Below are 57,671 nucleotides of genomic sequence, written 5' to 3'. Positions count from 1 at the left end.
CCATTTAAATCCGGTCAATCCCACTTTGCATTCTACGCCATAATTAGTGGCTAATTCCATCATCATAGGAGTAGAAACGATTGTCGAACCTACAAATTGTTTACCATTGATTTTTCCCGCTTTTTTCCATTGTTCCAGTAAAAAAGCAGTCATCAATATCATCGTTTGATTTCCATTGAGCAAAGTCATTTGTCCTTCATTATTTCTAACAGCAACACCCAAACGGTCACAATCAGGATCCGTCCCAATAACAATATCCGAATTGGTTTTATCTGCCAAAGCCATCGCCATAGTCAATGCTTCCGGTTCTTCCGGGTTAGGAGATTTTACCGTCGGAAAATCACCATTTGGCACTCTTTGTTCTTCAACAATATGCACATTCCTGTACCCGGCTTGCGATAATGTATCAGGAACTAATGTTATCGAAGTTCCGTGCAAAGAAGTAAAAACGATGTTCAGATTTTCTTTGGCTTCAGCCGAAGTGTTAAAACTTGCATTTGCAATCGAGGATTTTATAAACGCTTTGTCAATTTCAGTATCAATGTAATGTATCAGATCTTCATTGGCAGAAAACTTGATTTCATTGTAATTTAAGTTTTCAATAGTATTAATGATGGCTTCATCTTCGGGAGGAACAATTTGCCCACCATCTTCCCAATACACTTTGTAACCGTTGTATTCTGGCGGATTGTGAGAAGCTGTAAGAACAATTCCGGCTTGACAACCTAGATGTTTAACCGCAAATGACAATTCAGGAGTAGGTCTTAACTCCGAAAACAGATAAACCGTAATCCCATTTGCCGAGAAAACATCAGCAACTACCTTTGCCAGTGTATCGCTATTATGGCGACAGTCGTAAGCAATAGCAACTTTTAAGTCTTTATTTGGGAACACTTTATGCATGTAATTGGCCAGACCTTGCGTGCTTTTTCCAAGCGTGTATTTATTTATGCGATTGTTCCCAACGCCCATAACACCGCGCATTCCGCCTGTTCCAAATTCCAGATTTTTATAAAAACTTTCTTCCAGTTCTATAGGAGAAGTGGTCATCAATTCCTTGATGGCTATTTGAGTTTCATTGTCAAATGTTGGCGTAAGCCATTCATTTACTGCATCCAAAATGTTTTGTTTGATATCCATTTTATAGATTTTTTTGTTTCTGAATTTTTAGTTTAAAATTTCAAAATAGTCATCTCATTTAACAATTTTGATGTTTTTTAGGAGCTGTTTCCTGCTTTTCGCTATATCTTTTCTAGTCCTGAACTTGTTTCAGGATCCTGAAACAAGTTCAGGACTAGAAAAGGATGCCGCTTCTATCAGGGCTAGAGATTTGTTGTAACGAAAAATATATTCTTTAAATTTCAATTTTTGCAATCAGAATGACAAAAATCGTATAAGTCAATCTTCAAGTTCCAATAGAAATGTATGTTTTATTTGGTGTGAATTATAAAAAATTTACTTCACTTGAAACTTTATAACGTTCTTCATTGTTTTTGGTTCGCAAAATTATTTCACCAAGAAATCCAGCCAAAAATAATTGGGTTCCCAATACCATTGTTGTTAGCGCGATGTAAAACCAAGGATTGCTGGTGACTAAATTATAATACATGTCATTATACATGTGATAGAGTTTTGAAACTCCGATGTAACCGGCTAATAAAAAACCAATGATAAACATCAAAGAACCCATAGCACCAAATAAGTGCATCGGCCTTTTTCCAAAACGGGAAAGAAACCAGATAGTAATTAGATCAAGGAAACCATTGATGAAACGTTCCATTCCAAATTTGGTCTCACCATATTTTCTGGCTTGGTGCTGTACCACTTTTTCACCAATTTTTCCAAAACCGGCATTCTTTGCCAAAACAGGAATGTATCGGTGCATTTCTCCCGAAACTTCGATATTTTTTACTACAACATTTTTATAGGCTTTCAATCCGCAATTGAAATCATTCAATTCTACACCAGATGTTTTTCTCGCGGCCCAATTGAATAATTTGGAAGGCAAGTTTTTAGCAACCACAGAATCATAACGTTTCTTTTTCCAACCGGAAACCAAATCAAATTTACCGTTGACAATCATTTCATACAACCCCGGAATCTCTTCCGGACTGTCTTGCAAATCGGCGTCCATGGTGATGATAACATCGCCTGCCGCTTTTGCAAAACCAGCATGTAAGGCTTGTGATTTCCCAAAGTTTTTCATAAAACGAACCCCTTTTACATTTGGATTTTCTTGGGCAAATCCTTCAATAATATTCCAGGAATTATCGGTACTCCCATCATCCAAAAAAATGATTTCGTAGGTATAATTATTCTCTTGCATCACCTTAATGATCCAAGTGTACAATTCTTTAAGGGATTCCTCTTCGTTAAGAAGCGGTATGAGTATTGATAAATTCATTAATTTAGAAGCTTTGAGGTTTTGCGTTTTTTAGAATTGCTCCTACAATTAGTGAATAAATTAAACCAAAGAAGGAATACATTGCTAGCGTAACTGGAAAAACAAATAATGGATTAGCAAATTTTTTCATCAATGAAACTCCGGTTTCCAATTGGTCGGAAGTCATAGATGGGTTTTGTTTTAGCATCGCTTCTTTACTAATTGCAACCATTTCATTTATAAATTCAGGAAAAATATAATTGAAAATCACGTTAAATAAGGCATAGATAAAAGCAGCAATAAAAGTTATCGAAACTCCTGTTTTTAGGCATTCAGAAAAAGATATAAAACCGTTATTTATATTTTTTTTGTAATTATTACATCCTAAATAAATAAAAAAGATTGGTAAAATTAAATAGTTAGCAAGATTGACTATCAAACCTACGCTAGTTCCAACTAATGATTTCATTCCGACTATATACATAATCACAAATTCTAAAATCATAACTACACCAAACAAAACACCAAATAAAATTCCAGATTTTGCTGGCGATACATTATTTTCCATAAAGAGTTTATTTTTTTATTAATCCACAAATATAACAATTCCCAATATATTCGAGGATAAAAATCGCTTTTTACGATTATATAAAAAAAGTCATGCAAAGATTTGATTATTGGAAAAAAATTGTAAATTTGCAAACTCAAAATAATAATGTAAAACAAAAAGTTATAATAAGTTTATACCTTTTCTGTTACAGGAAAAGCTTCAAGACAAGTTATAATTAACAAATAAAAAAGATTAACAAGATGAAAAAAGGAATTCACCCAGAAAATTACAGATTAGTTGCGTTTAAAGACATGTCAAATGATGAAGTTTTTATTACTAAATCTACTGCAGATACGAGAGAAACATTAACAGTTGACGGTGTTGAATACCCAGTTGTAAAAATGGAGATCTCTAGAACTTCTCACCCTTTTTACACAGGTAAATCTAAACTTATTGATACTGCAGGACGTATCGATAAATTTAAAACTAAATACGCTAAGCACGCTAAATAATAAAAGCTTGTTTTCAAAATATTGCCTTCCTCCCGCAACTTCGGGATGGGAGGCTTTTTTTATTTTTATCTATTTGAAAACTTTGTAACTTTGGAGTCAATATTATTAAAACGGCAGATTGTTAAAATTAATTTTCGATAAAATAAATAACCGAATTAACATATAAATAATTTTTATGAATTACATACTTTTTGACGGACCTGCTAGAAATACCTTATTGCCTTTTACTTTCACACGTCCCGTTGCTGATATTCTTATTGGAATTATGACTATTCGTCAAAAATGGGAAATGCGTTTAGGTTCTACTACGACTACATTGACAGAGGAATATTTGTCTGAAAAATTTCCAATGGTAGAATTAGAAGAAAATGTAATGATAAATGCTTCCTTTCTGCCTAACGATGTTTTGGTGGAAATGGTGAGTAATCTAGAGTCAAATCAAGCTATTTTCAAAGGTGATGAAGTAATTGCTTTTTATACCAATGATGAGCAGGAAGAAGTAGATTTTGATACCTATGAGATTTTAGAATTCAATGAAGATTGCTTAACAGTGGAACATACTTGGGATATTTTTTCTAAAAATGATGCGGCAATACGAGAAGATTTTGAATACTTGACTGAAGACAGAAGATCACAGCCTATTCCCAAAAGTGTCAACGTCATCGCTCCCGAAAATATATTTATAGAAGAAGGCGCAAAATTAGAGTTTGTTACTTTAAATGCTTCAACAGGTCCCATATATATAGGTAAAGATACTGAGATTATGGAAGGGTCCGTAATCAGAGGCCCTTTTGCCTTGTGCGAAAATGCGGTTGTAAAAATGGCTGCCAAAGTTTATGGCGCAACAACTGTTGGTCCGCATTCCAGAATTGGAGGAGAAGTTAATAATTCGGTATTGTTTGGTTATTCGAATAAAGGACATGATGGATTTTTAGGAAATTCTGTTCTTGGTGAATGGTGCAACATAGGTGCCGACAGTAACAATTCGAACTTAAAAAATAATTACGAAGAAGTAAAATTGTGGAGCTACGAAACCGAAGGTTTTGCTAAAACAGGACTTCAGTTTTGTGGATTGATGATGGGAGACCACAGTAAATGCGGAATTAATACCATGTTTAATACTGGAACAGTGGTGGGAGTAAGCGCTAATATTTTTGGAAGCGGATTTCCCCGCAATTTTGTGCCTAGTTTTTCTTGGGGCGGTGCTTCAGGTTTTACCACTTATATAACTAAAAAAGCATTTGAAACAGCTCGATTAGTAATGTCTCGCAGAAACATTGACTTTGACGAAAGAGAAGCAGCAATTTTAGAACATGTTTTTGAGGAATCAAAAAAATGGAGAAAGGAGTGATGGAATTCCTTAGACTTTTAGGCTTATTAGATTGAATTCATATTTTAAAAATTCGATAATTTACATAGATTCTATGTACATTATCGAATTTTTAATTTTAAACAAAATGTATTTGTTTTTTGGATTGTCTAACCGTCAAAAATGTGCAATAGATTTTAAAAATCTAAGAGGTCTAAAAATCTAATTGTGTTGTCCAATTATTTAATTAATCTATCTTTGCAACTTCAAAAAAAAGGTTTAATCGAAAAATTATAACTTTAAATTTTTGAACATTAAACTTTAAACAAAAATAATGATTACAGTTAACGATATTTCCGTGCAATTTGGTGGGACAACGCTTTTTAGTGATGTTTCTTTTGCCATAAATGAGAATGATAAAATTGCCCTTATGGGTAAAAATGGAGCAGGAAAATCGACGCTTCTTAAGATTATTGCAGGACAAAGTAAGCCTTCAACCGGTAATATTTCGGCACCAAAAGATGCGATAGTTGCATATTTGCCTCAGCATTTATTGACTACGGATGGTGCAACGGTAATGGAAGAAACTTCTAAAGCTTTTGGCGAAATCTTTGGTATGAAAGCTGAAATTGATGAAATCAATGAACAATTGACGGTTCGCACAGATTATGAAAGTGATGCATACATGAAATTGATCGAAAGAGTTTCTGACTTAAGCGAGAAATTTTATGCTATTGAAGAAGTAAATTATGAAGCGGAAGTGGAGAAAATTCTACTTGGTCTGGGATTTGTTCGCGAAGATTTTAACCGTCAAACTACGGAGTTTTCCGGAGGTTGGAGAATGCGAATTGAATTAGCCAAGATTCTTTTGCAAAAACCAGACTTAATTTTACTGGATGAGCCTACCAATCACATGGATATTGAAAGTATTCAATGGTTAGAGGATTTCTTGATTAATTCAGCTAAAGCAGTTGTGGTGATTTCTCACGATAGAGCTTTTGTAGATAACATTACGAATCGTACCATCGAGGTTACAATGGGACGTATTTATGATTACAAAGCCAAATATTCTCATTATTTAGAATTAAGAAAAGACAGACGCGTTCATCAGCAAAAAGCATACGACGAACAGCAACGCATGATTGCAGATAATAGAACTTTTATTGACCGTTTCAAAGGAACGTTTTCTAAAACAGATGCAGTTCAGTCGAGAGTTAAAATGTTAGAGAAACTCGTAATTGTTCAAGTTGATGAAGTGGATACTTCAGCATTAAAATTGAAGTTTCCTCCTGCAATTCGCTCGGGTCAATATCCTGTAATTGTGAAAGATTTGTCTAAATCGTACGGCGATCATGTGGTTTTCAAAGACGCTAATATTGTTATTGAAAGAGGCGAAAAAGTAGCTTTCGTAGGGAAAAATGGGGAAGGAAAATCGACGATGATCAAAGCCATTATGAAAGAAATTGAAATTAATGGCGGTAGTTTAGAAATTGGACATAATGCACAAATTGGTTATTTTGCCCAAAATCAAGCCTCTTTATTAAATGAAAATGCCACTATTTTTGAAACCATCGATGATATTGCTGTTGGTGATGTTCGAACAAAAATAAAAGATATTTTAGGCGCTTTCATGTTTCAAGGTGATGATGTGACGAAAAAAGTAAAAGTGCTTTCAGGTGGAGAGAAAACCCGTTTGGCAATGATAAAATTATTGTTGGAACCAGTTAATTTATTGATTTTGGATGAACCGTCGAATCACCTGGACATGAAAACTAAAGATATTATAAAAGATGCGTTACGGGATTTTGACGGAACTTTGATTCTTGTTTCTCACGATCGTGATTTCCTGGATGGATTGGCGACCAAGGTTTTTGAATTTGGAAATAAGAGAGTGGTAGAACATTTTGAAGATATTACCGGTTTCTTAGCACACAAGAAAATGGATAGCATGAAGGAGATAGAAAAATAAAGGGCAGTTTTTTAAACAATAGTAGAAGCAAGAGAATTATCCGTAAAGTATATATCTCTTGCTTTTTTTATAAAAAATATTTTTTTTACTGTTTAAGCGGATTTTAGTCAATTAAATATGTTTTAAAATTGATAATTGCTATTAAATAAAAATAGTTAAATACTTGAATTAAAGATATATAATTTGTTTTTTGCAATTTGTATTGGAATTTAATAGTACTTTTTCATAATTTTAAATTATGAAAAGTTAGTTTTTTCCTTTGTTATCCTAGCAACTGTTTTATTAAGTTTGCCTCTGTTTTCTCAGATACAGAGCGAACCAACTGTTTTACGTTTACCTGCGGATGATTTAAATCTTTACGCTGTATTAGACGTTTTTCAAAAATCGAAAACATTGGAGGAATTTGAAAAAGTATTAAACAGTAGCGATTCGAATATAAATAATATTGATTTGAATAATGACAATAGTATCGATTATATTGACGTGCTTAGTTATAAAGAAGGGAATTTGTATTCCATTTTGAGAATAAATACAAATTCGCTACCACTATCTGCTCCCAAAACGGATAGACTATTCCCAACTAGGAATAAAAATTAATTAGAGATGGTTAATTAATATTAAAAAGCGACAGAATAATAAAGAGACTATGTTTTCAGCATAGTCTCTTTTTTTATAATCGTATTCCGGGAGGAAGCAACTCTTTGTAAATAGTATTTTTTTTAAAGAAAACCACTATTTTAGGGAGAATAGGAACCACTTTAAATTTTCGTTCAATCGCAATTCCCATGATATTTTTGAGGAAATTAGAGATGAATTCCTCGTCATCGAATGATTCAGGTGTGTTTATTTTTGTCAAAAATATTTTTTTTTCCTGAAAAGAATATTCTACTGAAACTAATCCTTCGTCTGCTATAGTTTCAAATTGTCTTGCAAAAGTATTATCTTTAATCTCCATCGTCATATTCGTTTCCATGTATTAATTTGATTTAATTGGTATTTTCACCAAAAGTATTTTTGATTTGGCATTTATTTTGATTTGAAATAGATCAAAATCAATAATTGCTATGGCATTTTTTGCCTTCAATCAACAAAGATAAATTCCGTTTTTAGGAATGCGTATCTTGTCAGTAGTATTGGTATTACTTTCGAAAAATACTAATTAAAAAATGTTTCTTTGGTAGGACTAAAGTGCATTTTTATCATTATTATCTTCGGCCGAAATATTATTTACAAAGATATTGATTTGATTTTCAATATCAAATAATTTTGGGACGTATCTTGGTGTAACTCCTTCTTTGTCAGTAAATATCCATAGTCGCGGCATTACGGCAACCAAAATCAGCTTTGTCTTTGAATTCTATTCAAAATAGTTTTATGGTCATAAATTATTGATAATATAAAGTAGTAAATCTGCTTGATTTCAATAAAAAATCTAATTTTATAAAAATTCGAGCTAATAGATCGGAAGTTATTGTAAAATCGTTAAAAGGAATTATGAGTAAAATACCTGTTTATCTAATGCCGGGATTGGCGGCAAGTACTGCAATTTTTGAACGAATTGTTCTTCCTGAAGATGTCTTTGAAATTCATCTCTTAGAATGGGAAATTCCTCTTGAAAAAGAATCTTTAACGGATTATGCCAAGAGAATTGCGGATAAAATTAAACATCCGAATCCAGTTTTGATAGGAGTTTCGTTTGGAGGTATTTTAGTTCAGGAAATGGCAAAGCATATAGATGCCCGGAAAGTAATTATCATTTCAAGTGTGAAAAGTAATTTAGAATTTCCTCGAAGATTGAAAATTGCTAAAAGCACCAAAGCCTATAAGCTGATTCCAATGAGTTTGATCTTAAATATTGAAAGTTTGGCTAAATTTTCATTTGGAGAAAAAGTAAATCAAAGATTGAAATTGTACGAAAGATTTCTTTCGGTTCGGGATATTGGCTATTTAAATTGGGCAGTCGAACAGGTGATTTTGTGGGACAGAACAGTAGTTGATAAAAATGTAATTCATATTCATGGAGATATGGATGATGTTTTTCCAATAAAATATATTAAGAATTGCATCGTTGTAAAAGGGGGAACTCACCTCATGATTTTGAACAAGTATAAGTGGATGAATGAAAATTTACCAGCTATTATTTTAAATTCGAAGCAGAACACGGACCGATTATTGTAAATATATATAAAATTAAAAAGGAAAATATGGAATTGATAAAAAAAGTTGGAATAATTAGTCTCGTGATTTTTATAAGTGGACTTTTTGTTTTTGCAACCACTTATGATGCAAAGAATGAAATTGTCAAGGAAGGAGTTTCTGATTATTTTCCTGTAAAACCTGATTTTGCAGGAGAAGAAACGCCTTTGAAAATTTCAGATGTCAAAGAACGCTTAGATAGAGAATTACTGGTAAATATTAATTTGCATGCGACAACTATTTTGGCCATAAAAAGAGCCAATCGTGCTTTTCCAGTAATTGAACCTATTTTGAAAAAGAACGGTATTCCGGATGATTTTAAATATTTGGCAGTTATAGAAAGTGGTTTGGTGAATGTCGTTTCTCCTGCAGGAGCACGGGGAGTTTGGCAATTCATGCCGGATACAGCAAAGGAACGCGGAATGGAAGTCAATGAAAATGTGGACCAGCGTTATGATCTCGAAAAATCAACGGAAGCGGCTTGTCGTTATTTTTTGAGTGCCAAAGCAAAATTTGGAAGTTGGACATTGGCAGCAGCTTCTTACAACGGCGGAATGACGGGCGTGAACAAGCAAATTGATATTCAAAAAGTGTCTAACTATTATGATTTATTACTTACTGAAGAAACGTCTCGCTATGTTTTTAGGATTTTAGCTTTGAAAGAGATCATGAAGAATCCGGTAAAATATGAGTTTAATATACTTCCGGGTGATCTGTATGAAATTTTGCCGACCAAGAAAATCGAAATTGACAGTTCGATTACAGATTTGGCGGCATTTGCAAAGGGGCAAGGGATTAATTATAAGATTTTGAAAATACACAATCCTTGGCTCAGGGAAACCAAATTAATAAATGATACTGGTAAAAAATACCTAATTGAAATTCCTCTGAAAGGGTATTAACTATTTTTTAAACGATATCAGGCATTTAAGAAAATATAAGTGGAGTTATAAATTGTTGACTTCTATGCATAAACTATAAAAAAAAGGTCAAATGTGTTATCATTTGACCCTTTTTTTATAGTTGTATAAATTATATTTTTTTCATCTGATCTTTCATCATTGTGATCTGATCTTTCAACATATTCTGTTTGTCTAATTTTTTAGCTTCGTTCAATAGGGAAGTAGCTTCTAGTTTTCTGCGACGTGTCATGGCAACGCCGGCTAAGTTTAATTTGGCTACAGCCAAATCCATATCCATTGATAAACCTAGTTCAATCGCTTTTTTGAAATATTTCTCTGCTTGATTAATATTCGTTTGCGAAAGCATGATTCCGTGTAAGTAATTAAAGTATCCTTGTTGTTTTTGTACCAAAGCCGTTTCCGGGTTTTTGATGTATGCTAACCATTTTTTAGCACCCTCAAAATCCTGTTTTCTTAATTTTAAGAAGGCCAATAGGATGAATTCATTTTTGAAGTAAAGAAAAATAGGAATTGCACTCAATAATATAAGGAATATTCCGTTACCGATATTTCCTTCGGTCATTTGCCAAATGCCAGTAGCTATAATAAGTCCGGCGATAATAAGTTTAATATTTCTGTGAAACATAGTGTGATTATTTTAAGATCACAAATATAGTAAAATGAATTGAAAATATTTTTACAAAACTACTTGCGAGAAAAAAAAGTCTTTGTATATTTGCACTCGGTTTTAGAATAACAGTTATTCGAAATAGAAAGACATATAAATAAGATTTTAAAGATACAAAGCAATGAGCAAAAGAACGTTTCAACCATCGAAAAGAAAAAGAAGAAATAAGCACGGATTTATGGACAGAATGGCTTCTGCTAATGGAAGAAAAGTTCTTGCGCGTAGAAGAGCTAAAGGAAGACATAAATTGACTGTTTCTTGTGAACCAAGACACAAAAAATAATGTTTGTATAAACATAAATAAGGCGTTACTTTTTTTAGTATCGCCTTTTTTTATACCTAATCGTTAAAAAAAGAATAAGACTTACGACTAAGGGTTTAAAGTAGAGTAACTTTGATCTTTGAAAAAAAATAACTACACAACACAATAATTACTACACAATGCCAAAAGATACATCCATAAAATCAGTTTTAATAATAGGTTCAGGTCCTATCGTTATTGGTCAAGCATGCGAATTTGATTATGCGGGATCACAATCTGCACGTTCTATTCGTGAAGAAGGAATTGAAGTTATTTTGATCAATTCTAATCCGGCAACAATCATGACTGATCCTTCAATGGCGGATCATATTTATTTATTGCCCTTAACGACAAAATCAATTATTCAAATTTTAAAAGAACATCCTCAGATTGATGCAGTTTTACCTACGATGGGAGGGCAAACGGCTTTAAATCTTTGTTTAGAAGCCGATGAAAAAGGGATTTGGCAGGATTTTGGCGTAAAATTAATTGGTGTTGATGTTAATGCTATCAATATTACCGAAGATAGAGAACAGTTCAAACAGCTTCTAAAAAAAATCGGAGTGCCATCTGCACCGGCAGAAATATGTACTTCCTATCTGAGGGGAAAAGAAATTGCTCAGGAATTTGGTTTCCCATTAGTAATTCGTCCTTCCTTTACTTTAGGCGGAACAGGAGCAGCTATCGTTTATAAAAAAGAAGATTTTAATGAACTTTTGACTAGAGGTTTAGAAGCCTCTCCTATTCACGAAGTCTTGATTGATAAGGCTTTGATGGGTTGGAAAGAATATGAATTAGAACTTTTGAGAGATAAAAACGACAATGTTGTGATTATTTGCTCGATCGAAAATATGGATCCAATGGGAATTCACACCGGAGATTCCATTACGGTTGCGCCAGCAATGACTTTGTCTGATACGACTTTCCAAAAAATGCGTGATATGGCAATTTTGATGATGCGTAGCATTGGAAACTTTGCTGGAGGTTGTAACGTGCAGTTTGCCGTTTCGCCGGACGATAAAGAGGATATAGTTGCGATTGAAATCAATCCTCGTGTGTCTCGTTCTTCTGCTTTGGCATCAAAAGCAACTGGGTATCCTATTGCTAAAATTGCTTCCAAACTAGCTTTGGGGTACAACTTAGACGAATTGCAAAATCAAATTACCAAATCGACTTCGGCATTATTCGAACCAACTTTGGATTATGTAATTGTAAAAATTCCGCGTTGGAACTTTGATAAATTCGAGGGAGCTGACCGAACTTTAGGACTTCAAATGAAATCCGTTGGAGAAGTAATGGGAATTGGACGTTCGTTCCAGGAAGCGTTACACAAAGCGACTCAATCCTTGGAAATCAAAAGAAATGGTTTGGGTGCTGACGGAAAAGGATACACTAATTATGAACAGATTATCGAGAAACTGACTTTTGCAAGTTGGGATCGTGTTTTTGTGATTTATGATGCTATCGCGTTGGGAATTCCATTGAGTCGCATTCATGAAATCACTAAAATTGATATGTGGTTTTTGAAACAATACGAAGAGCTTTATACGTTAGAAAAAGAAATTTCAAATTATAAAGTTGATTCTTTGCCAAGAGAATTGTTATTGGAAGCGAAACAAAAAGGTTTTGCCGACAGACAGATTGCTCACATGGTAGGTTGTTTAGAAAGCCAAGTGCATACGTTGCGAACTGCAATGAACATCAATCGTGTGTTTAAATTGGTAGATACTTGTGCGGCGGAGTTCAAAGCAAAAACACCTTATTACTATTCGACTTTTGAAGCCGAAATAGAAAAAGCGGATGGTACTCGTTATGTTGACAACGAAAGCACTGTTACTGATAAAAAGAAAATAATTGTTCTTGGGTCAGGCCCAAATAGAATTGGACAAGGAATCGAGTTTGATTATTCTTGTGTTCACGGGGTACTTGCTGCCAAAGAATGTGGTTACGAAACCATCATGATCAATTGTAATCCAGAAACGGTTTCAACTGATTTTGATACAGCCGATAAATTGTATTTCGAACCCGTTTTTTGGGAACATATTTACGATATTATCCAACATGAAAAACCAGAAGGCGTAATCGTGCAATTAGGTGGTCAAACGGCTTTGAAATTGGCTGAAAAATTATCTAAATACGGTATTAAAATTATTGGAACGAGCTTTGACGCTTTGGATTTAGCAGAAGACAGAGGACGTTTCTCAGAATTATTAACCGATTTAAAAATTCCTTTTCCACAATTTGGAATTGCTGAAACTGCTGATGAAGCTTCGGCTTTAGCAGATGTTTTGGACTTTCCATTATTGATTCGTCCTTCTTATGTGTTGGGTGGTCAGGGAATGAAAATTGTAATCAACAAACAAGAATTAGAGGAACACGTAATCAATTTATTGAAAACGATTCCAGGAAATAAATTGCTTTTAGACCATTATTTAGATGGAGCAATTGAGGCGGAAGCTGATGCGATTTGCGATGGTGAAAATGTGTACATCATAGGAATTATGGAGCACATCGAACCTTGCGGAGTGCACTCAGGAGACAGTAATGCTACTTTGCCGCCGTTTAATTTAGGTGAATTTGTAATGCAACAAATAAAAGACCATACCAAAAATATTGCATTGGCTTTGAGAACCGTTGGTTTAATCAACATTCAGTTTGCGATAAAAGATGATATCGTTTACATTATTGAAGCGAATCCTAGAGCATCTCGTACGGTTCCATTTATTGCAAAAGCTTACGGAGAACCGTATGTTAACTATGCAACTAAAGTAATGTTAGGGCATAATAAAGTAACCGATTTTAAATTTAATCCGCAATTAAAAGGATATGCCATCAAGCAACCGGTTTTCTCTTTCAGCAAGTTTCATAATGTGAATAAAGCATTAGGACCAGAAATGAAATCAACAGGAGAAAGCATCTTGTTTATTGATGACTTGAAAGACGATCAATTCTACGAATTGTACTCTAGAAGAAAAATGTATTTGAGTAAATAAAAACTTGAATTTGTTATATGTAAAAAGCCCCGTTTGGGGCTTTTTTTGTGGGATATGTTTTTTTGTTAGTGGCTCATTGTTACGGGGTCCGTTTCCGATTAACATATCGGTGCGCAGCGGGAATTATAAGTCGTTACTATCCTTTTTATTATTTTTTTGTATTACTTCATTAAATCTTTTATTTTGATATTCAAGCCATGCTTTTGCTCCAGCAAGTTCCTCTTTTTTCTGCTTTTCTTTTTCCGCTTTAATTTTATAGTGACCGGAAATAAAAATAAATATAAAAAAGCCAACTACGAATATCAAAAAAAATAAATTTTCAGAGATACCTAAATAATGTTTTATAGGTGATTCATTCATTTATTATTAAAATTTAAGTTGATATTTTTCTTAATAAAGTTAATAAGTTATGCCGCTGAATTGTATGCCCCAACTTAAAAACAATTTTAAAACATTTTCTAAAATACTATTACAATTCCTTTTAGGACTGAAATAATTTCTAATATTTCTGGTAATGATAATGGCACGGAAAAAATTTCATCGCTTTCAACTCCGTGACATTTGAGACATTTGCCCAGCGAAAACCGACTAACTCTTAGTAGAGCGAGATGTTGTATCGGCACTTTTTAAAGGAAGACCATTTAAAGGTCTTTGAGTTTCGGATGAAGTATGCAATTTGGATACTATTACCTTTTTTTGCTCTTTTATTTTTCTTTCTGTATTTGGTTTGGGTGTTGATAGAGAATTTATTATTTGAATAGAACTGTAAACCCCTCCAATAGTTGCTAAAATTAAGACTGGCCAAAAACTATAATACTTAAGTTTAACGTTTTGAAACTCATAATGCTGCATTTTGTCTAACTGTAATCTTTGTTTTTCTTTCTGTTCGATATACGATTTCCAACCTCCTGATTGCAAAACTTCTTCACCTAATTTGCTTGGTAAATAAATATTAGGATTAACATGTGGAGATATTAGATAACCTTGACCTTTTAAACCAATTGCAGTTTTTGTATGGTCTGGGTATTGATAGTATGCCTCAAAAGAGCCTCTTTGTAATATTGTATTAAATATTTCTTCGATTATTTCATTGTTCATAATCATTATGTTTTTTGTTAGTTCCAAATGTTATAAAAAAACTATGCTTCTTTTAAATTCATGTTTTCTTTCGAACTGATTTTTTAAGCATTCTATTAACTTTCACTTGCTACAAGAGCTCTGGGACTAAATTAAGATATATTTTTCGGTTAAATACGAATAATTTAAATACGAGACCAACTTTAAATATGCCTAAAACCAAATCTTGCGAAACCTTAGCTGTTGTTTGCAGTTTTTATTTAATTTCTATTGCTTTCCACATTTTGGTTTTACCGTTTTCAATCATTTTTTCTAGATTCATTGAATACATGTCAGGAATACAAAAGTTTCTTTCGGTGTTAGCTAATATCCGCAAACCAACTAAGAATCCGTGAATTTCTTCTTCTCCGTTATCTTCAACGATAAATTTTGAAGCCATTATTGAAAAGATTTGTTTGTCGTCGACAAAGACTTTTTTCTTAAAAATGTCAAACAAAAGCTTTAAAACATTATCGATATCAATTCTATTAATGTAGTTTTTTGAACCTTTTATTTCTACAGTAATTATTGGTTTACTTTTATGTGGCCACGTTTCTTTTTTCGCTAATTCCAATAATTTATTAACTCTTTCTTTAAACTCAATAATCTTTTCCTTGCTTTTAGTTTGACTTGTTGGAACTGGGAAATCATTCATTCGTCCAAATACTTCATCGTAGTAACTACTTTGATAATATGTTATATATTCAGGAATTTCCATTTCTCATAATTTTAGTATTGTTTGTAAAACTGCACACAACAAGAAAGGCCTAATGATTCCGACTTATCATCCCTAAATTGGGTCGCTTTGTCTTATAAACATCAGATTTTATTTATTTTTCAAATATAACCAAATTTCTATCTCCTTTGTATTTATGCAGTATTTTCTTTAAAAATTAACTATAAAAAAAGTCCCAATCAAGGGACTTTCTAAATGTTAAAATATAAATTTATTTGTTCTTCAATTTTTCCTTAAAAAAATCAATGGTTCGTGTCCAAGATAAAGAGGCGGCTGCTTGGTCGTATCTGGGCGTTGTTTTATTATGAAAATCATGATTCATAGAAATAAGCGGTATGTTCTACTTTATTTTTTTTGAGTATGGCTTCAAAAGCGGGGCAACACTCATTTACTTTGGTGTCTAAACCGGCATACTGCGCCATGATGTGTGTTTTTATTTTTTCGGCTTCTTCAGTTGTTGGTTGTCCACAATAAATAAGGAACTGCTGCAGCTAAAGTAGGAATTTTGACCGCCATATCAGGGCGGCCTCCGCGTGACACAATCCGATGAACATATCGGAGCGCGGGGGCTTTTTTTGTGGGTAGATTCACTAATAAACACCTGTTTACTCAATAGTGCGGATTTGCAATCCGTGCCCGTAAATAATATAAAAATATTTCTAATAAAACTACCTCTAATTCACTCTCGAAACTAGCATAATTTCTCGCTGAATCATTCTCTTTGTGGGAACGGATTGCAAATCCGCTATTGTTATCCGAAAAATAAGATATCCGAGCGGTCGGGTTCGTGCGCTAGCGGGGGAAAATATCTCATATCTTATTTTCATGATGATTTTTTATAAAGGCAAACAAGGACATAGAGTTAATAAATGATGTAGCTAAAAAAAGTTTTTTGAGCTTTAAAATTTTCATTATTTCGATACAATATATTTTCTTAAATCAGAGGTTAGAATATCATTTAATTCCTTTTTATTACTGGCTGCACTTTCAATAAAAGCAAATCCAAATACAGGATATTTATTTATATCTAATTCTCTAATTACTATCGGTTTTTCAAAATCTTTAGCAAGACCTGAATAGTTAAATCCTAAAATATCCGAAGGGATTATTCCCGAATTATTATCCAAAATAATGACACTAAATGTTTTATTCTCTTTTCCTTTAAATATAGTATCCCAGTCTGGTTTTTTGTTTTCACAAAAGCATTTGTATTCATTAAATCCTAAAGTTACTCCTAGAAGGTCGGCCGTGGTGCAAAATCCACCAAAGCGTAAAGGGTTTACTTCGATGGGAATTATTTTCCCATTTTCATCTATGCGGACTTCTGCATGAGCCGGAAAATTTTTTAAATGTAACTCTTTACCAATTTTACTTAAAAAACATTCAAGATCAATTTTATACTTTTCAATGATTGCTTTGGATGTTGAATAAACCCGATCACTCGTGTCTGTTCCGGATGAAAAGAGGTGGTGTAAAACGTTTAACAAAACAGCATCTCCATTATTGTCGTAATAATAATCGATTGCATATTCTTCTCCACGAATAAATTCTTCAATAATAAAATTACTTGTGTTTAATACATTTTCAGGAAATATACTTTTAAGTTTATCCGGTTGTAACTCACTTTTAGCTTTTATCCAGTCTTTCTCATTTTCTACTATATGAACTCCTATGCTAAAGAAACCAACAGCAGGTTTAATTACAAAAGGGAACCGAATTTCATCATCGGACAATCGTTGGATTTCTTCAATACTTATTTGCTTGAAATAAAAGTCGGGAAACAGCTCTTTTATAAGTTCTCTAAACTTTACTTTATTTTTTAAAACTTGTAATTGACTTGATAATTCACTTTCTCCATAATATTGATCGATCCAAGCTAATGCGTTCTCTGAATTGCTGTAAAGAGAAATTTCTGGATTATTTTTTAGTAAAGCGATTGCTTCCTCTTCGGCTATCCATGACAAAGAATCATCTTTTACCAATTCTTTTGCTACTTTGGTTGCAATTATTTTATAATCATTATCTTTTATTGTTTTGATAAGAAAATCGGAAACAAATGGCTTGTCTATTAAGAACATAATAGTTAGTTATTTTTTACTTTTTATTTCAATAGTTAAAGCAGGACGTTTGGCACTTTCAGCAATTCTCCATCCGGTTTCATAGATCCACTTTGTCATCTTAGTCAGTTTTAGATAGTCAATTTTATCTGGGCTATCGAAGGGGGTATGGTAGTCAGGGTGTAATAAAGTGGTAAAAAATATTGCTGGAACATTAGCTTGAGCATAGGGAAGATGATCGCTTCGGAAGTACCAATTCTCTGGGTGATCTGCAGCATCCCAAGAAGTATCTACTTTGAAGTTGGCAATACTTTTATTAGCTGCTAAAGTGATAGCTACAAGGTCAGAAGAATTAAGATGAGGTTCTGTTACGCCTAATAGCGCCGCAGAATCTGGTGCATTGCGTCCTATCATATCGCCATTTAAAACAGCAACTATGGAGGGCAGTTTAACGGTGGGATGACTAACAAAATAGCGAGAACCCAATAAACCTCTTTCCTCAGATCCGTGCCACACAAATAAAGCCGATCGCTTAGCGGGTTGTGTACTCCACGCATTCCCTATTGCAAGCATCGCTACTGTTACTGATGCATTATCATCAGCACCGTTCCAGATAGGATCACCGTTAACAGCAGGTCCTACTCCGTCATGGTCCTGGTGACCGCTGAATAAAACATATTCCTCTTTCAGTTTAGGATCAGTTCCATCAACCTTTGCAATAACATTAATAGAAGGATAGTCAAAATTCTCTACCTTCAAATTAGTTTTTAAATAAGCGCCTTGTTTAGAAAATATATTCTTTAACTGTTTACTTGCCAATATAATTGGTACCGTAGCTGCAGTAGAGGATTCGGCACCTTCAATTCCATAACTTCCTTCCTGATAATGAAATCCCGTAAACGAAATAAGTGATTCTACCGTATCATCAGCAATAAAAATGATAGCAGTAACACCGCGGCTGAGGAGTTCTTTTCCCTGCTGGTTCATGGCAGAAGCGGTATAACGATATTGCCAGAGGCTCACCCAGTCTTGAATAATGGGGGTTGGAGGCATAATATTCATAGCTACAATTTTGCCTTTCAAATCGACAGTATTATCCGGTATTTTGTCCAACCAAACTACGGAGCCTTCTAGGGTAGTGTCAACCAAATTAGTTGGCCAAATTTCTTTCCAAAGATCAAGCGCTTTACCATTTACACTAACAGTACTACTATTGGCCACACGGCTGCGTTTCAGATTAAAGAATTGGAAGTAGGTTCCATCTTCGCCTGCAGGTTTAAGGCCAGCTTCACGGGCCTTTTGAGCCACCCAAACAGAAGCTCGCATTTCGCCAAGTTCTCCTCCTCTTCGTCCCCGAAAGGCGTCACCCGCCAGTTCATATAAATCATCTTTTAGATCTTGCTGCTTAATTTTATCTAATTGTGGTGCTGTGCTTTGCGCAAAAAGCGAAGTGGAAATAAATAATATTAAAAGAAGAATTTGTTTGGATTTCATAAGGTTTATTTTTAAAAATTGAAAAGTTTAAAATCGTAAAGGATCTATAAGTATTGGCAGCCTGTCTGTAATCGCTATTGAATAGCCTAGTCTTTCCAAATGTATAGATAATCTTTTATTACAAATCATCAAAATGACTTTTTATTTGCTGAATGCTTTTGGTACTTCATTGACTATGAGTTTTTCTACTATTGCGCTCTAATAATTCCCGAATATAACGTAAATCCGTTTCGTTTACTAAGAAGTGTGTCACATAGCGATTCTATTTGGAACTTTATTTTGTATCCTAGTTTCTTAACCGTTTATTAGGAGCATTAAGGTCGTCGCTCATATCTAAACCTTCTTTTGTTAGTAATAAATTTAATTCAGGGTTCATTTGTTTGATTTCATGTTTCGATTACGCGCAACAGCAAGAGTTTTATTGTTGGTGCTATAGACGCAACGAACTCTAGCTGTTGGCAGTAGTCGGTTTACATAATGCTACATAAATATTTCTCAGCTGTCATAATTGGAATTGTAGAATGCTTAAAGTCTTTTCCGTTTCTAGTTATAATTATTGAGCAGTTAGATTGTAAAGCAGTAAAATATTGGACAGCATCTGGAAAATTTTTAAAACTCGAATTTAACGCTTTGTCTATTGTTTCTTCATTAACCTCATAAACCTCACAGATTATTTTAAACTTTCGAAGTTTATTCAAAATAGATTCTGATATTTCATATTTATTTAAAACGTAATCTATTGTCGTAAATGAAAAAGGAGAAACAATTAAGGTAATTTTTTTTTGATCTGCCAAGGTAGCAACCTTAGCTATTGAATCAAAAAAAGGAACTCTTTCTCCCAATAAATCTAATATTACGTTGGTATCTAAAAAAATTTTGCTCATTTGTATTTTTGTTCTAAATATTCAGCATGCTCTTTTTTGTAATCGTAATCAGCTGGAATGCTAATTCCTAAAGAAAGACTTTTTACATAAGGTGAAATTTGTATGTCATTATTTGTTTTATCTGAAGTCAAAGAATTAAGGTAATTTTCTATAATTCGAGGTAAGCTTAATTTTTTTTCAGACGCATAATGTTTCGCTTTTTCAATTATCTCTTGATTAAGCTTCAATGTGAGTTTAGTATCCATAACGTAAAATATTTATACGTACAGAAATACGAATTTAGGACGTAATAAATATAGAATCCGATTTTTTTTTTGCAATTACTGCCAACGTCAGTTCTCCCGAAATATCGGGATTTTAGACCATTATTTAAATGGAGCAATTGAAGCCGAAGCTGATGCAATTTGCGACGGAGAAAATGTGTACATCATAGGGATTATGGAGCACACGGAACCATGCGGAGTACACTCTGGAGACAGTAACGCCACTTTGCCACCGTTTAACTTAGGCGAATTTGTAATGCAACAAATAAAAGACCATACCAAGAATATTGCGTTGGCTTTGAGAACGGTTGGTTTAATCAACATTCAGTTTGCTATAAAAGACGATATTGTTTATATTATTGAAGCGAATCCTAGGGCATCTCGTATGGTTCCATTTATTGCAAAAGCATATGGAGAACCTTATGTAAGTTATGCGACTAAAGTAATGTTAGGGCATAATAAAGTAACCGATGTTAAATTTAATCCACAGTTGAAAGGATATGTCATCAAGCAACCGGTTTTTTCTTTCAGCAAGTTTCATAATGTGAATAAAGCGTTAGGACCAGAAATGAAATCAACAGGAGAAAGAATCTTGTTTATTGATGACTTGAAAGACGATCAATTCTACGAATTGTACTCCAGAAGAAAAATGTATTTGAGTAAATAAAACTTGAATTTATTAAATATAAAAAGCCCCGTTTGGGGCTTTTTTTGTGCGTGTGTGTTTTTTGAAAGGACCACTTGGTAGTATAATATATTTGTACGTACCACCTTTGAAATTTAAAGATAAAAAAAGCCCAAATGTAAAAATGAGCTTTCTGGTTATTAATAGCACTACTATACTCTGATTAAAAATCTCGTAGAGGTTTTTGTGTTGTTCTGATCATAGACATCAATCATAATGTAAGTGTCCTTGGTAATACCAGTAATTAGGTAAGAGTAAGGATAGTTGTTTTTATTTTTTGCTGTTGTGTCATCAACAATAAATGGTGTTGCACTCCCTTCTTTCGTAAGAATAACTTTTAATAAGGCTACCGAAGAAGTAATTGTTCCTGTAATAGTATATTCTCCATTTACAGCTTTTCCTTCTGCCTGTGTAAATGCAATTGCTGGTGTCGATGTCGGTTCGTCTTTACTACAGCTTACAATTGATAGCGCAATAAATAAAAATGCGAGAATTTGTTTCTTGATCATAAAATGATTGTTTAATTGGGGTTGAATTTTTACCTTTTGTTTAAATAAGGATTAGTTTTCGAATGTAGCTAAATATTAATGGTTGAGGTAATTATCTGTGAATTATGAAAATATAATTAATTTTTATATAAATTAATTTTTCAATAATTGGAATAAAAAAACAAGTAAATTTATTATGGTTGACTTTTCATGAAACTTACCACTCATATAATTTCGCATTTTTCAGTTACCATTCTTAATAAGTATTCCAAAAAGCATCGCGCATTAATATTGTCATTTTTATTCAGGTAGAAAGAGTTGCGAAATTGATGGCCGAAAGACGATAAGTTCTACGAACTGTACTTCAGAAGAAAAATGTATTTGAATAAATAAAACTTGAATTTATTATATTTAAAAAGCCCCATGTGGGGCTTTTTTTGGGGCATAGTTTTTTGTGTTAGTGGCTTATCGTTATGGGCACAGTTTGCAAAACTGCGCTAACGATTGTATTATATTAGCGCTATCGGGTTGGTTAAGGTGGCGGATTTTACCACAAATGTTGATACGGAGAACCGATGTTTGATGAACCACAAATGTTTTTACGAAGCACTGAACCGCCACTTTTGCCAAACAGCTATGAAAGGCAGGCATTTTTCTGTCGTCAACTTGTTTTGTCATTTTGAATCGTCTTCGTGAGCTATGTTGTAGAAATCCACTTTAATTGTTGGTTTATTTTAAACTTTTTCTCTTCCAAATAAATTTATACACCTGAACTAACAACAATGGAATCAATCCCGCTAAAATTGACACGAGCCAAACTTGAGCAGGCAGCACGTCCAAACGGAGTACGGAACGCATCTGAGGTATTGCAAAAACCAATACCATTAGAGCGGTGCAAATTAAAAGAGCTATCCATACAAATTTATTTTTGGTGATGTCATTCACAAAAAAATTTGAATGTGGTGAGGACATATTGAATACATGAAACAGTTGGGCAAAGGCAAGCGTAATAAATGCGACATTGTTTATAATTTTGGAATCAGTTGAAATAGTTTGTTTGCAATAAAACACAGCAACAATTATTGCTAAGGTCATAGCAGCAGCATATAAAGAAATAGTAATCCAATCTCTATTAGATAAAATAAGAAGTTTAGGATCTCTTGGTGGTCTTTCCATAACGGTTTTATCTCCTTTTCCTAAACCGAGTGCGAGTGCTGGAAATACATCCGTTACCATATTTAAGAACAGGATTTGCAATGGAAGTAATGTAGACGCAGGAGCAACAAAACCTAAAGTAGTCACAATAAATATTTCACTCAAATTACAGGAGACAAGATATATCACAAACTTTTGTATGTTCTGGAATATCTCTCTTCCATGCGATACTGCCTGTGCAATGGATTCAAACGAATCGTCTTTAAGAATAATGCTGGCAGTCTCTTTAGCCACTTGCGTACCTCTCAAACCCATAGCAATCCCAATGTCTGACTTTTTAAGCGCAGGCGCATCATTTACGCCATCACCTGTCATTGCTACAATGTTACCTGCTTTTTGATAAGTAGCTACAATTTCAAGTTTTTGTTTGGGAGTGGTACGAGCAAATACGGCCGTGGAAAGTATCTTTTTATTCCATTCATCTGAAAGCGATTCCATATCGGGCATATCTATTCCCGTAATTGCATTTTGTTCGTTTTCATCTACTAATCCTACTTTTTTGGCAATATTAAGAGCTGTTAAAGGGTGGTCACCTGTAATCATTACAATCTTGATACCTGCTTTACGACAAGTCAACATGGCTTCTTTAATATCCAATCGGGGAGGGTCCAAGAATCCAATCATCGCTACATACACTAATGAATTCAAAAAATCATCTTTGTTAATTTCTGCTTCTTCCTTAAAGGCAAAAGCCAGCACCCGTAAACCATCGGCAGCCATCTCTTCAGATTGCGCCAAAATATTTTTTCGGTCTTCCTCGCTCAGGTTTTGTATGGTGTCTCCAGTCTGTATCTTACTACATTTTATCAACAAATGTTCTACAGAACCTTTAGCAGCTACAAAGTATCCGTTTGAATTTTTGTGCAAAGTACCCATGATTTTTGTGTCAGAACTAAAAGGTATCTCACCAGTTCTTTCATATTGTAATTTCAGTTCTTTAGTAGAAGAACCTGATGCGTCTGCGAGGTGTACCAAAGCAATTTCTATTGGGTCACCTATCAATTCAGTTTTGTCATCTCCCTTCTTTGGTGAAGCATTATTACATAACGCACCTATTAATATTAATTTTTGAAATTCAGCTTCACTTTTTTTAATATTCCCTTCTGCAAAACTCAACACATTGTCTTTGATTGAAACTTTTATTTTTTCATTGGGAAAAGAAAAAGTATCTACATATATTTTATTTTCTGTTAAAGTGCCTGTCTTATCGGTCAATATCACATTGGTACTTCCTAATGTTTCTACAGCCGATAATTTTTTAACGATAGCATTTCGCTTTGCCATCAAAAGCATTCCATAAGCCAAAGCTACTGTGGCAACAATAGGAAGCCCTTCTGGAAAAGCCGCAACCGATAAAGCGATGGAAGTCTCTAAAATCAGAACCCAGTCTTTGCCTTGAATAATTCCTGTGATTGCAAAAATGCCTGTCATTGCCAACGTAATCCATATCAACTTTTTACTTAACGCTCCTATCTTTTTATCAAGCGGTGTTTCTTTTTCTTCAGAACTTTCGACTAAAGAGGTGATGGTGCCTAATTGAGTATGTTGAGCAATTCCTGTTATGACAGCTTTCCCGGTTCCATTTGTAACAGATGTGCCTTTGAATACCATGTTGAATTGGTCTCCAAGGGCAATATCTTTCGCAAGTTTGTCTGTATTCTTTTCTGTAGGAAGTGACTCTCCTGTGAGAGAAGATTCCTCGCACTGCAACTGATTGGATTCTATCAGATGTGCATCACCTGGAATTACATCACCAGCTTCCAACACTATTATATCTCCCGGAACTATTTTTTCAGATGGAATCTCTTGAACTTTTCCATCACGGATAACTTTCGAATGTATTACATCCATTTCCTTCAACGCATTCATCGAATTGCGTGCTTGCAACTCCATTAAAAATCCTATTAAAGCATTTACCATTATTACCACAAGAATGGCTATTGCTTCAATAACATTTTGAAAATAAAAAGTAACAGCAACAGCAAAGAACAACAAATAGACAATTGGGCTCTTGAATTGCAAAAGCATCATAAGCCAAATACTTTTTTGCTTTTGAGCTTGATAAATATTCGGACCAAACTCTCTTGTTCGTTTCTCTGCTTCGGATTGGCTCAACCCTGATTCAGAATCAGTTTGGAATGCGATCACAACTTCTTCTACTGAGAAGGAATGAGGGTACGATTGCGGATACTTAATTTTCATTTGTGAAGTTTCAGGATTTGAAATGTCGTTTTCCTTTATGTTGTTGTTTGTTACTCGTTAACGGAACAATTCAGCATAACGTTCTGATACAAAAGCGGGTTTTGGACTATATTAATCCCTATTTTCGGATCTTCCACCCGAGCGATAGCGAATAGGCGAAGCAAATCATCCCAATTACAAAACCAACTTTCTATTAAGCCAATTGCCCAAATCCGTTTTAGTTGTTGTGTTTGCTTTTCATACACTTCCAATTCTTTAAAGGTAGGAATTTTATCCAGAGGGTGCAAGTCCTTTACCTGCAAGTTGTTGATTTATATTGAGCCGATTAGCACGTGGTAAGCTGGTTTGAAGTGATCCATGCAGTGAAGGAAGCCAAACGGCAAAAGTCTGTACAGAGGAATACAAAGCGCATAAGAGGCTGGCTAAATTGAGTAAGTATGCACAGCAATACGAAGCCTAGAGAAAACAGGTTTGTTTAGTAGATGCATCGGGGATAGACGGAAAGACGAAGTGTTTACCGAGGGAGGTCTTCACAATCACGAGTGGGTCGGTCAAGAAGTCAGCAGAAGTCATAGTACTTGGGGTAACAAGTTACCAATAGAAATGGTACAGGACTCACAAACAAGGAAGGACCTAACGCAAGTGGTTCTCAATTTTCATCAGAATAAAAGTTATAACCCTAGAAAAGCGGAACAGGAAGAATTTAATGTAAAACACCAAGTATGATTGCACAAGTAACACATCCTTACAATCTCCAAAAGGCGCTACGCCAAGTAGTGGTCAATAAACGCAGTGCGGGCGTTGATGGATTAAAAACCAGTCAACTAGCGGATTATTTCCGTGAACATAAGTTTTCATTACTGGAAAACATTACCAATAACCGTTATTTACCACAACCCATTCTTGGCGTTGAGATTCCAAAAGGAGGCGGAAAGTTCCGATTTTTAGGAATTCCAACAGTAGTCGACAGACTGCTTCAACTAGCTGTATCGCAAGCGATGATGCCGAGATTCGAAAAGGATTTTAGTATGAATAGCTTTGGATTTCGACTCAACAAAAATGCCCGCCAAGCGGTAGGCAAAGCCGTCTACTCGATTGTGTGCTTTTTTTTAATAGTATTCAATTTAATCAATGCCTTTGCAATTATATTCTATTCTTGTGAGTTTGAAAGTTCCATATACCAAATCTCTGTCAGGATAACTATAGATAGTCTCAGCATTTCCCATCAGTCTGTATCCATTTATTTCATGGTAATCTTTCAAAGGTGTTGACCAAGGGAATTGTTTTCCTGTATCACCGGCATAGCGATCATCGGAAATAAAGTTTATAAGTTCACCTTTGTCATTAAAATACAGCCATGCAGATACTGTGATGTTATTATTAGTAAAAGATGCCTTCACTTTATTGTTTCCGACCTCTAACCACTTTATTCGTTTGTCGATTAGAGTTGGTGGAGCCACCACGCACATGTCATTAAAAAAAGTAACAGTCTCCGACAAATTCATCTCAGCTCCGTCTAAATATTGCACTGTGAATAGTGAAAAAAGTCTTATGTCCATATATGCCACTCCATTTCTAAAGCTATGATAACCTCCAATTGGTAGACCTTTCATTGCCGCTTTCATAAAAAACAAGCGAGTTGGAGTTTCCATAAAGTTATACTGTTCACAAGTAAATGGCATCCATTCTGATTTTTCGTCCTTTCTAATTTTTCCCTTAAATTCAATTTTAAAATTATTCACTTTGGGTTTACCAATAGAACCTGTATAACGAAGATATTTTTTTACTGGCTCAGGAAGTTGTTGGATATCTGATTCTGAAAGTTCGGAATTTTGAAAGTATTCTTTTTGTTTCAAACCAGTTTTTACATCATTTTTATATTTGCCATAGTAACTCCAAGTGCCATATCCGATGATTGATACAATTAGAATAATTACATTTGCAATTGTTCCAAATTTAGCATCCTGCCAGAATATAACAATTAGGAATTGGGAAGTAACCAATGCAGTAAGTCCAAACATCCACCACCAACTATTTTTGAAGGCAAACATTCCAGCTGCTAAAGCAAAGAAAACAAAGGCCAATAGCCAAATCACTCCAAAAGGTTTTGAAATAGTTTGTGTAAGTTGTTTTACATCTGAAAGTCCGAAAGCTTTGACAAAGCCAAGTAGATGGATAAGTCCATGACCTATGAGTAGTATTAAAAATGTTGTTCTCATCATTAACTGTTTTTTGTTGTTTCGTTGTTCATGCTTGCCGCTAACTAGTATATAGGTCTGATAAAATCAGACTTATCACCCCAAATTTAGAGAGATAAGTCTGACAGCGATCAGCCTTTATTTCATATCAAATGTATAAATATTTTTCTACAAATCATCAAATGGACTTTTTATTTGTTGAATACTTTTTGTACTTACGTAAGTGTAAATTTCGGCAGTTTTACTGCTGCGATGCCCTCATAATTCTTGAATATATCTAAGATTGGTGCCGCTTTCTAGTAAATGAGTAGCGAAACTGTGTCTCAACCAATGTAAAGTTATGGGCTTATTTATACCTGTTTTTTGTAGTGCTTGCTTTAAAATACTTTGCAGACTTTTTTTAGAATAAGATACGCCAACAAATTGTCCTTCAAATAGCAAAGTTTTAGGTTTGTAAATGGTATAATATTCTCTAAGCACGGCTAATATTTTTGATGACAAAGGTGTAATTCTGTCTTTCTTACCTTTGCTTTGTCTGATGATGACAATACCTCTTTTAGAATCTGTATCAGCAGGTTTTAAGTTTAACAGCTAAATTGTGCGCAAACCACAACTATAAATTAACGAAAGCATCATTTTATTTTTGATGTTACTATGGGCATTTAATATCAATTTTATTTCTTCTTTGCTTAAAACATTAGGCAATAGTTTGGCTCGTTTTGGTCGATGAATTTTATCAACTTCAATTTTTGTTTCTAGGATGGTTCTAAAAAATAATTTGATGGCATTGACAATCTGATTTTGATAAAAAGCCGAAAGATTATTTTTTAGAATATACTCGTTGTTATAGATAATCACGTCCGCATTATTGATTTCTATAACTGGTTTTTCTCGATAGAAAATCAAGAAAGATTTCAAGGCTTCGCTATAAGTAGTAATGGTGCTTTCGCTATAGCGCTTGGAACACATCCATTATTTGAATTTTTTTATTTGTGCTATTCCTTCGCTTGAAGGGAGCGAATTTGTCAAGGGTGCTATGTTGAAACGTACTCTGTTTTCCTCTGCGTCTGGGAGGTGCCAAACCGTTTTTTGCTGGCTCCATCGTGCGCCTTATATTTGTTTGATACGGGCGATTAGGTCTTGATTTTTTTCAAAATAGACGGCAATTCTATTTTCATCTTTGTGTTTTATCAGTTTTGCTGCCCAAGTCATATTGTGTTGATTTTGAGATTGAAAGATACTAATTATTTTGATAAATGAAGTTTATTACGGCAATGTGGCTGGTGGAATTATGGCTGTTTCGCGTGAGGGGCAGTAGCGGCATCCTTTTGTGACAAGAAGAATGACTGGCAAAGAAAAATGCAGTGGAACAAAAGATACAGCGGATGACCCGACCTTTTTAGGGCACGCCCAAAATGATTTGGTAAATGGTATTTTGATTTTGGTTGTCGGGAGTATCCCTTTTCATTTCATTTGAAGGAAAATATTTTTTTGATGTGGGTTTCAAATTAACCTATCTTTGCGCACTGAAAAACGCCTATATGAAGTTTGATTTATTAAAAAAAGATCCGCTGTCCAAAGCCAGAGCGGGAAGTATTACCACGGATCACGGTGTGATTGAAACCCCAATTTTTATGCCTGTTGGAACTGTAGCTTCGGTAAAAGGGGTACATCAACGCGAATTGAAAGAAGATATAAACCCAGATATTATCTTGGGAAATACCTACCATTTATACCTGCGACCACAAACTGAAATTCTGGAAAAAGCAGGGGGATTGCATAAATTCATGAACTGGGACCGTAATATTTTGACAGATTCTGGTGGGTACCAAGTGTATTCGCTTTCAGCCAACCGAAAAATTAAGGAAGAAGGAGTGAAATTCAAATCGCATATTGACGGTTCGTACCACTTTTTTACACCAGAGAATGTGATGGAAATTCAGCGTACCATAGGTGCTGATATTATCATGGCTTTTGATGAGTGCACGCCGTATCCTTGTGATTTTCGTTATGCGCAGCGTTCTATGCACATGACGCACCGCTGGTTGGACCGTTGCATCAGCCACTTGGATAAAGTGCCGGTTAAATATGGTTACGACCAAGCTTTTTTTCCTATTGTTCAGGGAAGTACCTATAAAGATTTGCGAAGACAATCCGCGGAATATATTGCCAACTCGAATCAAGTAGGAAACGCTATTGGCGGACTTTCAGTAGGGGAACCGGCTGAGGAAATGTACGCAATGACGGAAGTGGTTTGTGAAATTTTACCAGAAGACAAGCCCCGTTACTTGATGGGCGTGGGAACTCCGATAAATATTCTCGAAAATATTGCCCTTGGGATTGACATGTTTGACTGTGTGATGCCTACGCGTAACGCCAGAAACGGAATGTTGTTTACCGCTAACGGTTCTATAAATATCAAAAACAAAAAATGGGCGGACGATTTTTCGCCAGTTGACGAAATGGGAATCACCTTTGTAGATACCGAATATACTAAAGCGTATTTGCGTCACCTTTTTGCTGCCAACGAATACCTGGGAAAACAAATTGCCACAATCCATAATCTTGGCTTTTATATGTGGTTGGTTCGTGAGGCTAGAAAACATATCTTAGCAGGCGATTTCAAGCCTTGGAAAGAAATGATGGTGAAGAATATGAACCAACGATTATAAATTAGGCATTAGGTTTTGGGTATTAGGTTTTATCTAACAACCCAATACCCAATATCCAGAACCCAAAAAAACATGTTAACAATAATTGACAAATACATCCTAAAAAGATATTTAGCCACGTTTTCGGCTATGTTGTTAATGTTTATACCCATAGGAATTGTTATCGATGTTTCGGAGAAGATTAATTTCATGCTGGAGAATAAAGTTCCCTTTATTGAAATTGCAATCTACTATTATCATTTCACTATTTATTTTGCGAATTCCTTATTTCCGATCTTTTTGTTTTTATCGATTATTTGGTTTACCTCAAAATTAGCCAACAATACGGAGATTATCGCCATTTTGAGTTCGGGGATTTCGTTTACACGGTTTTTAAGACCTTTCCTAATTGGGGCTTCCATTGTTTCCGTTTTTGTTTTGTTGATGGGTTTCTTTGTTGTTCCTAAATCCAGCGAAGGGTTTAACAATTTTAGATATACCTACCTAAAAACAGGAGGAAAAGAGGCGATGAGAGGCGATAACACCGATGTGTTTAGGCAAATTAGTGATACTGAATTTATCTATGTAAATAGCTTTAACCCGTTGTCTAAGATTGCTTTTAATTTTTCATTGGAGAAATTTAAAAACGAGAAGTTAGTATACAAAATTACTGCCAGCAGGATAAAATGGAATCCGAAAGAGCGTAATTATACCATGTATGATTATACCAAAAGAACGGTAGGGGAACTGAATGACCAGATTGAAAAATCCCCAGAGAAAGTCGCTCGTTTTAATTTTGAATTAGAAGATTTAACTCCTGTGATTTATATAGCAGAAACATTGACTTTGGATAAATTAGTCAAATTTATTGACAAAGAAAGAAGTCGCGGTTCCTCTAATATCAATATATATTTAGTGGTTTTGTACAAGAAATTCAGCGTGCCGGTTTCAGCATTTATTCTGACTATTATCGCAGTTTCTGTTTCGTCCATGAAACGTAGAGGCGGTATGGGAATAAATCTGGCTATAGGAATTGCATTGGCTTTTGCCTTTGTTTTCTTTGATAAGATATTTGGGGTACTAGCGGAGAAATCCAGTATTCCACCCATGTTGGCCGTTTGGTTACCAAATATTGGTTTCGGAATATTAGCCGTTTATCTCTTACGAAATGCAAAACGATAAATTAAAAAGTTACTTAAACCTCCATTTTATAGTTTTTATATGGGGTTTTACCGCTATTTTAGGGGCGTTAATTACCATTACTGCCGATGCTTTAGTTTGGTATCGAATGCTTTTTGCCAGTGTTTTTTTATCGCTGTTTATTGTATTCAAAAAGAAATCCTTTAAAATTCCAATGAAATCTTTTTTGAAAATGATTTTTGTGGGCTTATTGATAGCGCTTCATTGGATCTTTTTTTTCAAAGCCATTCACGTTTCTAATGTGTCAATTACACTTTCGGTTTTCTCCTTGGGTGCTTTTTTTGCATCGATACTAGAACCTATTTTTTATGGAAGGAAAGTACTTTGGTATGAAGTGTTTTTTGGGCTTATCATTATTGCCGGGCTGGCACTTATTATGAAAGTTGAAGTGAACTATCTAGAAGGCATGCTATACGCTTTGGTGGCCATAATATTGGGTGTTTTGTTTACCCTTATGAACGGGAAATTAATAGAAAATAACGATCCTTCAGTTATCTCCTTTTATGAATTCTTGGCGGGTGTGTTTTTTATTACTGTTTACTTTTTATTGCAACAAAAATTCTCTTTGGATTTCTTTGTTTTAACGGTCAATAATTGGATTTTGATTCTAATTTTAGCTTCTATATGTACCGCTTACGCTTTTACGGCATCAGTAAAAGTCATGCAAAAACTGACGCCTTACACCGTAATGCTGACAACCAATTTAGAACCTGTTTATGGGATTATATTGGCTTATTTTATACTTGGCGGAAAAGAAAAAATGAGCTTTGAGTTTTATATCGGAGCTGTAATAATTGTAATTACCGTAATCCTCAATGGCGTGATTAAACATTCTAAAAAGGACAATTAGGTCACTTTTTCACTGTTTTTTTTTAAATAGTAGAAGCCACCAAGATTATTTTGACTAGAAAACCATTTCTTTTTTATGTAAATTTAGCTAAATAGTAATATTTGAGTATTATGTCAGTCCTTTGCAGTAGCAAGCAGCCGTGATTGTAAAACGAGAGTAAAGAATTGCAATTTCAGTTTCCATTAAAAAAAAATAAAACAATAGCATGAAAAGAAGTAAAAAGATAATCGGTTTTTTGTTGCTGGCGGTGATTTTATTTTTTGGTGGTAAAGAGATTTATGACATGAATATAAATCATAATTTTGAGACAATTACGGAGGGTAAAGTTTATAAATCCGGTGTTATTCCGCCAGATGAATTGGAAAGTTACGTTACCAAATATCATATAAAATCGATTGTTGATTTGCGTTTTCCAGGAACAACAGATTTAAAGAATAATCCGGAAATTCCTGCTGAATTAACCGCGGAACAGAAAGCAGTGGCAAAGATGAAAGGAGTGAACTATTTTAATAACGGGTCAGATCAGGTTCCGAAACAAGAAAACTTAGACCGGTTTTTTAAAATAATGGATAACAAAGCAAATTATCCAGTGTTGATTCATTGCTATCATGGCATTGGCCGCGCCGAAATGTATTCAGCACTGTATAGAATAGAATATGAAAATTTCACTAACGAAGCAGCGCGTCAAGGTGTTAGACTGTTAATGAAATTTAGTTCCTTTGATGATGGCACTCCTAAGGGGGAGTATTTAAAATCTTACAAATCCAGAAAACAATTAGAGGCAGAAAAAAAATAATTTTCTGTCGTAAAACATTTAAAATTCAAGCTTAGATTTTGAATGGTTTTTGATTTAAAAAAGGAACTTCAGTTGATATAAAGATACTTCCCCTTTTACTACTGCAAAGGAATAAAGATAGTTTCTCTATAATTAAAAAATGATTTTAATTATTTATTAAAGAGCAGTAGGAGACATAAATGAAAAAATACCCTTTTTGAACGATTTAAAATTTTATATTTGCGGTTCGAATTAAAAACAAAAACGTAGAAATCCTATGGAATATTTAGATTTTGAACTTCCAATAAAAGAACTCGAAGATCAGTTAGATAAATGTCTTGTTATTGGTCAAGAATCGGATGTTGATGTAACAAATACTTGCAAACAAATCAACAAAAAACTAGAAGAAACTAAAAGAAAAATTTATAAAAACTTAACTGCCTGGCAACGCGTTCAACTATCCAGACACCCAAGTCGTCCGTACACTATGGACCATGTACGGGCGCTATGTGGAGAAACGTTCTTGGAACTTTTTGGAGACAGAGGTTTTAAAGATGATAAAGCCATGATTGGTGGTTTAGGAAAAATAGACGGACAATCTTTTATGATTGTAGGTCAACAAAAAGGATTTAATACAAAGACGCGTCAGTTCCGAAATTTCGGAATGGCAAATCCGGAAGGATACCGCAAAGCGTTGCGATTAATGAAAATGGCAGAGAAGTTTGGCATTCCAGTCTTGACTTTAATTGATACGCCGGGCGCATATCCGGGACTTGAAGCGGAGGAACGCGGACAAGGAGAAGCAATTGCCAGAAACATTTTTGAAATGGTACGTTTAAAAGTGCCAATTATTACCGTTATTGTTGGAGAAGGAGCATCAGGTGGAGCATTAGGAATAGGAGTTGGAGATCGAGTATACATGATGGAAAACACTTGGTATTCTGTTATTTCTCCTGAATCATGTTCTTCTATTCTTTGGAAAAGTTGGGAGTATAAAGAACAAGCTGCTGAAGCTTTGAAATTGACTTCTTCAGATATGAAAAAACAAAAATTAGTCGATGATATCATTCCTGAGCCTTTAGGTGGAGCGCATTACGACAGAGCGGCTGCTTTCAAAACTGTAGAGCAATATATCATGAAAGGATTCAATGAATTGAAAGACTTATCAACAGAAGAATTAATTGCTCAAAGAATGGATAAATACAGTAAAATGGGTGAATATAAGGAATAAATTCTTACAAATTTAAATTTGATCCGAAGCCTTATTGTTTCGGATTTTTTTTTGGTTATAAACAAAAAACAGTTACTTATGAACAATTATTTGTAACAACTCAATCATTATTTTTTTTAAATTTTAGCTACTTTCGTTACATGGAAAACTTCAGAAATATTAATCCTGTGAAGATTGATAAAACAACTATAATAAACCTGGAAAAAGGAAAATTGCAACCACAGGTTCTCGATTTAGAAGAGGCTGTTCTTGGTGCTATGATGATTGATAAAAAAGGGGTAGATGATGTAATTGATATTTTACAACCCGATGCTTTTTATAAAGAAGGACACAAACATATTTTTGAGGCCATTGTTCAGTTGTTTACAGAAACACAGCCTATTGACTTGTTAACCGTTTCTGCCCAACTTAAGAAAAACGGAAAATTAGATTTGGCAGGAGGGGATTTTTACTTAATTCAGCTTACGCAAAAGATATCGTCTTCAGCGCACATTGAATTTCATTCCAGGATTATACTTCAGAAATTTATACAACGCAGTTTGATTCGTATTTCAACTGAAATTATCGAGGATTCTTATGATGAAACAACGGATGTTTTTGATTTATTGGATAGAGCTGAATCTAAATTGTACGAAATAACACAAGGGAACATAAAGCGTAGTTCCGAAACGGCGCAAAGTTTAGTGTTGCAAGCTAAAAAACGTATTGAAGAAATCGCTGGCCAGGAAGGATTAAGTGGTGTAGCGACTGGTTTTGATAAATTAGATAAGATTACTTCCGGTTGGCAACCAAGTGATTTAATTATTATTGCAGCAAGGCCAGCAATGGGTAAAACCGCATTTGTATTATCAATGGCCCGCAATATGGCAATTGATTACGGAATGCCAGTAGCCTTATTTTCGCTGGAGATGGCATCGGTTCAATTGATCACCCGTTTGATTTCTTCGGAGACAGGTTTGTCATCCGAGAAATTGCGTACTGGAAAACTTGAAAAACACGAATGGGAACAACTGAGTACCAAAGTCAAGAATTTAGAAAAAGCACCTTTGTTTATTGATGATACGCCTTCATTGTCAATTTTCGATTTAAGGGCTAAAGCTAGACGTTTGGTTTCTCAGCATGGTATTCGAATTATCATTGTGGATTACTTGCAATTGATGACGGCTGGCGGAAACGGAAAAGGGGGAGGAAATCGAGAGCAGGAGATTTCTACGATTTCCCGAAATTTAAAAGCATTAGCCAAGGAATTGAATGTACCTGTTATTGCACTTTCCCAATTGTCGCGTGCGGTCGAAACCCGTGGGTCCAGTAAAAGACCCTTGCTTTCTGACCTACGTGAATCTGGAGCGATTGAGCAAGATGCCGACATTGTATCATTTTTATACCGTCCCGAATATTACAAAATTGATGAGTGGGATGATGATGAAGCTTCGCCAACTGCAGGTCAGGCAGAAATTATGATTGCCAAACACCGTAACGGAAGTATAGAAAATGTTCGTTTGAAGTTTATTGGTCATTTAGGAAAATTTGATAATTTGGAAGATTACAGTGGCGGTTATGATGATTTACCATCAAGTATGAATCAAGATGATAATCCTTTTATTACTAAAAATCTGCCTTCGGCTAATGAAGCTTTTGGTAGTAATCTGAATGACGATGACGACGATAGCGATGTGCCGTTTTAGAAAAAAAAAATAAAATTTTTGTTTCTTATATTTATACTATTAAAAAAGCCTAAATCATTAATAATTTAGGCTTTTTTAATAGTATAAATAGTAAATTTGTTTTGTTAAGGTAATATTAATTAGTAGTTTAGCAAATAATTGTCTTCTATTTTAAATTAAGTAACTTATAAATATGTCTGAAGAAAATTTTACCGAAAACCCTCAATTAAATAAATTAACAAACGCAATATCACTTAATGAAGCACAACGTTGGGCTAAGCGTTGGTCTAAAGAAGAGGGTCAATACAATAAACATCATCATGTACATGCTTTTTTAATCCCTAAAAAAGACATTTTGGAAGTATTGGTCGAAGGTATTGATGCAGTAAGAGCGTATATTGGCGTAAATGATAAAGGCGTTGAAAAATTAATGATTGTTGGAACTAAATTGGATCCTTTGACTGGTATTTATGTAGATATGATTTCTGAAGGAGATGGAGTCAACAAGGAAGCGGATGCTATTTATGATTTTACAGAACCTTGTCCTACGGCATGCGATCCTGAAAGTCCAATGTTTAAATAAGAAAACAAGATGTTAAAAATATTTGCAAATATTGGTAATTTGATTTTGATATGTAATTTAATTCTTTTTATTAAAGACTTTCGGTTTCAAAATAAAGAGTTTAAGATTTTTACTTTTTATCTGGCAATTATTCTTAGTATTCAATTGGGATCCAAAATTTTGGTAAATCTTCAGTATCAAAATTTATATCTGTCTCATTTTTATTTTATTGGACAATTTATTATGCTCAGTATCTTTTATAAAAATTTATTCAAAGAGGCATTTCAAAAAAGAATAGTAAACATTGGATTTATTTCTTGTTTGCTGTTATTAGGCATTCAATACGGACTTAATCCCAGTTTGTTTTTTAAATTTAATTTGTTTGAAATTTTCATAACCTCCTTTTTATTGATTATTTATGCCGTTTTTCATTTTTACAATATGTTGAATTCAAAAAAAGAATTTTATTATATCAATATGGGAATTTTGCTTTACTTGTTTGGGAGTACCATTTTGTTTTTAGTAGGTAACCTTATGACATCATTAAGTCCAAAACTAAATAAATTTCCATGGATTTTGAATGCTATATTATTTATCGTTTATCAAGTTTTCATAATAATAGAATGGAAAAAAAGTAACTCTGAAAAGATAATTAATGCAACTTTATGAAGGTAAATGCTTTACATGAAAATGATATAATTGAAATTATTTTTTATGCTTGTTTTGCTTTTTTTTTAATGGGAACAGTAATGGTCTTGTTTTTTTATTTTTCAAGAAAGAAGATTATTCAGAAAGAATTAGAAAAAAAAGATTTAGAAATTCAGTACCAAAAAGAGCTTTTAAGTGCCGTAATTATTACTCAAGAAGAAGAGCGTAAACGTATTGCACAAGACTTACATGATGACATTAGTTCTAAACTTAATATCGTTTCTTTAAACAGTCATTTGCTAAACACCCCTAATTTATCTCGGGAAGAAGTTACTGAAATTACTGCAAATATTATTAATCTTACCACTAAAGCTCTAGATAATTCCAGAAAAATTGCACATGGACTTTTGCCACCCGTTTTAGATAAATTTGGGCTTCACGCCGGAGTTGAGGAGTTATGTTTAGAATTTAGAAGTTCTAAAGTAATTAATGTAAACTACGATAATAAAGTGTTGTTTGACATGGAAGAAAATGACAAACATTTACATGTTTTTAGAATTTTGCAAGAGTTGATGAATAATTCGCTTCGCCACGGAAAAGCAACCGTAATTTCTATCCTTTTTGAAAACACTAAAGAAGGAAAAATTTGTTATTATTCCGATAATGGAATTGGTTTTGATTTGGATAATAATAAAAATCAGAAAGGTCTTGGTATGAAAAATATCCAGAGTAGAGTGGCTTTTTTAAAAGGAATAATTACGATAGATTCCGCTATTAATAATGGAATTTCAGTAGTTTTTAATTTTTAAAGATGAATAACACAATCAAAATAATAGTGGTAGATGATGAAATACTTTTTAGAAAAGGAATTTCATTTTTGTTGGAGCGCGAAAAAAACCTGGAAATTATTTTTGAAGCTTCAAATGGTAATGAACTTATTTCGTTCCTAAAGACAAACAATGATCATCCTGATATTATTTTGATGGATTTGAAAATGCCGATAATTAATGGAGTCGAGGCTACTAAAATTATTCGACAAGATTTTCCTGAAATTAAAATTATTGCACTTACGAGCTATGATTCTAAATCTTTTGTTGCAAATATGATTGATGTTGGTGCAGTTTCGTATTTGATTAAAAATGCTACGCCCCATGATTTGGTAACCACCATAAATGAGGTTGCGTTAAAAGGATTTTATTACACGGATTATATCATGAAAATTATTACAGAAGATGTATTAACAAATAAAAAAGTTAAAAGCAACTTTGACTCTAACTTCCTTACCAAACGGGAAATTGAAGTACTTAAACTTATCTGTTTTCAGAAAAGTACGGTTGAAATAGCAGATCAACTTTTCATTAGTCCCAGAACGGTTGAAGGGCATCGAAATAATTTGTTATTGAAAACTGAATCCAGAAATATTGCGGGTTTAGTTGTCTATGCGATTCAAAATGATATTATGTTGGGCACTATCTCATAAAATGGATGAGGTAAAATATTTAATCAAAAAAAAGCTGGTAACACATTATATAGAAAACGGCTATAAGTACTATTAATAGGGAGATTCCAATGTTTATTGCAAAAATCTTCATATTGAAAGATTTGGTTTTTTTCTTGCAGTTTATTTCTAAATTTTCCATAGATGCTTCTGTTTTTTACTGAGATGTAAATTTATGCACTTGATATAGTTTGTCTATGCGTATATTTACGTGTTTTATGCCTTACTGAATTTGTAGTTTTATTTTAGAGTGAAATTTTTGTCATTTTAATTACTTACGGGCTATCTTTGATAGATAAAAATTTAGAAACAATGTTGCAGCGAATTATTTATATCTTAGTTATTCTAGTTTCTTTTTCCGCAAAAGCTTCTTTTATTTTGTTGCCAATGGATGAAACCACGCAGCAAAATCATCTTAAAGCTTATGGAATTACATATTGGTGTTTAGACAAAAATTATAAAGCGAGCTGGTTACTGAATTATCGTGGAGGGTCTTTTTTATTACCCGATGCTCCTGAAATACGTAAAGAATGCCAAATCCGAGGTGTTAGTTTTGAAATTCTTTCGGATACTGAAGAAGCCACAATCTTAAATGAAATTTCCAGTCCTTCACAAAATATGGAAACGGTTATTCTGGAAAAAGCACCAAAAATTGCAGTTTACACACCCAAAGGGAAACAACCTTGGGATGATGCTGTGACTATGGTTTTGACTTATGCCGAAATACCTTTTACTCCAATTTATGATGAAGAAGTTTTAAGTGACCAACTTTTACTTTATGATTGGCTGCATTTGCATCATGAAGATTTTACGGGTCAATATGGTAAGTTTTTTGGCGCCTATAGAAATGCGCCTTGGTACATCGAGCAAAAAAAAGAAGCTGAAGCTTTGGCTGCAAAATTAGGATATACAAAAGTGGCTCAAGAAAAGGGAGCTGTTGCCAAAAAAATTAGGGACTTCGTAATTGGTGGAGGTTTCATGTTTGCTATGTGTTCTGCAACGGATAGTTTTGATATTGCTTTGGCTGCCGATGGTGTTGATATTTGTGAGACCATGTTTGATGGAGATGCGAGTGATGCTAATTACCAATCGAAGATGAATTATGGAAATACTTTTGCTTTCAAAGATTTTATTTTAGAGAGAAGGCCGGAACAATACGAATTTTCAGATATTGATATGACTTTGAAAAGACGAATTCCAATGGAAAAGGATTATTTTACTTTGATGGAATTTTCAGCAAAATGGGATCCTATTCCCAGTATGCTATGTCAAAATCATACTCAACTAGTAAAAGGGTTTATGGGTCAAACCACTTCTTTTGACCCAGCACTCATCAAATCTAATATATTGGTTATGGGAACCTGCGAATTAAATGGTGAAGTAAGGTACTTTCATGGTGAAAAAGGCAAAGGTATGTTTACTTTTTATGGAGGACATGACCCTGAAGATTTCCAGCATCAGGTGGGCGATTCTCCCACAGTTTTGGATTTGCATCCTAATTCTCCAGGATATCGTTTGATTTTAAATAATGTCTTGTTTCCTGCAGCAAGAAAGAAAAAACAGAAAACATAATCTTATCATTTTAAATGTATTAAATTCTTTACATGAATTACAAAGTCATTTTATAAGAAATAGATATAGAATCTAAAAAACGGCACTCACAAGGGAAAGCTACTTCTTCCATTCCCGAATTAGCTAAAGTAAATCCAGATAAATTTGGCATTCATTTGACTACAATAGAAGGCAAGATTTTAGCATTGGTTATAGTATTAAAAAATTTTATATTCAAAGTATATCGAAAGCCCTGACTGTTGCATTTGATTTTTTTTTTGGATGAAAAAATAGGAAAGCGATTGGTAGTTGAGTCATTACGAAGTGCCATTAATTCATTAGTACAATTAAAATATGAAAAGGAATTGCCCGAAATCCTTTTATTAATGAAGGCGCAATATATGCTTGTGAACCATTTGGAAAACCCAAAACAAGATTTTCTGGATTTTACACGAATGATCTCTGGTAATCCAACGATTGATTTTAATTTAAAAGTAGCACAATCGGAAAAAAGTACTCGTTTCAGGAATATCGTTTTGGCTAATTTTTTAAAATCTTTTAGGAATATAAATAACGATGTGGATGAAGTTCTGGATTTTTATTTCCATTAGTATTCCGTAGAAATGCCGTGTAAAGAATTAGCGCAGTCTTTTTTCTTTCTTGCCAATGAAGGGGAAACTAAAGCTGGAATACCAATTTTAACCAAAAGTTAAGTAAAAAGACTTAATGCTTTAATGCAAACTTGTGGTTTTTATGATGAGTCGGGAGAATTTACTATACAGTGCAATTGCCTGATAAAAGCGGAATTACAGGAAGAATTGCTGGTTTGTATTCTAAGAATTTTGTGGTTGACACTTGGAGTCCGCGACGGAACGAAAAAGGAAATTCAGAGTTGGTGATGAATGCGTTAAAATTATTAACTACGAAAACGGTAATGTCAATTTTATAAAAATAAAGGTATTACGGCATATGAACTATAGCCCTGATTGAACCGATATCCTTTGAGAGGAACGAACAAAGATAAAGGCGAAAGCAGGAAACAGCTACTAAATTAAACCACCATTACAGGGATAAAAGTGTCATACTAAAACGAAAAAAAAGCTACTTGTTACAGTAGCTTTTGTTATTTATTGAAAAAAATTAAACGCTTTCAGGTTCGTTTTCTTTGTCTAAATATTCTTGTACAATATCGATGGCATTAGTTACAACATCACTTAATGCGGTGATAAAACTTCCTTCTTCGGCGCAATTTATAGCATGTTTAATTGCTTCGGTTTCTTTAGGAATAATTTCATACGTAACCGTTTTGCCAGAAGTTTTAATTCCTTCGAGAATTAAATTAATAATTTCGTCTTCGGTTCTTCCTCTCAAATATTTTTCTTGTCGAATGATTATATGATCAAACATTCTTGCGGCAATATTGGCACATTCCCTAATGTCTTCGTCACGACGGTCTCCAACACCGGCTATTATTCCGATTTTCTTAGTTGCATCGACACTTTGTAAATATTCTTCAACACCTTTATAACCGGATGCATTATGAGCAAAATCAATCAGTACTTTGAATTTCTTGAACTCAAAAATATTCATGCGGCCTGGAGTTTGTGCTGCACTTGGAATAAAAGTCTGTAAAGACAAACTGATATCTTCGGTTTTAAAACCCCATAAATAACTTGCTAAAGTTGCCGCAAGTACATTGGCAATCATAAATTTCGCTTTTCCGCCCAATGTTAAAGGTACGTGAGTGGCACGCTCAATTCGAATTTTCCATTCTCCTTTTTTGATGGTAATATAGCCATTTTCATAAACCGCAACTGTTTTTCCTTCAGCGCATAGTTTTTTGATGAAATCACTGTCTTCACTCAAACTAAAATACGCAATATTACAATTCAGGTCTTGGCCTAATTTTACACATTGTTCATCGTCTCCATTCAAAACTGCCCAACCACTTTTCTTGATGCTTTTTACTACTGTTGCTTTGACTCTGGCCAAATCATCTAACGTGTGTATGTCGCTTAATCCCAAATGATCTTCCTGAATATTAGTAATGATTCCAATATCGCAAAGAGTAAAACCTAAACCGGAACGAAGGATTCCGCCACGGGCAGTTTCCAGAACAGCGAATTCTACCGTTGGATCTCTCAAAATATATTCGGCACTAATAGGTCCTGTTGTATCTCCTTTTTCCATCATGTGATTTTGAATATAAATCCCATCAGATGTGGTGAATCCTACTTTGAATCCATTATTTTTTACAATGTGAGCCAAAAGACGAGTAGTTGTAGTCTTACCATTGGTACCAGTAACTGCAATAATTGGAATACGACATGATTTACCGGGAGGATACAACATATCAATCACTGGCGCAGCAACATTTCTGGGCAGTCCTTCGGAAGGGGCAAGGTGCATTCTAAATCCAGGAGCGGCATTTACTTCCAGAATTACACCACCATTTTCTTTTAATGGTTGCGTTAAATTCTCGGCCATGATATCCACTCCGCAGATATCCAGTCCAATTACTCTTGAAATTCTTTCGGCAAGGAAGATGTTTTCTGGGTGCATCATATCGGTAACATCCACAGAAGTTCCACCTGTACTTAAATTAGCAGTGGATTTTAGGAAAACTATTTCGCCAATTCGTGGAATAGTTTCCAATGTATAGCCTAATTTTTCCAACAAATCTTCAGTATCTCGATCCACATCGATTTGGGTCAGCACATTTTCATGTCCATAACCTCTTCTAGGATCCAGATTGGTTGTGTCAATTAATTGCTGAATGTTGTCTTTCCCGTTTCCTATTACATGAGCAGGAACTCTTTTTGCTGCAGCGACAAGTTTATTGTCGATTACCAATATTCTAAAATCGAATCCAGTTATAAATTTCTCGACAATAACGCGTTTACCATATTCTTGTGCGAATGCCAAACCAGAAACGGCGTCTTCCCAATTAGTAACATTAATAGAAGCTCCTTTTCCATGATTTCCACCCAATGGTTTTAGTACGATAGGATAACCAATTTTTTTTATCACTTCCGCTAAACTTTCTTCATCTATACAAATGCTTCCGCTGGCTACTGGGATTGATGCCATCTCCAACATTTTCTTAGTTTGTTCTTTGTTGCAGGCAATATCTACTGCGATACTGCTGGTTTTACAAGTAATTGTTGCCTGAAAACGCATTTGATTAATACCATATCCTAGTTGAACTAATGAATTTGTTCCCAATCTTATCCAAGGAATATTTCTGGAAACAGCTTCTTCTACAATACTTCCTGTACTTGGTCCAAGTCGAACACGTTCCCGTATTTCACGCATTTTCTGTAAATCAGCATCCACATCATATTCTCTTCCGGCAATTAAAGCTTCGGCGATTGCCACAGATGATTCAGCCGCAAAAAGACCAACATTTTCTTCGGTATAACTAAAGACTACATTATAAGTTCCCGGAGTTTTGGTTTCTCTGGTTCTACCAAATCCAGTTTCCATTCCAGCCAAAGATTGAATTTCGAGTGCAATATGTTCAATCACGTGACCCATCCAAGTACCACTTTCTACTCTGGAAAAAAATCCGCCGCGACAGCCTTCAGAACAACGATGTTCAATCATTGTAGGCAACATGGCTTCGATTCGTTCTCTAAATCCGTCTATTTTATTAGTTGGGAATTGTTCGATTTCCTCCAAATCCAATCGCATTTGGATTAATTTTTTTCTTCGTATGCTCCATATATTGGGACCACTAAGGGCTTGTACTTTAATTATTTTCATAAAATGGGGATGTTGTTTTTTGACTTAAATGAATATTTAATTACTTAATTTTAAATACAATAGGCTGTATTTTTTTTAAAAAATAAGATGGTAAATGCTATTTATTTTTTAAATAACAGATAGAACTAAATTAAAAGTAGTTTTTTTTAAATAGGAATCAAAATTTATTTAATAATTATTCTGTTCTAAATTATTGAAAAAAATAATTAAACTTAAAGTGCTGTTTTTATCTTTTTGGTTATTTTTACAAAATGAATATACTAGGAAAACTGATAATAATAGGAGGTGCAGTAGATAAAGGAAGTTTTACTGAAACTAATTTCGATAAAAATGCAACTAACAATTTAAATTTTTTTGAAACTGGAATTTTAAAAAGGATTATTAACGAATCAAAACACAAGGAGAATTCACGTATCGAAGTTATTACAACAGCTTCAGTCATACCGAAGGAAATTGGTCCTGAATATGTTAAAGCATTTGAGTATTTGAATGCAAAGAATATTGATATACTTACGATAGAAAGAAGAGAGCAAGCAGCAGAAAAATCCATTTTGGATCGACTAAAAGCAGCTGATATAGTTATGTTTACCGGAGGAGATCAATTGCGATTGACATCCATTCTAGGCGGAACACCTTTTCATGATATTCTACTGGATAAGTATTACAATGAAGAATTTATTTATGCTGGAACTTCAGCAGGAGCTGCTGCAGCATCAAATAATATGATTTATCAAGGCAGTAGCTCAGAAGCTTTGTTGAAAGGTGAAGTGAAAATTTCTAGCGGATTAGGATTAATAGATGGTGTAATTATCGATACTCATTTTGTACAACGTGGCAGAATTGGAAGGCTCTTTCAGGCAGTTGTTGGTAACCCGAGAGTACTGGGAATTGGTCTTGGAGAAGATACGGGTTTGTTAATTACTAATAATAATAAACAAATGGAAGCGATAGGTTCTGGATTAGTAATTTTAGTTGATGGTCGCGAAATAAAAGACACCAATTTGACGAAAGTAGAATTAGGACAACCTATATCAATTTCCCATTTGGTAACACATGTAATGAGCAAATTTGACACCTATAATCTTGAAACGCATAAAATGCATATTCAATCTTCACATTACTTATAAATCAGACAATAGTTTTCAATATCTAAACGACAGTCTAAAAATAAAATCTGCAACCTATACATTATGAAACTAATCATACACGGAGGTTTTTTCTCTGAATCATCTACCAATAACGAAACAAAAGTTGCCAAACAAAATGCGTTGAAGCGAATAGTAAAAAATTCTTATGAATTTTTAGAAACACATTCAGCATTAGAAACGGTAATTTATGCTGTTTCCCTTTTAGAAGATGATGAATTGTTCAATGCAGGAACGGGTAGCCAAATACAAAGTGATGGAAAAATCAGGATGAGTGCTGCTGTTATGGATGGTGAAACTCAGAAAATGAGTGGTGTTATTAATATTGAAGAAGTTCAAAATCCAATTAAGGTTGCCCAAATATTAATGCAATATGACGACAGAGTTTTGGGTGGCAGTGGCGCAACCAAATTTGCCAGAAAAAATGGTTTTCCTTCTTTCTCAACGGAGATTCCACAACGTAGAGCAGAATATGAATCGAAACTGCAATCACAAGGGACAGGAACAGTGGGTTGTGTGGCTTTAGACCAAAATAGAAAAATTGCCGTAGCCACATCTACAGGCGGAAAAGGTTTTGAAATGGCAGGTAGAATTTCTGATTCGGCAACCGTTGCGGGGAATTACGCCAATGAATTTTGCGGTGTGAGTCTAACAGGAGTAGGAGAAGATATTGTGAGTAATGCAACTGCTGCTAAAATTGTTACTCGAGTAACCGATGGCTTTTCATTAGAGCAAGCCTTTACTAAAACTTTCAACGAATTGAAACCTTATGATGGTTTTGCAGGTGCAATTGCTATTAATAACCAAGGGAATATATTTCATAAGGATTCGCATCCCAGTATGGTTTTTGCCAGTTTTGATGGAAATAATTTGGAAGTTTTCGATTAATTAATTCAAAGAAAATTCAAGCCAGATAGGAATATGATCCGAAATTACCCTTGCTTCTCGAAGCGAATTGAAATTTTTATAAAACGAAATAATTCCTGAATTTATGATAGTGATTTTCGAAGTTTTGAAATACATATTATCAAATTCTGAAGCGAGACATTTACCATTTCTGCATTCTTTTTTTAATGAGGTTTTCTGATTCACTAAGATCGATTGATACCCCATTTTTTTCAGCGGATTAAAAACAGTATGTGATTGCGGACAATTGAAATCACCTGCAAAAATCAAATTCAATGTTGGATATTCAGCTGGTAGAAATTTGAAATATTTAATTTCCGTTTCTGGTTGTTTGTTTTTCGTAATGGCGTGAAAATTAGCAACTGTGAATTGTTTGTTTTCATACTGAAACGTACATAGATAAGGTTCTCTCTCAATTTCTATTTGGTATTTTTTTTCTAGCCAGGCTCTTCCTATTTTTTTAAGCTTACTCGTTTTCCAAATAAAGGCATAGCGTTCTGTTTTGTGGGAGCTGCTGCTCGTTGGATCGCTGATCACATAGTCCCATTTGGCTTCTTTGCGATTGAGTTCTTCTGCTAATCTTGCTACTGCTTGTGCACCGCCGTAACCAGCCACAACTTCTTGAATAGCAATGAGATCATAGTCTCTTAACGAATTTGCAATGTAGCTAATCGTTTTCTCTGATTTTGACTTGCCAAAATTTTCCAAATTCCAAGAAAGGAGTTTGGTTTGGGAAAAAACAACGCAGGAAATGAGAGGGAATAGGAAGGAAAATAAGAATTTCATTTATTTAAATTAGGCAAACTCTAATGATTTTTATTTAAAAATTAGTGCAATTCAAAGTTAACGTAATGTATCAGCAAAAATTTATAAATCAGCAGTTTTTATAAATTACATTTAAACAGAATGTTGAAGTATCCCTTTATTGCTTTTTTGTATTTTATAATTGTAAATCTCTTTTTTGACATCATTTACAATATCTATTGTTTCATGTTTTGATTTGGCTAGTATCTTTTTTTCAATAGTATGTCCATTTTTCAAGCATATTTTTATTCCATACCTTTTATAAGTATTCATTTTTACAATTGTTGTAAAAATTATTAATAGAGATAGAGTCAAAATGATGTTAGTTTGTAGAATCAAGAAAGAAAATGCTGCAATACATATTAATATTAAAATAATTAAGAATTCAGAAAATGGTTTTATTTTATTTACGGTAATATAAATTTCATTTAGTTCTGAATACAAAATTTCTTTTTGGGCTCTTTCTTTATAATTTAAAATTATTCCTTTCTCATCTAAGGTTATTTCTTTAATTTTATTTTTTAAAATCATGATAAATTTTATTAGTATGGTTTTTAATATTAGAATTCGGGTTTTTATTTATTTTTCCAAATTTTAAATAATAAATAAATAATACAAACAGCTCCCATAAACATGACAGCTACTTGTATTGAATACAGTAAATTAAAATTAATTAATGAATCCATAGGTTTAAGGTTTTAATTGATTACAAACCTACCTTCAATAAATTGCTTTTATTTGAGGGAAACCTCATTTAGGGTAATAAAACGCCAAAAAAATAAAATTAGATAATTTGAATTTTGTCAAATATTTTAGGGATAATTTAAATTTGTAGCATAATGTTTTAAGTAAGAACCAATTCCATTTGTGACAATACCTTGGTGAAAATTACTATCAAGATATTTTTCTTTATCTTTTACTGTTTATTTTGATAATTTCATCATCATACTTATAATTCATAGTATTGTAGTAAATTCTTGGCTGCTTCTTTTCTTTTTTTGAAGGAGAATTCGAAAATGTAAAGAGTAAAACAAGACCCATTAGCAGGAATTTTTTCATTGGAAAGTTTTAAAAAATAATATTTATTCACAACAAGTATTAACTATTTTTAGTTGAATTCTTAACACTTTTTTCATTTGCTTATTTGTCAATAATTCCTTCTTTTTAGCTTTATCTAATTTGAGACCTAAAGCTTCCCATTTTACTTTCATATAAGGGTATTTTGATAATGAAATGGAATTCCCTTTCAATGATTTTTTATAATGTGTAATATATTCTTTTACATAATTTTCATAATCATCAACACGTTTGTTCCATTTTTCACATATAGGATCTTTATTTTTTTCTGTATGTTTGATTTCAAATCCTGCGTCTTTTTGTGTCGCCATTTTGTTGGTTTTTTAGGAAAATAAATTAAATATTTATATTAAAACTGAATAAAATTAGAAGAGAATTTTATGCGTAGATGAATGGTAAATTGGATTAAAGTTACGGTAGGCTGTAACAAACCATTTTGTTTCCACACAACAAATCAAAATTTTTAAATCTGATAATGTTGGGATTGTTGGATTCCGTTCTATTTCAAATTTTAATAAAAAGGTATAAATTATATTTTAACCCAGTTACTAGCAATCCAATCTAATAATTCCTCTCTATAGAATTCATTTTCTAAAATGGCGTGCTGTAATAAATTCTCTACTTTTTGAAAACTTATTCTGGTTTGTGGTACGTTATATTTTTGTAAAAATTGATTGCAAAAATGGACTACTTCAAATTCTTCGATTTTATCCACATAAATACGTTCTATAATTTCATTATATTGGAGATCGTTATTAATGTCAACTGTTTTTGAATATCCTGTGAATGCTAAGTCATCGGTAGTAAAATTGGCCATCTTATTAAATTTAAAAGTTTAAAGTCCAAACGTATGACCAATAAAAAGAAGTTTTTTACGGGAAACCGTAAAGTGATCAATTATTTTAAAAAAAAATGTTAATTGGAGGGGTTTAATTTTTTTAACGAATTCAATTACTAATTTTAAGTTTATAGTATAGTTCGCTGAATTGAATTGCGGGCACTATTGGATTTTTGTTAGACTAATCCTAAATCTTTAGTTATTGCGATCAAATGAACGTTATTACTGGCTTTAAAGTACACTTTAAGTTTATTGATTCGTTTTTCAATACTACTACTGCCATTTGGACTTATTCCTGCTTCTTTTAATTCTTTTGCAATTTCATCTAGGATATAACCTTTAGATAATAATTTCAAAAGAGAAATATCATAAGCTTCAATTTCAAAAATTGACTTGCCTCTCAAGGTATGAGACAATTCATTAGAAATTATTTTGTCCTCATTTTCATAAACACGCTGAATTGCGGTTTGAAGTTCAGGCAAACTATTTCGTCCTTTAGAAACATAAGCATTAATACCTAAAGTATTAAAAAGTGATTTTATTCTAAAGGATTTGTCTTCTATAGAGAATACTATTGTCTTGATGTCTGGTTGCACCTTTTTTACGGCTTCGATAAGTTCTTCACCAGAAGTAAGCTTGTTTTCCCGATGGTCTGTCTTAAATGACAAATCACTAATTAATAGATTATAAGGTACTTTATCGAGAAGTGCTTTTTTTATTTTTAAATAAGCATCGTCACAATATTTAGCATGGTGAATTTCAACAACAGAAAGCATTTCAAGCGCTTGAATTACTGCTACACTTATGCTATCTAAATCTTCGGCAATTAAAACTTTATTAAACATAATGATGCTGATTATATTGGGAATAGTATTGTTACTTTAAATCCTTTGTTGGATTTAGTATCAAAAGTAACAGTTCCTTTTATAGCTTGAATACGGTTTTCCACATTCTGTAACCCATTTCTTGATTTTTTTTCATCGAATGTTGCTCCAATGCCGTTATCGCTGTATTCTATTTGTAATTTATTTTCATTTTTTTTAAAAGTTAGCACTACTAAATTACATTGGCTATGCTTTTTCATGTTAACAAGTAGTTCTTGCAGGACTCTATAAATAGTAATTTTTTTATTATTTTCTACAGTTGCCCAATTAATAGAATCTATTCCATTGGTCAATATGTTGACTTCATTAGTATTGAATCCAGACATCATTTCCTTGAGATTGGGTAAAAAGTGAGCGCCAGTTTCTACAATACTGTTTTCTTTAGAAATGTTTCGTGTTCTGGAATAGATCGTGTCTAGGTTGTTAAGTAATACTTCTTTATTATGGCCGGTGGATAAATCTTGAGTTTCGGCAAAAGCCATGGTTTGATAGACATCGTTAGCCAATTCATCATGAAGTTTTTTCGCGATTCGAATCTCAGTATTATATGAGGTTATTATTCTTTCTCTTTTATTTTTGGCTACAAGAAAATTAGATATAAAAATACTGATCATAATAATAATTCCAACAACAAAATATAAGAGTAGATTTCTGTTTTTCTGTTGCTCTAATTGAAGCGCATTTTCTGCTTTTTGGGATTTTAGTTTTAAATTATCTTCTTTTTCTTTTTTGGAATCGTATTTTATTTTAGCAAATTGATTTCTTGCCTTTTGTCTCACTTTATTGATACTGTCATTGATATGGAGGTGCAACATGGAAAATTTTTTTGATTCGTTCCCAATGCTACTTTCTACTAATAATGCTAACGATTTTAAGCGAGTATTTACACTATTTATTTCGGTTGCTTTTTCATAGGCCAATCGCGCATAATTATATGATTTTTTTGGTTTGCTATCTTTGTAAAATTCAGAAAAATGAATATAACTAGCCATGATGCCAAAATTATCTTTTATTTGTTTTCTTATTTTCAAGGATTGATTTAAATAGTCGAGACTTTTTGCATTACCAATTAGGAAATATGAATAACCTAAATTATCGAGTGCTCTGGCATTATTTTCAGCGCCGTTCGGGATCTCTTTTTTTAGCGTTAATGGCAAAAGAATATTTATGGAACGACGGTAATCTTCCTTATCCATATATACTACGGCAATATTATTTTTAAGAACTGCTTTTTGTAATTCATTATCTGCTTGATTATAGGCTTGATTGTAATAATAAACGGCATTATTATAATCGTATAGGTTCTCGTAATTTATTCCTAATATATTGAAAAGAGAACATTTATATGCTGGATTTGTGTCTTTCTGAAATAATAATAAGGCTTCTGTTGCTGTAGTTTCACTACTGGAATAATCTCCTTCGTTTTGTTGAATGATGGCCATTTTTAATAGCGAATAAATTATCTTTTCATTGTCTGTTGAAACATCAGAAGTAGATTTTATTTTATTATAATAGTAGAAAGCACTATCGTTTTTTTGGTTTTCAAAATATTTTTCAGCGAGGGTTATATACTTAGAATAATTCGCAATGCTTTTAGATTTGGGAATATTTTGCTGTTCTTTTTTGCAGGATTGTAATACAAATAATAGCAATAGTAATAAAATGTAAATCGGGAAAAGTAACTTTTTTAGTATCATTTCCCGAAAATACAGAAATTAATTAAAATATTGTAGTATTTGAATTAACAATTTTAATTACGGTTTTGGTGTAATTATAGGAGTTTGACCATTTTGTCCGTCAATTGGATTACTATCAGCATTAGCGGATACTTGTTGTTTATTATTTGGGTTGGTTTCCATTTCGTCATTGGTACAGGAAACCATAGCAAGACATGCAATGATATAACAAGATACTAAAATTATTCTTTTCATTTTTTTGGAATTAAAAATTAGACATAGGTTGGGCTGTCCGATATTCAAATCGAATCTTTGCCGGAATAGGCACGCCGTTAAAACATTTTATTCTTTTGCTTTTTGGGAAGTGAAGTGCGCTGAAACAGAATAGTATTATTTATACTTCCCGAATAAACTTGCCATGCTATTTAGCGACACTTTTTTAGAACTAGTTTTGTACATTTGTCTTGATTGCAATTCAAAACATGAACTGATTCCGTGGCAAAGAAATGCTGTCTTTGTTGAATAATTTGAATGGAATTCCGATGATTCCGCTAATTCCAAAGGTTTCCATAGGATTCCGAATAATTCCAGTAAATGCTTATGAACAAAATTACTTTTGAAGAATACAAGAATTCCATAAGAATAAAATATGAAGTGTCGAAAATTGAAGAAGTTTCAGGTATTTTATTAAATCCTACACCTGCTCAATTACGAAATCTGTGTTTGATGAGGCTTGATAATTGTTTGACAAAAACGGATAGTAGTGTATTTAGAATGTTTTTTAATGTAAAAGAAGAGGAACAGCTGAGGAAGGAAATTGAGAATTTTGATATTGGAAAATTCAAACCTATAATATCATTTTTAAAAGAAGAGAAGGATTTGGATAATGTGACAAGAATAGAAGTGGCAGCCATTCTTGTTGATTTTAATCCAAGACCTTACAATAAGTATTTACTTAATGGAAAAATTATTGAAAGAAGTATTGAAAGAAGTATTGAAAGAAGTATTTTAGACGTTACTCCATTAGTAGAAGAAAAGGAAGCTGATTTGGATTATTTTAGTGAAGAAAAATGGGTTAAAAAAGTAATAGAAACCAAGAATAATGATGGTATAAAGAAAAAGATAGTCATGATTTTGTCTGTGTTTTTATCTTTGTTTTTTATGGGCTATACAGTAAAGAGTATGATTTTCCCCGAAAGAGAATGTATGAAGTGGGATGGAGATCATTATGAAGCAGTAGATTGCAAAAATGAAAGATTAGGGACTGGAAATCTAACATCCGTATTAGTTTTAAACGAAGATTTATTGTCCTTTAAAAAAATTGAGGTTAACACATATACAATTTTCTTCAAAAAAGGGAAACCTATTGTTTGGTATGGGAAATCATTTGGGGGTAAGTATGAATATTTTAATCAGCCAGGCTTACATCCAGAAACGGAGAAAACCTTAAAACCAATATCTGAATACATTATAAAAAAATATATAAATAGATAATGGCAATTCAATTTAAACTTCAACAATTAAAACTTCACAACTACAAGGCTGTACTTAAATTGGAACAACAATAAGCACTATGAATCCTTTGTCAGATTTTGTGATAAAAGTAATTGTCCCTTTTATAGCCTGGATCCGGTTTTCTAAATTTCGTAATCCAATTTTTAAATTTAATTCATCTATTATTCCTCCAACGCCATTATTACTGTAATCTATTTGTTCTTTATTTTCTGTTTTTTTGAAAGGTAGTACTGCTAGACCGCATTGACTTTGATTTTTCATATTGACAAGTAATTCTTGAAGCATACGATAAACTGTAATTTTTTCATTACTTTCTATGGTTATCCAATTGATTGTGTCGATTCCATTGATCAATACAGTCACTTCATTATTATTGAATCCTGACATCATTTCTTTTAAACTGGATACAAAGAGACGTTCTTATTCACTAGTGCTGTTTTCTGTAGAAATGTGCCGTGTTCTGGAATAAATGGTATTTAGATTGGTAAGTACCATTTCTTTATTTTGAGTAGTGGATAAGTCTTGTGTTTCAGCAAAAGCCATAGTTTGAAAGACATCATTGGCCAATTCATCATGTAGTTTTTTAGCAATTCGAATTTCAGCGCTTTTCATTTTTTCTCGTTTGTGTTTTGCTACAAGGAAATTACCAACAACAATACTCATGGCAATAATAATTGCAACCACGAAACACAGGAGTAAATTTTTGTTTTGCTGTTGTTCTTGTTGAAATATTGCTTGCGCTTTTAGTTTTAGATTTTCGTTCTTTTCTGTAATTGAATCGTATCTGATTTTATCAAAAAAGAGGTAGAGCCTTTCCAGCTGTGGCTTCACTCCCAGCATAATCGCCTTAAATTCTTTGTGTTTGAGAAAGCCAACTTGTTGAGTGAATAATTCTGGAAGTGTCTTTTCTTATTTCGGCAGCATATTTGGCTTTGCTGTAGTAATAGTAAGAACTATCAAATCTTTCATTAGCATAATGTTTGTGACCAAGTGCTAGTAGTTTATTTATTTCTGTAACATCGCGTTTTTTCTGAGAATTCTTTTGCGTATTTTTCTCACAAGATTGTATGACATAAAGTAAGGCTAATAATGGTATCTAGATTGTGAAATGGTTTTTTTTGGGGTTTCATTTCTCGAAAATACAGAAATTAATTATGATAGAAGAGTTATCTCATTTGTATATTTTGTGTAGTCATTAATACTCTTAAAAAACAAAAAACCCCAATCTTTCGATTGAGGTTTCTATATAAGTAAGTAATCTAAATTGAGTTGATAAAACGTTTATTTTACTTTATTAAGTACTGCTTTGAAAGCTTCAGGATGGTTCATAGCTAAATCTGCAAGAACTTTTCTGTTCAATTCAATTCCGTTAGCTTTTACTTTACCCATGAATTGTGAATAAGACATTCCTTCCAATCTAGCTCCAGCGTTGATACGTTGAATCCATAAAGCACGGAAATTTCTTTTGTTCACTTTTCTGTCACGGTAAGCGTAGCACATTGCTTTCTCTACCGCATTCTTAGCAACTGTCCAAACGTTTTTACGTCTACCAAAGAAACCTTTGGCTTGCTTCATTATTTTTTTTCTTCTTGCTCTTTTAGCAACTGAATTTACCGATCTTGGCATAATTTTGATGTGTTTTTGTAGCAGGCGGCTTGAATTTAATCAAAAGCACTTAATGGCCGTACTCCAAGGTTATTTGAAATTGTTTTAACCTAAAGAATTATTATATAATTCTTAATTGTTGTTTGATGCTTTTCATATCTGTTTTGTGAACTAGCGCTGAGTGTGTCAAAGCTAATTTACGTTTTTTCGATTTTTTAGTCAAGATGTGACTTTTAAAAGCATGCTTTCTTTTAATCTTTCCAGAACCAGTAACTTTAAAACGTTTCTTGGCGCTAGATTTGGTTTTCATTTTAGGCATTTTTTCCTAGTATTTTAATTTATTCTTACTTACTTATCTTATGTTTAAAGCTTCATGTTTAAAGTTCAAACTGAAAACTGAACACTGCAAACTGTTTACTTCTTTTTCTTAGGTGCAATGAACATAATCATTCTCTTTCCTTCCAAAACTGGCATCGCTTCCACTTTACCAAATTCTTCTAGATCTGTTGCTAATCTCAATAATAAGATTTGACCTTGATCTTTATAAATGATTGAACGTCCTTTAAAGAATACAAAAGCTTTTAATTTTGCTCCTTCTTTCAAGAACTTCTCTGCATTTTTTCTCTTAAATTCATAATCATGTTCATCTGTTTGAGGTCCAAAACGAATTTCCTTAACGACTACTTGTGTAGATTTCGCTTTTAGGATTTTATCACGTTTCTTTTGCTCGTAAACAAATTTCTTGTAATCCATGATTTTGCAAACCGGAGGTTCAGCATTAGGGGAAATCTCAACTAAATCCAATTCAAATTGGTCAGCTAATCTTAAAGCTTCTGAAAGTTTAAAAACTCCAGGCTCAATATTTTCACCTACAAGTCTCACTTCTTGTACACCACGAATAAGACTGTTTATTCTGTGGGCATCTTTTTTTTCTACGCGAGGTTGGTAACCTCTGTTGCTTCTTATTGCTATGACTTTATAATTTAAGTTAAACTGTAAATACTTTTAATGTTTTATTGATTTCCTCGTTTACAATAGCAACAAATTCTTCTATTGTAACGCTGATATTTCCCTTTCCTTCTTGTCCGTGACGACGAATAGAGATGGTACCGTTTTTCTCTTCTTCCTCGCCTACGATCAACATAAACGGGGTTTTTTGCATTTCGGCATCTCTGATTTTCTTTCCGATTGTCTCGTTTCTATTATCAATGAGGGCGCGAATTTCGTGATTTTCTAGCAAATCTAAAACTTTTTTCGCATATATTTCATATTTCTCGCTCAAAGACAATATTATAGCTTGTTCAGGCATCAACCAAAGTGGGAAATTTCCTGCTGTATGTTCTAATAAAATAGCTATAAAACGCTCCATAGAACCAAACGGTGCTCTGTGAATCATCACCGGTCTGTGTAATTCGTTGTCAGAACCTTTGTAAGTCAAATCAAAACGTTCCGGTAGGTTGTAATCCACTTGAATCGTTCCTAATTGCCATTGTCTTCCCAAAGCATCTTTTACCATGAAATCCAGTTTTGGACCGTAGAAAGCAGCTTCGCCATATTCTACTACAGTGTCTAAATTTTTATCTTTTGCGGCATTGATAATCGCATTTTCTGCTTTTTCCCAATTTTCATCACTACCGATATACTTATCTCTATTCTCTTTATCTCTCAAAGATATCTGAGCTGTAAAGTTTTCAAATCCTAATGAACCAAATACATAGAGTACTAAGTCAATTACTTTTTTAAACTCTTCGTCTAATTGTTCTGGAGTACAAAAAATATGCGCATCATCCTGAGTAAATCCTCTTACCCGAGTTAAACCGTGTAATTCACCACTTTGTTCGTATCTGTAAACGGTACCAAATTCAGCATAACGCTTCGGTAAATCTTTGTATGACCACGGACGTACATTGTAAATTTCACAGTGATGAGGACAGTTCATTGGTTTTAATAAAAACTCTTCTCCTTCGGCCGGAGTACTTATAGGTTGAAAACTATCAGCGCCATATTTTGCATAATGCCCTGAAGTTACGTATAGTTCTTTCTGACCAATATGTGGCGTAATCACTTGCTCGTATCCACCTTTTTTCTGTGCTTTTTTCAAAAACTGTTCTAGTCGATCTCTCAAAGCAGCACCTTTAGGTAGCCACAACGGTAATCCGGCACCCACCTTTTGTGAAAAAGCAAATAACTCAAGTTCTTTTCCTAATTTTCTATGATCGCGACGTTTAGCTTCTTCTAGTAATTCCAAGTATTCTGTCAGATCTTTTTGTTTAGGAAACGACGTACCATAAACACGAGTTAACTGTTTGTTCTTCTCATCACCACGCCAGTAGGCTCCAGCAACACTCATGATTTTCATCGCTTTGATAATCCCGGTATTCGGAATATGACCACCACGACATAAATCTGTAAAGGTATCGTGATCGCAAAACGTAATCGTTCCGTCTTCAAGATTTGTTATAAGTTCAGTTTTGTAAACGTTGTCCTTGTATAATGCTAAAGCTTCTGCTTTAGATACGGGACGTAATTTGAATTCATGTTTTCCTCTTGAAATTTCAAGAACACGATCCTCAATTTTTTTAAAGTCAGCATCAGTAATTTTCTGATCTTCAAAATCTACATCATAATAAAATCCATTAGATATTGCTGGTCCAAGAGTTAATTTTATCCCAGGATACAATTCTTCAAGAACCTGTGCCATCACGTGCGAAGTTGAATGCCAGAAAGCTTTTTTACCATCAGCATCATTCCATGTATATAATGTAAGACTCCCGTCCGTCGTTAATTGAGTTGTAGTTTCAATTGTTGTACCATCAAAAGAAGCCGAAATCACATTTCTAGCAAATCCTTCGCTAATGCTTTTAGCAACATCCATGGGAGTTACCCCTGAAGCATACTCTCTAACTGACCCATCGGGCAAAGTAATCTTAATCATTGTTTGATATTTTAAGAATGCAAATATAAAGGATTACGAAAACACATACAATAGATATGTAAGGTTTGTTACTATATAGGTATAAAAACAAAATGACAGTTATTGTAATTAGGTAAAAGAGTGTAATTCTATTAGGAGCTATTTCCCGCTATTCGTTTCAATCTTTTCTCTCGTAAAAAAACTCGAGAAAAGGATTTCCACTGCTATCGGGGCTATTGCGTCATGTTTTATCTTGTTATTTCTTGTTTCATCGACTTTGTCATTTAATAAAAGATGAAATTTCCATTCATGGATATTCATTTGTTACCTCAATATATAGGACTGTAGTTTTTACAGAGTATATAGTATTTGCTACCTATATAATGACATCTGCGATTTTTTATCTGTAAAGTCACCCTTTCCTTCGGAGAGGGCCGGGGAGAGGAAAAATAATTCACTTTCAAAAATCACGTTTCCAGCGAGTTAAAGCGAAGGTTAAGAAAAGATCAAAAAAAGGGGATTAAAAAGCTTGAATAACGGTATAAAGGTGCTAGTTTTGCACCCGCAACAACGCATACGTTCTTTAATAAGCTGACAAGTATTACGAATTAAAGAGAGAATTTATTTTCTAAAAAAGATTCTAAAAAGCTTGTGAGATTAGAAAACGGATGTTACATTTGCACCCCGCAAAAAGAGTAAAGTTCCTTGACAAACTGATAAGAATAAGAGAAGTAAATGGAGATAAAAATTTCCTAAAAAAACTTCAAAAAT

Annotated in this window: 57 protein-coding genes (1 of these 57 running past the window's edge); 25 read left to right on the top strand and 32 right to left on the bottom strand. The window is 33.5% G+C overall.

What is annotated here, in order from left to right; all coding sequences use genetic code 11:
- The 3 genes from C4S35_RS13195 to C4S35_RS13185 form a co-directional block, all read right to left on the bottom strand.
- A protein-coding gene (locus C4S35_RS13195; protein ID WP_104000621.1) for a phospho-sugar mutase crosses the window boundary here: on the bottom strand, nt 1-1,140 show its 5' portion. It extends 588 nt beyond the left edge of the window; 1,140 of the gene's 1,728 nt are visible here — the first part of the coding sequence; the start codon lies at nt 1,138-1,140; its stop codon lies beyond the left edge, outside the window.
- A gap of 304 nt (nt 1,141-1,444) precedes the next feature.
- Nucleotides 1,445-2,404 (bottom strand): glycosyltransferase family 2 protein, encoded by a 960-nt coding sequence (locus C4S35_RS13190; protein ID WP_104000620.1) that lies wholly within the window; start codon nt 2,402-2,404, stop codon nt 1,445-1,447.
- Between the two features lie 4 nt (nt 2,405-2,408).
- Nucleotides 2,409-2,951, bottom strand: a complete 543-nt coding sequence (locus C4S35_RS13185) for a DUF4199 domain-containing protein (RefSeq protein WP_104000619.1) — start codon at nt 2,949-2,951, stop codon at nt 2,409-2,411.
- 242 nt (nt 2,952-3,193) lie between these two features.
- On the opposite strand from C4S35_RS13185, the gene C4S35_RS13180 reads away from it, so the two are divergent.
- The 4 genes from C4S35_RS13180 (at nt 3,194) to C4S35_RS13165 (ending at nt 7,320) form a co-directional block, all read left to right on the top strand.
- The gene (locus tag C4S35_RS13180) at nt 3,194-3,445 is read left to right on the top strand and encodes a type B 50S ribosomal protein L31 (RefSeq protein WP_066077760.1); all 252 of its coding nucleotides are present in this window, start codon (nt 3,194-3,196) and stop codon (nt 3,443-3,445) included.
- Between the two features lie 175 nt (nt 3,446-3,620).
- Nucleotides 3,621-4,796 carry a GlmU family protein gene (locus tag C4S35_RS13175; RefSeq protein ID WP_104000618.1) on the top strand — a complete coding sequence of 392 codons (1,176 nt, stop codon included), beginning with the start codon at nt 3,621-3,623 and terminating at the stop codon, nt 4,794-4,796.
- 292 nt (nt 4,797-5,088) lie between these two features.
- Nucleotides 5,089-6,723, top strand: coding sequence for an ABC-F family ATP-binding cassette domain-containing protein (locus C4S35_RS13170; protein WP_104000617.1), 1,635 nt, complete (start codon nt 5,089-5,091; stop codon nt 6,721-6,723).
- Between the two features lie 288 nt (nt 6,724-7,011).
- Nucleotides 7,012-7,320: a hypothetical protein gene (locus C4S35_RS13165; RefSeq protein WP_104000616.1), complete on the top strand. Its 309-nt coding sequence runs from the start codon at nt 7,012-7,014 to the stop codon at nt 7,318-7,320.
- Nucleotides 7,321-7,393: 73 nt separating this feature from the next.
- Here the strand turns inward: C4S35_RS13165 and C4S35_RS13160 are convergent, their stop codons facing one another.
- Nucleotides 7,394-7,678, bottom strand: coding sequence for a GNAT family N-acetyltransferase (locus C4S35_RS13160; protein WP_104000658.1), 285 nt, complete (start codon nt 7,676-7,678; stop codon nt 7,394-7,396).
- Between the two features lie 539 nt (nt 7,679-8,217).
- On the opposite strand from C4S35_RS13160, the gene C4S35_RS13155 reads away from it, so the two are divergent.
- The gene (locus C4S35_RS13155) at nt 8,218-8,901 is read left to right on the top strand and encodes an alpha/beta hydrolase (protein WP_104000615.1); all 684 of its coding nucleotides are present in this window, start codon (nt 8,218-8,220) and stop codon (nt 8,899-8,901) included.
- A 26-nt stretch (nt 8,902-8,927) separates the two neighbouring features.
- Nucleotides 8,928-9,821 (top strand): lytic transglycosylase domain-containing protein, encoded by an 894-nt coding sequence (locus C4S35_RS13150; protein WP_104000614.1) that lies wholly within the window; start codon nt 8,928-8,930, stop codon nt 9,819-9,821.
- Nucleotides 9,822-9,951: 130 nt separating this feature from the next.
- Here the strand turns inward: C4S35_RS13150 and C4S35_RS13145 are convergent, their stop codons facing one another.
- On the bottom strand, nt 9,952-10,467 hold the full coding sequence (locus C4S35_RS13145) for a hypothetical protein (RefSeq protein WP_104000613.1): 516 nt from the start codon (nt 10,465-10,467) through the stop codon (nt 9,952-9,954).
- A 163-nt stretch (nt 10,468-10,630) separates the two neighbouring features.
- Between C4S35_RS13145 and rpmH the strand changes: the two genes are divergently transcribed.
- Nucleotides 10,631-10,792, top strand: coding sequence for a 50S ribosomal protein L34 (rpmH, locus tag C4S35_RS13140; RefSeq protein WP_007136275.1), 162 nt, complete (start codon nt 10,631-10,633; stop codon nt 10,790-10,792).
- 158 nt (nt 10,793-10,950) lie between these two features.
- Nucleotides 10,951-13,803 (top strand): carbamoyl-phosphate synthase large subunit, encoded by a 2,853-nt coding sequence (gene carB, locus C4S35_RS13135; RefSeq protein WP_104000612.1) that lies wholly within the window; start codon nt 10,951-10,953, stop codon nt 13,801-13,803.
- A 123-nt stretch (nt 13,804-13,926) separates the two neighbouring features.
- Here carB and C4S35_RS13130 read toward each other — a convergent pair whose 3' ends face one another.
- The 7 genes from C4S35_RS13130 to C4S35_RS13095 form a co-directional block, all read right to left on the bottom strand.
- Nucleotides 13,927-14,163 carry a hypothetical protein gene (locus tag C4S35_RS13130; RefSeq protein WP_104000611.1) on the bottom strand — a complete coding sequence of 79 codons (237 nt, stop codon included), beginning with the start codon at nt 14,161-14,163 and terminating at the stop codon, nt 13,927-13,929.
- Nucleotides 14,164-14,391: 228 nt separating this feature from the next.
- Nucleotides 14,392-14,901, bottom strand: a complete 510-nt coding sequence (locus C4S35_RS13125) for a hypothetical protein (RefSeq protein WP_146059550.1) — start codon at nt 14,899-14,901, stop codon at nt 14,392-14,394.
- A 235-nt stretch (nt 14,902-15,136) separates the two neighbouring features.
- Nucleotides 15,137-15,637, bottom strand: a complete 501-nt coding sequence (locus tag C4S35_RS13120; protein WP_104000609.1) for a RusA family crossover junction endodeoxyribonuclease — start codon at nt 15,635-15,637, stop codon at nt 15,137-15,139.
- A gap of 929 nt (nt 15,638-16,566) precedes the next feature.
- Nucleotides 16,567-17,733, bottom strand: a complete 1,167-nt coding sequence (locus C4S35_RS13110; protein ID WP_104000608.1) for an ATP-grasp domain-containing protein — start codon at nt 17,731-17,733, stop codon at nt 16,567-16,569.
- 9 nt (nt 17,734-17,742) lie between these two features.
- Entirely contained in the window at nt 17,743-18,933 is a 1,191-nt protein-coding gene (locus tag C4S35_RS13105; RefSeq protein ID WP_208618885.1) for a M28 family peptidase, read from the bottom strand.
- Between the two features lie 743 nt (nt 18,934-19,676).
- On the bottom strand, nt 19,677-20,090 hold the full coding sequence (locus C4S35_RS13100; RefSeq protein WP_104000606.1) for a type II toxin-antitoxin system VapC family toxin: 414 nt from the start codon (nt 20,088-20,090) through the stop codon (nt 19,677-19,679).
- On the bottom strand, nt 20,087-20,335 hold the full coding sequence (locus C4S35_RS13095) for a DUF6364 family protein (RefSeq protein ID WP_104000605.1): 249 nt from the start codon (nt 20,333-20,335) through the stop codon (nt 20,087-20,089). The genes C4S35_RS13100 and C4S35_RS13095 overlap by 4 nt, the downstream gene beginning before the upstream one ends.
- A 10-nt stretch (nt 20,336-20,345) precedes the next feature.
- Here C4S35_RS13095 and C4S35_RS13090 point away from each other — a divergent pair, with 10 nt between their 5' ends.
- On the top strand, nt 20,346-21,020 hold the full coding sequence (locus C4S35_RS13090; RefSeq protein WP_279627801.1) for an ATP-binding protein: 675 nt from the start codon (nt 20,346-20,348) through the stop codon (nt 21,018-21,020).
- A 170-nt stretch (nt 21,021-21,190) separates the two neighbouring features.
- Here the strand turns inward: C4S35_RS13090 and C4S35_RS13085 are convergent, their stop codons facing one another.
- On the bottom strand, nt 21,191-21,547 hold the full coding sequence (locus tag C4S35_RS13085) for a hypothetical protein (protein ID WP_104000604.1): 357 nt from the start codon (nt 21,545-21,547) through the stop codon (nt 21,191-21,193).
- A gap of 708 nt (nt 21,548-22,255) precedes the next feature.
- A complete protein-coding gene (locus C4S35_RS13080) occupies nt 22,256-24,943 on the bottom strand; it encodes a cation-translocating P-type ATPase (RefSeq protein ID WP_104000603.1) in 2,688 nt (895 codons plus the stop codon).
- 471 nt (nt 24,944-25,414) lie between these two features.
- Here C4S35_RS13080 and C4S35_RS13070 point away from each other — a divergent pair, with 471 nt between their 5' ends.
- Entirely contained in the window at nt 25,415-25,669 is a 255-nt protein-coding gene (locus C4S35_RS13070) for a hypothetical protein (RefSeq protein ID WP_146059549.1), read from the top strand.
- A 398-nt stretch (nt 25,670-26,067) separates the two neighbouring features.
- Here C4S35_RS13070 and C4S35_RS16135 read toward each other — a convergent pair whose 3' ends face one another.
- The 3 genes from C4S35_RS16135 to C4S35_RS16125 form a co-directional block, all read right to left on the bottom strand.
- Nucleotides 26,068-27,165, bottom strand: a complete 1,098-nt coding sequence (locus C4S35_RS16135; RefSeq protein WP_244175280.1) for a DUF6544 family protein — start codon at nt 27,163-27,165, stop codon at nt 26,068-26,070.
- 234 nt (nt 27,166-27,399) lie between these two features.
- Nucleotides 27,400-27,732 (bottom strand): tyrosine-type recombinase/integrase, encoded by a 333-nt coding sequence (locus tag C4S35_RS16130; RefSeq protein ID WP_279627800.1) that lies wholly within the window; start codon nt 27,730-27,732, stop codon nt 27,400-27,402.
- On the bottom strand, nt 27,733-28,110 hold the full coding sequence (locus C4S35_RS16125; protein WP_104000599.1) for a tyrosine-type recombinase/integrase: 378 nt from the start codon (nt 28,108-28,110) through the stop codon (nt 27,733-27,735).
- 572 nt (nt 28,111-28,682) lie between these two features.
- Between C4S35_RS16125 and tgt the strand changes: the two genes are divergently transcribed.
- The 12 genes from tgt (at nt 28,683) to C4S35_RS16115 (ending at nt 40,720) form a co-directional block, all read left to right on the top strand.
- On the top strand, nt 28,683-29,813 hold the full coding sequence (gene tgt / locus C4S35_RS13050; RefSeq protein WP_104000598.1) for a tRNA guanosine(34) transglycosylase Tgt: 1,131 nt from the start codon (nt 28,683-28,685) through the stop codon (nt 29,811-29,813).
- Nucleotides 29,814-29,885: 72 nt separating this feature from the next.
- Nucleotides 29,886-30,974, top strand: a complete 1,089-nt coding sequence (locus tag C4S35_RS13045) for an LptF/LptG family permease (RefSeq protein WP_104000597.1) — start codon at nt 29,886-29,888, stop codon at nt 30,972-30,974.
- On the top strand, nt 30,961-31,842 hold the full coding sequence (locus tag C4S35_RS13040) for a DMT family transporter (protein WP_104000596.1): 882 nt from the start codon (nt 30,961-30,963) through the stop codon (nt 31,840-31,842). Before C4S35_RS13045 ends, C4S35_RS13040 begins: the two co-directional genes overlap by 14 nt.
- 205 nt (nt 31,843-32,047) lie before the next feature.
- A complete protein-coding gene (locus C4S35_RS13035) occupies nt 32,048-32,638 on the top strand; it encodes a dual specificity protein phosphatase family protein (protein ID WP_104000595.1) in 591 nt (196 codons plus the stop codon).
- 256 nt (nt 32,639-32,894) lie between these two features.
- Entirely contained in the window at nt 32,895-33,848 is a 954-nt protein-coding gene (locus C4S35_RS13030) for an acetyl-CoA carboxylase carboxyltransferase subunit alpha (protein ID WP_104000594.1), read from the top strand.
- A gap of 140 nt (nt 33,849-33,988) precedes the next feature.
- A complete protein-coding gene (dnaB, locus tag C4S35_RS13025; RefSeq protein ID WP_104000593.1) occupies nt 33,989-35,533 on the top strand; it encodes a replicative DNA helicase in 1,545 nt (514 codons plus the stop codon).
- A gap of 172 nt (nt 35,534-35,705) precedes the next feature.
- Nucleotides 35,706-36,095, top strand: a complete 390-nt coding sequence (locus tag C4S35_RS13020; RefSeq protein ID WP_104000592.1) for a hypothetical protein — start codon at nt 35,706-35,708, stop codon at nt 36,093-36,095.
- Nucleotides 36,096-36,739: 644 nt separating this feature from the next.
- The gene (locus C4S35_RS13010) at nt 36,740-37,531 is read left to right on the top strand and encodes a sensor histidine kinase (protein ID WP_104000590.1); all 792 of its coding nucleotides are present in this window, start codon (nt 36,740-36,742) and stop codon (nt 37,529-37,531) included.
- Between the two features lie 2 nt (nt 37,532-37,533).
- Complete coding sequence (locus tag C4S35_RS13005; RefSeq protein ID WP_104000589.1) at nt 37,534-38,202, top strand: response regulator transcription factor; 669 nt, start codon at nt 37,534-37,536, stop codon at nt 38,200-38,202.
- A gap of 330 nt (nt 38,203-38,532) precedes the next feature.
- A complete protein-coding gene (locus C4S35_RS13000) occupies nt 38,533-39,792 on the top strand; it encodes an asparagine synthetase B (RefSeq protein ID WP_104000657.1) in 1,260 nt (419 codons plus the stop codon).
- Nucleotides 39,793-40,049: 257 nt separating this feature from the next.
- Nucleotides 40,050-40,382 (top strand): glutaminase, encoded by a 333-nt coding sequence (locus C4S35_RS16120; RefSeq protein WP_341865133.1) that lies wholly within the window; start codon nt 40,050-40,052, stop codon nt 40,380-40,382.
- A 176-nt stretch (nt 40,383-40,558) separates the two neighbouring features.
- On the top strand, nt 40,559-40,720 hold the full coding sequence (locus C4S35_RS16115) for a glutaminase (protein WP_244175279.1): 162 nt from the start codon (nt 40,559-40,561) through the stop codon (nt 40,718-40,720).
- A 191-nt stretch (nt 40,721-40,911) separates the two neighbouring features.
- On the opposite strand, the gene cphA is transcribed toward C4S35_RS16115, so the two are convergent.
- Nucleotides 40,912-43,536 carry a cyanophycin synthetase gene (cphA, locus tag C4S35_RS12990; RefSeq protein ID WP_104000588.1) on the bottom strand — a complete coding sequence of 875 codons (2,625 nt, stop codon included), beginning with the start codon at nt 43,534-43,536 and terminating at the stop codon, nt 40,912-40,914.
- Between the two features lie 251 nt (nt 43,537-43,787).
- On the opposite strand from cphA, the gene C4S35_RS12985 reads away from it, so the two are divergent.
- Both C4S35_RS12985 and C4S35_RS12980 read left to right on the top strand, forming a co-directional pair.
- Nucleotides 43,788-44,663, top strand: coding sequence for a cyanophycinase (locus C4S35_RS12985; RefSeq protein WP_104000587.1), 876 nt, complete (start codon nt 43,788-43,790; stop codon nt 44,661-44,663).
- A gap of 63 nt (nt 44,664-44,726) precedes the next feature.
- A complete protein-coding gene (locus tag C4S35_RS12980; RefSeq protein WP_104000586.1) occupies nt 44,727-45,569 on the top strand; it encodes an isoaspartyl peptidase/L-asparaginase in 843 nt (280 codons plus the stop codon).
- On the opposite strand, the gene C4S35_RS12975 is transcribed toward C4S35_RS12980, so the two are convergent.
- The 8 genes from C4S35_RS12975 to C4S35_RS15655 all read right to left on the bottom strand — a co-directional run bounded on the left by C4S35_RS12975 (nt 45,570) and on the right by C4S35_RS15655 (nt 51,121).
- Entirely contained in the window at nt 45,570-46,373 is an 804-nt protein-coding gene (locus tag C4S35_RS12975) for an endonuclease/exonuclease/phosphatase family protein (RefSeq protein ID WP_104000585.1), read from the bottom strand.
- Nucleotides 46,374-46,484: 111 nt separating this feature from the next.
- Nucleotides 46,485-46,922: a hypothetical protein gene (locus tag C4S35_RS12970; RefSeq protein WP_104000584.1), complete on the bottom strand. Its 438-nt coding sequence runs from the start codon at nt 46,920-46,922 to the stop codon at nt 46,485-46,487.
- A 378-nt stretch (nt 46,923-47,300) separates the two neighbouring features.
- A complete protein-coding gene (locus tag C4S35_RS15660) occupies nt 47,301-47,450 on the bottom strand; it encodes a hypothetical protein (protein ID WP_159916759.1) in 150 nt (49 codons plus the stop codon).
- A gap of 23 nt (nt 47,451-47,473) precedes the next feature.
- Entirely contained in the window at nt 47,474-47,779 is a 306-nt protein-coding gene (locus tag C4S35_RS12965; RefSeq protein WP_104000583.1) for a hypothetical protein, read from the bottom strand.
- A 218-nt stretch (nt 47,780-47,997) separates the two neighbouring features.
- Complete coding sequence (locus C4S35_RS12960) at nt 47,998-48,285, bottom strand: hypothetical protein (protein ID WP_104000582.1); 288 nt, start codon at nt 48,283-48,285, stop codon at nt 47,998-48,000.
- Nucleotides 48,286-48,482: 197 nt separating this feature from the next.
- Nucleotides 48,483-49,151 carry a DNA-binding transcriptional response regulator gene (locus tag C4S35_RS12955; RefSeq protein WP_104000581.1) on the bottom strand — a complete coding sequence of 223 codons (669 nt, stop codon included), beginning with the start codon at nt 49,149-49,151 and terminating at the stop codon, nt 48,483-48,485.
- Nucleotides 49,152-49,162: 11 nt separating this feature from the next.
- On the bottom strand, nt 49,163-50,632 hold the full coding sequence (locus tag C4S35_RS12950) for a tetratricopeptide repeat-containing sensor histidine kinase (RefSeq protein ID WP_146059547.1): 1,470 nt from the start codon (nt 50,630-50,632) through the stop codon (nt 49,163-49,165).
- Between the two features lie 312 nt (nt 50,633-50,944).
- The gene (locus tag C4S35_RS15655; RefSeq protein WP_159916756.1) at nt 50,945-51,121 is read right to left on the bottom strand and encodes a hypothetical protein; all 177 of its coding nucleotides are present in this window, start codon (nt 51,119-51,121) and stop codon (nt 50,945-50,947) included.
- 345 nt (nt 51,122-51,466) lie between these two features.
- On the opposite strand from C4S35_RS15655, the gene C4S35_RS12945 reads away from it, so the two are divergent.
- A complete protein-coding gene (locus C4S35_RS12945; protein WP_104000579.1) occupies nt 51,467-52,360 on the top strand; it encodes a hypothetical protein in 894 nt (297 codons plus the stop codon).
- Between the two features lie 54 nt (nt 52,361-52,414).
- Here C4S35_RS12945 and C4S35_RS12940 read toward each other — a convergent pair whose 3' ends face one another.
- From C4S35_RS12940 to thrS, 6 genes are all read right to left on the bottom strand, one after another.
- Nucleotides 52,415-52,771, bottom strand: a complete 357-nt coding sequence (locus C4S35_RS12940) for a sensor histidine kinase (RefSeq protein WP_146059546.1) — start codon at nt 52,769-52,771, stop codon at nt 52,415-52,417.
- 30 nt (nt 52,772-52,801) lie between these two features.
- A complete protein-coding gene (locus tag C4S35_RS12935) occupies nt 52,802-53,221 on the bottom strand; it encodes a hypothetical protein (protein ID WP_104000577.1) in 420 nt (139 codons plus the stop codon).
- Between the two features lie 441 nt (nt 53,222-53,662).
- Nucleotides 53,663-54,007, bottom strand: coding sequence for a 50S ribosomal protein L20 (rplT, locus tag C4S35_RS12930; RefSeq protein WP_035633036.1), 345 nt, complete (start codon nt 54,005-54,007; stop codon nt 53,663-53,665).
- Between the two features lie 100 nt (nt 54,008-54,107).
- Nucleotides 54,108-54,305, bottom strand: coding sequence for a 50S ribosomal protein L35 (gene rpmI, locus C4S35_RS12925; protein WP_022827375.1), 198 nt, complete (start codon nt 54,303-54,305; stop codon nt 54,108-54,110).
- 95 nt (nt 54,306-54,400) lie between these two features.
- A complete protein-coding gene (infC, locus tag C4S35_RS12920) occupies nt 54,401-54,958 on the bottom strand; it encodes a translation initiation factor IF-3 (RefSeq protein WP_370273076.1) in 558 nt (185 codons plus the stop codon).
- 16 nt (nt 54,959-54,974) lie between these two features.
- A complete protein-coding gene (gene thrS, locus C4S35_RS12915; protein WP_104000576.1) occupies nt 54,975-56,921 on the bottom strand; it encodes a threonine--tRNA ligase in 1,947 nt (648 codons plus the stop codon).
- Between the last annotated feature and the right edge of the window lie 750 nt (nt 56,922-57,671).

The sequence above is a fragment of the Flavobacterium urumqiense genome, from assembly GCF_900108015.1.
Lineage (GTDB): Bacteria > Bacteroidota > Bacteroidia > Flavobacteriales > Flavobacteriaceae > Flavobacterium > Flavobacterium urumqiense.
The sequence above is the reverse complement of the archived record's forward strand: the minus strand, read 5'-3'. Positions and strand labels throughout refer to the sequence as shown.

Coding starts and splice junctions, on each gene's coding strand:
- C4S35_RS13110 (WP_104000608.1), bottom strand. CDS start 17,733: ATGTTCTTAATAGACAAGCCATTTGTTTCCGATTTTCTTATCAAAACA.
- C4S35_RS13045 (WP_104000597.1), top strand. CDS start 29,886: ATGTTAACAATAATTGACAAATACATCCTAAAAAGATATTTAGCCACG.
- C4S35_RS12975 (WP_104000585.1), bottom strand. CDS start 46,373: ATGAAATTCTTATTTTCCTTCCTATTCCCTCTCATTTCCTGCGTTGTT.
- C4S35_RS16125 (WP_104000599.1), bottom strand. CDS start 28,110: ATGTGTTCCAAGCGCTATAGCGAAAGCACCATTACTACTTATAGCGAA.
- C4S35_RS13190 (WP_104000620.1), bottom strand. CDS start 2,404: ATGAATTTATCAATACTCATACCGCTTCTTAACGAAGAGGAATCCCTT.
- C4S35_RS12945 (WP_104000579.1), top strand. CDS start 51,467: ATGAACAAAATTACTTTTGAAGAATACAAGAATTCCATAAGAATAAAA.
- C4S35_RS12935 (WP_104000577.1), bottom strand. CDS start 53,221: ATGCTGGGAGTGAAGCCACAGCTGGAAAGGCTCTACCTCTTTTTTGAT.
- C4S35_RS13185 (WP_104000619.1), bottom strand. CDS start 2,951: ATGGAAAATAATGTATCGCCAGCAAAATCTGGAATTTTATTTGGTGTT.
- C4S35_RS13085 (WP_104000604.1), bottom strand. CDS start 21,547: ATGATCAAGAAACAAATTCTCGCATTTTTATTTATTGCGCTATCAATT.
- C4S35_RS16135 (WP_244175280.1), bottom strand. CDS start 27,165: ATGATGAGAACAACATTTTTAATACTACTCATAGGTCATGGACTTATC.
- C4S35_RS12955 (WP_104000581.1), bottom strand. CDS start 49,151: ATGTTTAATAAAGTTTTAATTGCCGAAGATTTAGATAGCATAAGTGTA.
- C4S35_RS13080 (WP_104000603.1), bottom strand. CDS start 24,943: ATGAAAATTAAGTATCCGCAATCGTACCCTCATTCCTTCTCAGTAGAA.
- C4S35_RS13035 (WP_104000595.1), top strand. CDS start 32,048: ATGAAAAGAAGTAAAAAGATAATCGGTTTTTTGTTGCTGGCGGTGATT.
- C4S35_RS13145 (WP_104000613.1), bottom strand. CDS start 10,467: ATGTTTCACAGAAATATTAAACTTATTATCGCCGGACTTATTATAGCT.
- C4S35_RS13180 (WP_066077760.1), top strand. CDS start 3,194: ATGAAAAAAGGAATTCACCCAGAAAATTACAGATTAGTTGCGTTTAAA.
- C4S35_RS13120 (WP_104000609.1), bottom strand. CDS start 15,637: ATGGAAATTCCTGAATATATAACATATTATCAAAGTAGTTACTACGAT.
- C4S35_RS13155 (WP_104000615.1), top strand. CDS start 8,218: ATGAGTAAAATACCTGTTTATCTAATGCCGGGATTGGCGGCAAGTACT.
- C4S35_RS12960 (WP_104000582.1), bottom strand. CDS start 48,285: ATGGCCAATTTTACTACCGATGACTTAGCATTCACAGGATATTCAAAA.
- rplT (WP_035633036.1), bottom strand. CDS start 54,007: ATGCCAAGATCGGTAAATTCAGTTGCTAAAAGAGCAAGAAGAAAAAAA.
- C4S35_RS12965 (WP_104000583.1), bottom strand. CDS start 47,779: ATGGCGACACAAAAAGACGCAGGATTTGAAATCAAACATACAGAAAAA.
- C4S35_RS13175 (WP_104000618.1), top strand. CDS start 3,621: ATGAATTACATACTTTTTGACGGACCTGCTAGAAATACCTTATTGCCT.
- C4S35_RS12985 (WP_104000587.1), top strand. CDS start 43,788: ATGAATATACTAGGAAAACTGATAATAATAGGAGGTGCAGTAGATAAA.
- C4S35_RS13095 (WP_104000605.1), bottom strand. CDS start 20,335: ATGGATACTAAACTCACATTGAAGCTTAATCAAGAGATAATTGAAAAA.
- C4S35_RS13100 (WP_104000606.1), bottom strand. CDS start 20,090: ATGAGCAAAATTTTTTTAGATACCAACGTAATATTAGATTTATTGGGA.
- C4S35_RS12950 (WP_146059547.1), bottom strand. CDS start 50,632: ATGGCCATCATTCAACAAAACGAAGGAGATTATTCCAGTAGTGAAACT.
- C4S35_RS13160 (WP_104000658.1), bottom strand. CDS start 7,678: ATGGAGATTAAAGATAATACTTTTGCAAGACAATTTGAAACTATAGCA.
- C4S35_RS13130 (WP_104000611.1), bottom strand. CDS start 14,163: ATGAATGAATCACCTATAAAACATTATTTAGGTATCTCTGAAAATTTA.
- C4S35_RS12980 (WP_104000586.1), top strand. CDS start 44,727: ATGAAACTAATCATACACGGAGGTTTTTTCTCTGAATCATCTACCAAT.
- C4S35_RS12970 (WP_104000584.1), bottom strand. CDS start 46,922: ATGATTTTAAAAAATAAAATTAAAGAAATAACCTTAGATGAGAAAGGA.
- dnaB (WP_104000593.1), top strand. CDS start 33,989: ATGGAAAACTTCAGAAATATTAATCCTGTGAAGATTGATAAAACAACT.
- thrS (WP_104000576.1), bottom strand. CDS start 56,921: ATGATTAAGATTACTTTGCCCGATGGGTCAGTTAGAGAGTATGCTTCA.
- rpmI (WP_022827375.1), bottom strand. CDS start 54,305: ATGCCTAAAATGAAAACCAAATCTAGCGCCAAGAAACGTTTTAAAGTT.
- C4S35_RS13030 (WP_104000594.1), top strand. CDS start 32,895: ATGGAATATTTAGATTTTGAACTTCCAATAAAAGAACTCGAAGATCAG.
- C4S35_RS13150 (WP_104000614.1), top strand. CDS start 8,928: ATGGAATTGATAAAAAAAGTTGGAATAATTAGTCTCGTGATTTTTATA.
- C4S35_RS15655 (WP_159916756.1), bottom strand. CDS start 51,121: ATGAAAAGAATAATTTTAGTATCTTGTTATATCATTGCATGTCTTGCT.
- rpmH (WP_007136275.1), top strand. CDS start 10,631: ATGAGCAAAAGAACGTTTCAACCATCGAAAAGAAAAAGAAGAAATAAG.
- C4S35_RS13000 (WP_104000657.1), top strand. CDS start 38,533: ATGTTGCAGCGAATTATTTATATCTTAGTTATTCTAGTTTCTTTTTCC.
- C4S35_RS15660 (WP_159916759.1), bottom strand. CDS start 47,450: ATGAAAAAATTCCTGCTAATGGGTCTTGTTTTACTCTTTACATTTTCG.
- carB (WP_104000612.1), top strand. CDS start 10,951: ATGCCAAAAGATACATCCATAAAATCAGTTTTAATAATAGGTTCAGGT.
- C4S35_RS13005 (WP_104000589.1), top strand. CDS start 37,534: ATGAATAACACAATCAAAATAATAGTGGTAGATGATGAAATACTTTTT.
- C4S35_RS13020 (WP_104000592.1), top strand. CDS start 35,706: ATGTCTGAAGAAAATTTTACCGAAAACCCTCAATTAAATAAATTAACA.
- tgt (WP_104000598.1), top strand. CDS start 28,683: ATGAAGTTTGATTTATTAAAAAAAGATCCGCTGTCCAAAGCCAGAGCG.
- C4S35_RS13170 (WP_104000617.1), top strand. CDS start 5,089: ATGATTACAGTTAACGATATTTCCGTGCAATTTGGTGGGACAACGCTT.
- C4S35_RS12940 (WP_146059546.1), bottom strand. CDS start 52,771: ATGATGTCAGGATTCAATAATAATGAAGTGACTGTATTGATCAATGGA.
- cphA (WP_104000588.1), bottom strand. CDS start 43,536: ATGAAAATAATTAAAGTACAAGCCCTTAGTGGTCCCAATATATGGAGC.
- C4S35_RS13125 (WP_146059550.1), bottom strand. CDS start 14,901: ATGAACAATGAAATAATCGAAGAAATATTTAATACAATATTACAAAGA.
- C4S35_RS13010 (WP_104000590.1), top strand. CDS start 36,740: ATGAAGGTAAATGCTTTACATGAAAATGATATAATTGAAATTATTTTT.
- C4S35_RS13040 (WP_104000596.1), top strand. CDS start 30,961: ATGCAAAACGATAAATTAAAAAGTTACTTAAACCTCCATTTTATAGTT.